Annotated in this window: 54 protein-coding genes, 7 tRNA genes and 1 riboswitch (2 of these 62 running past the window's edge); of the genes, 25 read left to right on the top strand and 36 right to left on the bottom strand. The window is 60.4% G+C overall.

Features of this window, described 5'->3' with window-relative positions; all coding sequences use genetic code 11:
- Nucleotides 1-1285: the 3' portion of a TonB-dependent receptor gene (locus NJC38_RS20275; protein WP_253116856.1), read on the top strand. The gene continues 1085 nt to the left of window position 1, outside the view; only the last 1285 of its 2370 coding nucleotides appear in the window; its start codon lies off the left edge, out of view; it ends in the stop codon at nt 1283-1285.
- A gap of 117 nt (nt 1286-1402) precedes the next feature.
- Here the strand turns inward: NJC38_RS20275 and NJC38_RS20270 are convergent, their stop codons facing one another.
- Both NJC38_RS20270 and NJC38_RS20265 read right to left on the bottom strand, forming a co-directional pair.
- Nucleotides 1403-2578 (bottom strand): patatin-like phospholipase family protein, encoded by a 1176-nt coding sequence (locus NJC38_RS20270; protein ID WP_253116841.1) that lies wholly within the window; start codon nt 2576-2578, stop codon nt 1403-1405.
- A 26-nt stretch (nt 2579-2604) separates the two neighbouring features.
- Entirely contained in the window at nt 2605-3534 is a 930-nt protein-coding gene (locus NJC38_RS20265) for a lipid A biosynthesis lauroyl acyltransferase (RefSeq protein WP_253116839.1), read from the bottom strand.
- A gap of 121 nt (nt 3535-3655) precedes the next feature.
- Here NJC38_RS20265 and minC point away from each other — a divergent pair, with 121 nt between their 5' ends.
- The 5 genes from minC to NJC38_RS20240 all read left to right on the top strand — a co-directional run bounded on the left by minC (nt 3656) and on the right by NJC38_RS20240 (nt 7851).
- Complete coding sequence (minC, locus tag NJC38_RS20260; RefSeq protein WP_253116837.1) at nt 3656-4399, top strand: septum site-determining protein MinC; 744 nt, start codon at nt 3656-3658, stop codon at nt 4397-4399.
- 221 nt (nt 4400-4620) lie between these two features.
- Nucleotides 4621-5430, top strand: a complete 810-nt coding sequence (minD, locus tag NJC38_RS20255; RefSeq protein ID WP_045481444.1) for a septum site-determining protein MinD — start codon at nt 4621-4623, stop codon at nt 5428-5430.
- A gap of 3 nt (nt 5431-5433) precedes the next feature.
- The gene (gene minE, locus NJC38_RS20250; protein ID WP_045481448.1) at nt 5434-5694 is read left to right on the top strand and encodes a cell division topological specificity factor MinE; all 261 of its coding nucleotides are present in this window, start codon (nt 5434-5436) and stop codon (nt 5692-5694) included.
- A gap of 100 nt (nt 5695-5794) precedes the next feature.
- A complete protein-coding gene (locus NJC38_RS20245) occupies nt 5795-6430 on the top strand; it encodes a pseudouridine synthase (RefSeq protein WP_253116835.1) in 636 nt (211 codons plus the stop codon).
- A 131-nt stretch (nt 6431-6561) separates the two neighbouring features.
- On the top strand, nt 6562-7851 hold the full coding sequence (locus NJC38_RS20240) for a M18 family aminopeptidase (RefSeq protein ID WP_045481454.1): 1290 nt from the start codon (nt 6562-6564) through the stop codon (nt 7849-7851).
- 267 nt (nt 7852-8118) lie between these two features.
- Here NJC38_RS20240 and NJC38_RS20235 read toward each other — a convergent pair whose 3' ends face one another.
- Complete coding sequence (locus tag NJC38_RS20235; RefSeq protein WP_045481456.1) at nt 8119-8838, bottom strand: UTRA domain-containing protein; 720 nt, start codon at nt 8836-8838, stop codon at nt 8119-8121.
- Between the two features lie 332 nt (nt 8839-9170).
- Between NJC38_RS20235 and NJC38_RS20230 the strand changes: the two genes are divergently transcribed.
- From NJC38_RS20230 to NJC38_RS20210, 5 genes are all read left to right on the top strand, one after another.
- Nucleotides 9171-10235 carry an ABC transporter substrate-binding protein gene (locus tag NJC38_RS20230; protein WP_253116833.1) on the top strand — a complete coding sequence of 355 codons (1065 nt, stop codon included), beginning with the start codon at nt 9171-9173 and terminating at the stop codon, nt 10233-10235.
- A 143-nt stretch (nt 10236-10378) separates the two neighbouring features.
- On the top strand, nt 10379-11221 hold the full coding sequence (locus NJC38_RS20225) for an ABC transporter permease subunit (protein WP_045481460.1): 843 nt from the start codon (nt 10379-10381) through the stop codon (nt 11219-11221).
- Nucleotides 11208-12017, top strand: a complete 810-nt coding sequence (locus NJC38_RS20220) for an ABC transporter permease (protein ID WP_045481463.1) — start codon at nt 11208-11210, stop codon at nt 12015-12017. Before NJC38_RS20225 ends, NJC38_RS20220 begins: the two co-directional genes overlap by 14 nt.
- Nucleotide 12018: 1 nt before the next feature.
- Complete coding sequence (locus NJC38_RS20215) at nt 12019-13008, top strand: ABC transporter ATP-binding protein (protein WP_253116831.1); 990 nt, start codon at nt 12019-12021, stop codon at nt 13006-13008.
- A 127-nt stretch (nt 13009-13135) separates the two neighbouring features.
- Nucleotides 13136-13789 (top strand): HAD family hydrolase, encoded by a 654-nt coding sequence (locus tag NJC38_RS20210; RefSeq protein WP_253116829.1) that lies wholly within the window; start codon nt 13136-13138, stop codon nt 13787-13789.
- A 61-nt stretch (nt 13790-13850) separates the two neighbouring features.
- Here the strand turns inward: NJC38_RS20210 and NJC38_RS20205 are convergent, their stop codons facing one another.
- Nucleotides 13851-14582 (bottom strand): hypothetical protein, encoded by a 732-nt coding sequence (locus NJC38_RS20205; RefSeq protein ID WP_253116827.1) that lies wholly within the window; start codon nt 14580-14582, stop codon nt 13851-13853.
- Between the two features lie 519 nt (nt 14583-15101).
- Nucleotides 15102-16067 carry an NAD(P)H-quinone oxidoreductase gene (locus NJC38_RS20200; RefSeq protein ID WP_253116825.1) on the bottom strand — a complete coding sequence of 322 codons (966 nt, stop codon included), beginning with the start codon at nt 16065-16067 and terminating at the stop codon, nt 15102-15104.
- Nucleotides 16068-16203: 136 nt separating this feature from the next.
- Between NJC38_RS20200 and NJC38_RS20195 the strand changes: the two genes are divergently transcribed.
- Both NJC38_RS20195 and NJC38_RS20190 read left to right on the top strand, forming a co-directional pair.
- Nucleotides 16204-18300: a carboxy terminal-processing peptidase gene (locus tag NJC38_RS20195; RefSeq protein WP_253116824.1), complete on the top strand. Its 2097-nt coding sequence runs from the start codon at nt 16204-16206 to the stop codon at nt 18298-18300.
- Between the two features lie 128 nt (nt 18301-18428).
- Nucleotides 18429-20201, top strand: a complete 1773-nt coding sequence (locus NJC38_RS20190; RefSeq protein ID WP_253116822.1) for a bifunctional diguanylate cyclase/phosphodiesterase — start codon at nt 18429-18431, stop codon at nt 20199-20201.
- Nucleotides 20202-20333: 132 nt separating this feature from the next.
- Here NJC38_RS20190 and NJC38_RS20185 read toward each other — a convergent pair whose 3' ends face one another.
- Entirely contained in the window at nt 20334-21254 is a 921-nt protein-coding gene (locus NJC38_RS20185) for a LysR substrate-binding domain-containing protein (protein ID WP_045481482.1), read from the bottom strand.
- A gap of 122 nt (nt 21255-21376) precedes the next feature.
- Here NJC38_RS20185 and NJC38_RS20180 point away from each other — a divergent pair, with 122 nt between their 5' ends.
- Entirely contained in the window at nt 21377-22753 is a 1377-nt protein-coding gene (locus NJC38_RS20180; RefSeq protein ID WP_253116820.1) for an L-serine ammonia-lyase, read from the top strand.
- 144 nt (nt 22754-22897) lie between these two features.
- On the opposite strand, the gene NJC38_RS20175 is transcribed toward NJC38_RS20180, so the two are convergent.
- The 6 genes from NJC38_RS20175 to NJC38_RS20150 form a co-directional block, all read right to left on the bottom strand.
- Nucleotides 22898-23158, bottom strand: a complete 261-nt coding sequence (locus NJC38_RS20175; protein ID WP_045481488.1) for a DUF1652 domain-containing protein — start codon at nt 23156-23158, stop codon at nt 22898-22900.
- 119 nt (nt 23159-23277) lie between these two features.
- Entirely contained in the window at nt 23278-23973 is a 696-nt protein-coding gene (locus NJC38_RS20170; protein ID WP_366856233.1) for a tRNA (adenine(22)-N(1))-methyltransferase TrmK, read from the bottom strand.
- A 114-nt stretch (nt 23974-24087) separates the two neighbouring features.
- Nucleotides 24088-24348 (bottom strand): DUF1652 domain-containing protein, encoded by a 261-nt coding sequence (locus NJC38_RS20165; protein ID WP_045481494.1) that lies wholly within the window; start codon nt 24346-24348, stop codon nt 24088-24090.
- 117 nt (nt 24349-24465) lie between these two features.
- Nucleotides 24466-24906, bottom strand: coding sequence for a hypothetical protein (locus NJC38_RS20160; protein ID WP_045481497.1), 441 nt, complete (start codon nt 24904-24906; stop codon nt 24466-24468).
- Nucleotides 24907-25284: 378 nt separating this feature from the next.
- The gene (locus NJC38_RS20155; RefSeq protein ID WP_253116817.1) at nt 25285-25896 is read right to left on the bottom strand and encodes a hypothetical protein; all 612 of its coding nucleotides are present in this window, start codon (nt 25894-25896) and stop codon (nt 25285-25287) included.
- Nucleotides 25897-26119: 223 nt separating this feature from the next.
- Nucleotides 26120-26191 (bottom strand) — tRNA-Arg (locus tag NJC38_RS20150).
- A 359-nt stretch (nt 26192-26550) separates the two neighbouring features.
- On the opposite strand from NJC38_RS20150, the gene NJC38_RS20145 reads away from it, so the two are divergent.
- The 3 genes from NJC38_RS20145 (at nt 26551) to NJC38_RS20135 (ending at nt 27830) form a co-directional block, all read left to right on the top strand.
- Nucleotides 26551-26787 (top strand): hypothetical protein, encoded by a 237-nt coding sequence (locus NJC38_RS20145; protein ID WP_253116815.1) that lies wholly within the window; start codon nt 26551-26553, stop codon nt 26785-26787.
- Between the two features lie 52 nt (nt 26788-26839).
- Entirely contained in the window at nt 26840-27025 is a 186-nt protein-coding gene (locus tag NJC38_RS20140; protein ID WP_253116813.1) for a PA3371 family protein, read from the top strand.
- A 478-nt stretch (nt 27026-27503) separates the two neighbouring features.
- On the top strand, nt 27504-27830 hold the full coding sequence (locus NJC38_RS20135) for an Arc family DNA-binding protein (RefSeq protein WP_045481509.1): 327 nt from the start codon (nt 27504-27506) through the stop codon (nt 27828-27830).
- A gap of 134 nt (nt 27831-27964) precedes the next feature.
- Here NJC38_RS20135 and mgtE read toward each other — a convergent pair whose 3' ends face one another.
- On the bottom strand, nt 27965-29407 hold the full coding sequence (gene mgtE, locus NJC38_RS20130) for a magnesium transporter (RefSeq protein WP_045481513.1): 1443 nt from the start codon (nt 29405-29407) through the stop codon (nt 27965-27967).
- A gap of 324 nt (nt 29408-29731) precedes the next feature.
- On the opposite strand from mgtE, the gene NJC38_RS20125 reads away from it, so the two are divergent.
- Nucleotides 29732-30217 carry a DUF4124 domain-containing protein gene (locus NJC38_RS20125; RefSeq protein WP_253116810.1) on the top strand — a complete coding sequence of 162 codons (486 nt, stop codon included), beginning with the start codon at nt 29732-29734 and terminating at the stop codon, nt 30215-30217.
- 66 nt (nt 30218-30283) lie between these two features.
- Here NJC38_RS20125 and NJC38_RS20120 read toward each other — a convergent pair.
- The 9 genes from NJC38_RS20120 to alaS all read right to left on the bottom strand — a co-directional run bounded on the left by NJC38_RS20120 (nt 30284) and on the right by alaS (nt 35626).
- Nucleotides 30284-30360: transfer RNA gene (locus NJC38_RS20120), tRNA-Arg, on the bottom strand.
- A gap of 149 nt (nt 30361-30509) precedes the next feature.
- Nucleotides 30510-30586: transfer RNA gene (locus NJC38_RS20115), tRNA-Arg, on the bottom strand.
- Between the two features lie 6 nt (nt 30587-30592).
- Nucleotides 30593-30683 (bottom strand) — tRNA-Ser (locus NJC38_RS20110).
- Between the two features lie 142 nt (nt 30684-30825).
- Nucleotides 30826-30902, bottom strand: a tRNA-Arg gene (locus NJC38_RS20105).
- A gap of 94 nt (nt 30903-30996) precedes the next feature.
- A tRNA-Arg gene (locus NJC38_RS20100) sits at nt 30997-31073 on the bottom strand.
- Between the two features lie 88 nt (nt 31074-31161).
- Nucleotides 31162-31252 (bottom strand) — tRNA-Ser (locus NJC38_RS20095).
- A 61-nt stretch (nt 31253-31313) separates the two neighbouring features.
- Entirely contained in the window at nt 31314-31502 is a 189-nt protein-coding gene (csrA, locus tag NJC38_RS20090; protein ID WP_045481518.1) for a carbon storage regulator CsrA, read from the bottom strand.
- Nucleotides 31503-31678: 176 nt separating this feature from the next.
- Entirely contained in the window at nt 31679-32911 is a 1233-nt protein-coding gene (locus tag NJC38_RS20085; RefSeq protein ID WP_045481521.1) for an aspartate kinase, read from the bottom strand.
- Nucleotides 32912-33001: 90 nt separating this feature from the next.
- Entirely contained in the window at nt 33002-35626 is a 2625-nt protein-coding gene (gene alaS / locus NJC38_RS20080; protein WP_253116808.1) for an alanine--tRNA ligase, read from the bottom strand.
- Nucleotides 35627-36063: 437 nt separating this feature from the next.
- Nucleotides 36064-36212, top strand: a riboswitch (FMN riboswitch).
- A 122-nt stretch (nt 36213-36334) separates the two neighbouring features.
- Between alaS and NJC38_RS20075 the strand changes: the two genes are divergently transcribed.
- On the top strand, nt 36335-36841 hold the full coding sequence (locus tag NJC38_RS20075) for a 6,7-dimethyl-8-ribityllumazine synthase (protein ID WP_045481526.1): 507 nt from the start codon (nt 36335-36337) through the stop codon (nt 36839-36841).
- Between the two features lie 383 nt (nt 36842-37224).
- Here the strand turns inward: NJC38_RS20075 and astE are convergent, their stop codons facing one another.
- The 14 genes from astE to acs all read right to left on the bottom strand — a co-directional run bounded on the left by astE (nt 37225) and on the right by acs (nt 52943).
- Complete coding sequence (gene astE / locus NJC38_RS20070; RefSeq protein ID WP_045481529.1) at nt 37225-38235, bottom strand: succinylglutamate desuccinylase; 1011 nt, start codon at nt 38233-38235, stop codon at nt 37225-37227.
- A 15-nt stretch (nt 38236-38250) separates the two neighbouring features.
- Nucleotides 38251-38535 carry a topoisomerase II gene (locus NJC38_RS20065; RefSeq protein ID WP_253116806.1) on the bottom strand — a complete coding sequence of 95 codons (285 nt, stop codon included), beginning with the start codon at nt 38533-38535 and terminating at the stop codon, nt 38251-38253.
- A gap of 34 nt (nt 38536-38569) precedes the next feature.
- Nucleotides 38570-39916 carry an N-succinylarginine dihydrolase gene (astB, locus tag NJC38_RS20060; protein ID WP_253116804.1) on the bottom strand — a complete coding sequence of 449 codons (1347 nt, stop codon included), beginning with the start codon at nt 39914-39916 and terminating at the stop codon, nt 38570-38572.
- 46 nt (nt 39917-39962) lie between these two features.
- Nucleotides 39963-41432: a succinylglutamate-semialdehyde dehydrogenase gene (astD, locus tag NJC38_RS20055; protein WP_253116854.1), complete on the bottom strand. Its 1470-nt coding sequence runs from the start codon at nt 41430-41432 to the stop codon at nt 39963-39965.
- A complete protein-coding gene (astA, locus tag NJC38_RS20050; protein ID WP_253116801.1) occupies nt 41429-42445 on the bottom strand; it encodes an arginine N-succinyltransferase in 1017 nt (338 codons plus the stop codon). The genes astD and astA overlap by 4 nt, the downstream gene beginning before the upstream one ends.
- A gap of 52 nt (nt 42446-42497) precedes the next feature.
- Complete coding sequence (aruF, locus tag NJC38_RS20045; RefSeq protein WP_045481544.1) at nt 42498-43529, bottom strand: arginine/ornithine succinyltransferase subunit alpha; 1032 nt, start codon at nt 43527-43529, stop codon at nt 42498-42500.
- Between the two features lie 103 nt (nt 43530-43632).
- Nucleotides 43633-44850 (bottom strand): aspartate aminotransferase family protein, encoded by a 1218-nt coding sequence (locus NJC38_RS20040; RefSeq protein ID WP_253116799.1) that lies wholly within the window; start codon nt 44848-44850, stop codon nt 43633-43635.
- Between the two features lie 420 nt (nt 44851-45270).
- A complete protein-coding gene (locus NJC38_RS20035) occupies nt 45271-46278 on the bottom strand; it encodes a GlxA family transcriptional regulator (RefSeq protein ID WP_253116797.1) in 1008 nt (335 codons plus the stop codon).
- 140 nt (nt 46279-46418) lie between these two features.
- Nucleotides 46419-47183 carry an ATP-binding cassette domain-containing protein gene (locus NJC38_RS20030; RefSeq protein WP_253116795.1) on the bottom strand — a complete coding sequence of 255 codons (765 nt, stop codon included), beginning with the start codon at nt 47181-47183 and terminating at the stop codon, nt 46419-46421.
- A gap of 24 nt (nt 47184-47207) precedes the next feature.
- Nucleotides 47208-48320, bottom strand: a complete 1113-nt coding sequence (locus NJC38_RS20025) for a M14 family metallopeptidase (RefSeq protein ID WP_253116793.1) — start codon at nt 48318-48320, stop codon at nt 47208-47210.
- A 1-nt stretch (nt 48321) separates the two neighbouring features.
- On the bottom strand, nt 48322-49020 hold the full coding sequence (locus NJC38_RS20020; RefSeq protein ID WP_253116792.1) for an ABC transporter permease: 699 nt from the start codon (nt 49018-49020) through the stop codon (nt 48322-48324).
- Nucleotides 49017-49706 carry an ABC transporter permease gene (locus NJC38_RS20015; protein ID WP_253116790.1) on the bottom strand — a complete coding sequence of 230 codons (690 nt, stop codon included), beginning with the start codon at nt 49704-49706 and terminating at the stop codon, nt 49017-49019. The genes NJC38_RS20020 and NJC38_RS20015 overlap by 4 nt, the downstream gene beginning before the upstream one ends.
- Nucleotides 49707-49781: 75 nt before the next feature.
- Complete coding sequence (locus NJC38_RS20010) at nt 49782-50558, bottom strand: ABC transporter substrate-binding protein (RefSeq protein WP_045481569.1); 777 nt, start codon at nt 50556-50558, stop codon at nt 49782-49784.
- Nucleotides 50559-50987: 429 nt separating this feature from the next.
- Nucleotides 50988-52943, bottom strand: a complete 1956-nt coding sequence (gene acs / locus NJC38_RS20005; RefSeq protein WP_253116788.1) for an acetate--CoA ligase — start codon at nt 52941-52943, stop codon at nt 50988-50990.
- Between the two features lie 323 nt (nt 52944-53266).
- On the opposite strand from acs, the gene NJC38_RS20000 reads away from it, so the two are divergent.
- From NJC38_RS20000 to NJC38_RS19975, 6 genes are all read left to right on the top strand, one after another.
- Nucleotides 53267-53545, top strand: coding sequence for a DUF2790 domain-containing protein (locus NJC38_RS20000; protein ID WP_253116786.1), 279 nt, complete (start codon nt 53267-53269; stop codon nt 53543-53545).
- A 156-nt stretch (nt 53546-53701) separates the two neighbouring features.
- On the top strand, nt 53702-54058 hold the full coding sequence (locus NJC38_RS19995) for a 4a-hydroxytetrahydrobiopterin dehydratase (RefSeq protein ID WP_253116784.1): 357 nt from the start codon (nt 53702-53704) through the stop codon (nt 54056-54058).
- Between the two features lie 134 nt (nt 54059-54192).
- Nucleotides 54193-55254 (top strand): transposase, encoded by a 1062-nt coding sequence (locus NJC38_RS19990; RefSeq protein ID WP_253116782.1) that lies wholly within the window; start codon nt 54193-54195, stop codon nt 55252-55254.
- 147 nt (nt 55255-55401) lie between these two features.
- A complete protein-coding gene (locus NJC38_RS19985; protein WP_158497578.1) occupies nt 55402-55539 on the top strand; it encodes a hypothetical protein in 138 nt (45 codons plus the stop codon).
- Nucleotides 55540-55627: 88 nt separating this feature from the next.
- Entirely contained in the window at nt 55628-55807 is a 180-nt protein-coding gene (locus NJC38_RS19980) for a hypothetical protein (RefSeq protein ID WP_045481581.1), read from the top strand.
- Between the two features lie 161 nt (nt 55808-55968).
- Nucleotides 55969-56239, top strand: partial view of an MFS transporter gene (locus NJC38_RS19975; protein ID WP_253116780.1) — the start only. Its footprint extends 923 nt past the window's final position; the window shows 271 of its 1194 coding nt (coding positions 1-271); the start codon lies at nt 55969-55971; the stop codon falls past the right edge of the window.

The raw sequence follows: 56239 nt of genomic DNA, 5'->3' as shown, positions 1-56239 counted from the left end.
CTACGCCCAGGCCTGGAGCTGGGCCAGTACCAACGACACCTTCGGCGATCTGAACGCCGAATACGACATCAGCGACTCGTTCATGGTCTACGGCGCGGTCGGCGCCCGCGAGAGCAACCACGAGTTCATGCGTCATGCAGTGTCGGTCAGCAACAACGCCGGCGACTTCACTGTCTCGCCACGCTTCTTCACCCGTGACGAGAGCGTACGCACCGCCACCGTGGGGGCGCGCAAATGGCTGCAGACCGGCCCGGTCAGCCACGAGCTGAACATCTCGGCCACGCACTTTTACATGGACTTCACCAACGGCGGCGCGCGTTATGCCACCGCAGCGGGCAATATCTACAACCCGGTGCAACGCGCTCTGCCGAACACCCCGACCCGCCTGGACTCAAAGGACTACACCGAGAACCGCTTCGACAGTATCGGCCTGGCCGACACCCTGGGGTTCTTTGATGACCGTCTGCTGGTCACCCTGGGCGGACGCTTCCAGCGGGTGCAGGTCGAAGACTGGAGCGATGGTGTGCGTGGCGAGACGGCCTACGACGAGAAGAAGTTCTCGCCCTCCGGCGGCGTGGTGTACAAGGTCACCGATCAGTGGTCGCTGTACGCCAACTACATGGAAGGCCTGAGTCTGGGCAAAATCGCCCCGTCGACCTCGATCAACGAAAACCAGATCTTCGCGCCGTTCATCAGCCGTCAGGTCGAGATCGGCAGCAAATACGACCTGGGGTCGATGGCCTTCACCGCCAGCGTGTTCCGGGTCAAGCAGCCGGCCTACGAGACCAACGCCACCACACGGGTATTCGGCCCCAGCGGCAAGCGTGAAAACACCGGCCTGGAGTTGAACGTGTTCGGTGAACCGCTGCAAGGCGTGCGCCTGCTGGGCGGGGTGATGTACATCCACAGCGAACTGACCGACACGGTCAATGGTGTCTATGACGGCAACCGCGCACCGGCCACGCCCAAGTACAACGTCAATCTCGGCGCCGAATGGGATGTGCCAGGCGTACAGGGCGTGACCCTGACCGCCCGCGGCATCCACTCCAGCTCGCAATATCTGGACCAGGCCAACAGCAAGTCCATCGATAGCTGGCAACGGGTGGACCTCGGCGCGCGCTACGCCTTCAAGGTCAACAGCACCGACGTCACCCTGCGCGCCAATGTCGAGAACGTTCTGGACAAAGCCTACTGGGCCTCGGCCGGTGCCTCCGACGACAGCGAACCAGGCCTGACCCTGTCGACCCCGCGTACCTACCTGCTGTCGGCCACTGTCGGGTTCTGATATCGGCGCTATGAGTAGGAGCGGCTTCAGCCGCGAAGGCTCCGCCGCTAGCCTTCGCCGCTGAAGCGGCTCCTACGGGGTCATGTGTTTGCTGCGCGATAGGCCCCACAGGTTCAATCAGGCAATACGCAGAAACCGCTTGAGCTCTTCGCCCTGCACCTTGGCGTCGTGCCGGCCCAGTTCGATCAGTTCGCTGCAATAGCCTGCTTCGAACAACAGGTAGCTCAAAACACTGGCGCCGCTGGTCTTGGTCGCGCCCGGGCCGCGCAGAAAGGTGCGCAAGGCTGGCGGCAGCTCGTGGCGATGGCGTGCGGCGATTTCGTCCAGCGGGCGACTCGGCGAGATCACCAGCACCTCGACTGGCGCCATGCCCGGCTGACGGCGCGCCTGTTCGTCGGGCAGCAGTGCACTGAGCGTATTGAGCCGCTCCAGCAACTCGATGTCGCCTTCCAGACTGTCAATAAACGTACTGTTGAGCAGGTGACCGCTGATCTGCGCCATGCTCGGCTGATTACCCGTGGTAACCCGGTGCACCTGAGGCTGGGCTTGCACCCCGCGCGGGTTGCCGCTGACCCCGATGACCAACACCCGGTTGGCCCCCAAATGCAGCGCCGGGCTGATCGGCGCCGACTGACGCACCGCGCCGTCACCGAAATATTCCTGCTCGACCTTGACCGGCGCAAACAACAACGGGATCGCCGAGCTGGCCAGCAGGTGATCCACGGTCAAGCGCGAAGGCAGGCCCACACGTCGATGACGCAACCAGGGTTCGATACTGCCTTTGCCCTGGTAAAAGGTCACCGCCTGACCAGACTCATAACCAAACGCCGTCACCGCCACCGCGCGCAAGTGTTGCGCCTCGATGGCCTGCTCGATGCCTGACAGGTCCATGCGTTCGGTGAGCAGATCACGTAGTGGCGAGCTGTTGAGCAGCGCCACGGGGGCTTGGGAACCAAGGCCCAGCAGGCTCTTGCCGACGAAGCGGCTGGCCTGGTGAATCACCCCCGGCCAGTCGCTGCGCAGCACTTGATGGCTGCGAAAGTTTTGCCAGAACAGGGTCAGTTGATGGACCGCCACGCGAAAGCGCATGGCGTCGCTGGCCAGTTTCACCGCATTGATCGCGCCGGCCGAGGTACCGACGATCACCGGAAACGGATTTATTGCGCCATACGGCAGCAGGTCGGCGATACCGGCCAGAACCCCGACCTGATAGGCGGCACGCGCACCGCCACCGGAAAGAATCAGGCCTGTCACGGCCTGATCTGAAGATCCAACTACTGCGGGTTCAACCATCAAAACGAACCTCAGTCATCCATTTTTTATTTTTTTGCGTACAGCCTCGGCTCACCTTCTGGCCGACTTTTGAAGCGCCGGTGCGCCCACAGGTATTGCGTAGGGCACTCGGTAATGGCCTTTTCTACCCATTGATTGATACGCAGGCAATCGGCTTCGTCGTTTTCACCGGGAAAGTGCTCCAGCGGCGGATGAATCACCAGCCGATAACCACGGCCATCGGCCAGACGCTGCTGGGTAAACGGCACCACGCGAGCCTTGCCCAGCTTGGCAAATTTGCTGGTTGCGGTCACGGTCGCGGCCTGGATGCCGAACAGCGGCACAAAGACACTCTGTTTGGCGCCATAGTCCTGATCCGGGGCATACCAGATAGCCCGGCCCTTGCGCAGCAGTTTAAGCATGCCACGCACGTCCTCGCGCTCGACCGCCAGCGAGTCGAGGTTGTGCCGCTCACGGCCCCGGCGCTGGATGAAGTCAAACAGCGGGTTCTTGTGCTCGCGGTACATGCCATCGATGGTGTGTTGCTGGCCGAGCAGCGCCGCGCCGACCTCCAGGGTGGTGAAATGCAGGGCCATGAGGATCACGCCCTCGCCAGCCTGCTGCGCCTCACGCAGGTGTTGCAAACCCTCGATGTGCGCCAGTCTCGCCAGCCGCTGTCGTGGCCACCACCAGCTCATGGCCATTTCGAAGAAGGCAATGCCGGTGGAGGCGAAGTTTTCCTTGAGCAGGCGTTTGCGCTCGGCCGCCGACAACTGAGGGAAACACAGCTCCAGGTTGCGTGCGGCAATGTATTTTCGATCAGCGGCAAACCCGTACATCACCAGCCCCAGCCAGCGGCCAAGCACCAGCAGCAGCCGGTACGGCAACTGCACGATCAGCCACAGCAGCCCCAGGCCCAGCCACAGGGCCCAGAAACGCGGGTGCAAAAAATACGGTCGAAAATGCGGGCGGTCCATTTAGGCTTCCGTCAGGACAATGGCCGCGCATTCTACATCGGTTCGCCATGGCTTGCGGCTGACGGATGTTCTCGTTATAAGTCTCGGCACTTTTAGCGACAAGCTGTTGTCTATGCCGACCATGAGTCAGACCGAATCGCAAAACCTCGACCCCGTGTTTCAGCTCAAGGGCAGCATGCTGGCCATCACCGTTATGGAACTGGCACGCACTGACCTTGAGGCTCTGGACAGACAACTGGCAGCCAAGGTCGCCCTGGCCCCGAATTTCTTCAGCAATACGCCGCTGATTCTGGCTCTGGACAAGATTGCGCCCCAGCAAGGCACGGTCGACCTGCCGGGTCTGGTGCGTATCTGCCGTCAGCATGGCCTGCGGACCCTGGCGATCCGCGCCAGCCGCATCGAAGACATCGCCGCAGCGATTGCCATCGACTTGCCGGTGCTGCCGCCCTCCGGTGCCCGCGAGCGGCCGCTGGAGCCGATAGAAGCCACGCCGCCAGCGCCGAAAGCCCCGGAAAAGCCACCCGAGCCGACCGTCCGGCCAACCCGCGTCATTACCTCGCCGGTGCGCGGTGGGCAACAGATCTATGCTCAGGGCGGCGACCTGGTCGTGGTAGCGCCAGTGAGCCCCGGTGCGGAACTTCTGGCCGATGGCAACATCCATGTGTATGGCCCGTTGCGCGGCAGGGCACTGGCCGGCATCAAAGGAGACACCAAGGCCCGTATTTTTTGCCAGCAGATGGGCGCCGAACTGGTCTCGATCGCCGGTCAGTACAAGGTTTCGGAAGACCTGCGCAGGGACCCGTTATGGGGCACCGGCGTGCAGGTCAGCCTGTCCGGGGACGTGTTGAACATCATTCGGCTTTAACGGATACTGCCGCTATTTACCTAAGCATCTCTGACTCGTCGCGAAAACGTAGCAAAGGTTGTAGGAAATTCAGAAACACGTGTGTTTTATCCAGCGCCACCCGACGGGACGCTATAAAAGGCCGATGATTTGATGATTTCCGGCATTGCTCTACTGACGCCGCTTCAAGGGACGCTCTTCAGGGACTTTCAATAGTCCGTATCCTCTAGGGGTGAAACACCTTGGCCAAGATTCTCGTAGTTACATCCGGCAAGGGTGGTGTGGGCAAGACCACCACCAGCGCCGCCATCGGTACCGGCCTCGCACTGCGCGGCCACAAGACCGTGATCGTCGACTTCGACGTCGGTCTGCGTAACCTCGACCTGATCATGGGCTGCGAACGCCGCGTGGTTTACGACTTCGTCAACGTCGTCAACAACGAAGCCAACCTGCAGCAGGCGCTGATCAAGGACAAGAAGATCGAAAACCTGTACGTGCTGGCAGCCAGCCAGACCCGCGACAAGGAAGCCCTGACCAAAGACGGCGTCGAACGCGTGCTCAACGAGTTGCGCCAGTCCTTCGAATACATCGTCTGCGACTCGCCGGCCGGCATCGAAACCGGTGCCCACCTGGCCATGTACTTCGCCGACGAAGCCATTGTGGTCACCAACCCTGAAGTGTCTTCGGTCCGTGACTCCGACCGCATGCTGGGCCTGCTGGCCAGCAAATCGCGCCGCGCCGAAAACGGCGAAGACCCGATCAAGGAACACCTGCTGCTGACCCGCTACAATCCGGAGCGCGTCAGCAAGGGCGAAATGCTCGGCGTGGATGACGTCAAGGAAATTCTGGCAGTGACCCTGCTGGGCGTGATTCCTGAATCCCAGGCCGTGCTCAAAGCGTCCAACCAGGGTGTTCCCGTGATCCTCGATGAACAGAGCGACGCCGGCCAGGCTTACAGTGATGCCGTCGACCGCCTGCTTGGCAAGGACCGGGAACATCGCTTCCTGGATGAGAAAAAGAAAGGATTCTTTGAACGTCTGTTCGGGGGTTAACGCATGAATATTTTTGACTTCTTTCGTGACCGCAAGAAAGCCAGCAGCGCTTCGGTTGCGAAGGAGCGTCTGCAGATCATCGTGGCGCACGAGCGCGGCCAACGCGGTAACAGCACCCCCGACTACCTGCCTGCGTTGCAGAAGGAACTCGTGGAAGTGATCCGCAAATACGTCAACATCGAGTCCGATCAAGTGCAGGTCGCTCTGGAAAACCAGGGTAGCTGCTCGATTCTGGAACTCAACGTCACCCTGCCCGATCGCTGATCCGGCAGTCGCCAGCGGCGCAACCGGCAACCCTCATCCGTCGAGGGTCGCTGCTTGCGCCGCTGGCGTTTTTCATAGCGTACCGAGGCCGTCTACCCGCATGCCGTTGTCGAATATCCGCATCCTCCATCAGGACAGTGCCGTCCTGGTAATCGATAAGCCCACGCTTCTGTTGTCGGTTCCTGGCCGCGCCGAAGACAACAAGGACTGCCTGATTACCCGCCTGCAGGAAAACGGTTACCCCGAGGCCCGCATCGTGCATCGCCTGGACTGGGAAACCTCCGGCATCATCCTGCTGGCCCGTGATGCCGACAGCCACCGCGAACTGTCGCGGCAGTTTCACGACCGCGAAACCGAGAAAGCCTACACCGCGTTGTGCTGGGGCCAGCCGGCGCTGGACAGCGGCAGCATTGACCTGCCGCTGCGCTACGACCCGCCGACCAAACCGCGCCATGTGGTGGACCACGAGCATGGCAAACACGCCCTGACGTTCTGGAAGGTCCTCGAGCGGGCCGTTGACCATTGCCGCGTCGAACTGACTCCGATCACCGGCCGCTCGCACCAGTTGCGTGTGCACATGCTGTCGATCGGTCATCCACTGCTCGGTGACGGCCTGTATGCCCACCCGCAAGCACTGGCGGCGTATCCACGCCTGTGCCTGCATGCCAGCATGCTGAGCTTCACCCACCCGGTCAGCGGCGAGCGGTTACGCTTCGAGTGCCCGGCACCGTTCTGAGATTTTGTCACGTACCCGTAGGAGCCGCTTTAGCGGCGAAGGCTACCGCCTTCGCGAGCACACTCGTTCCTACAAGCGCCATATTGCCAGCCAATGCGTTAAACTCGCGCCATTGCTGTCTGGAGTGACTTATGCGTGAAGAGTTGAACAAGGGCCTGATCGACTTCCTCAAGGCCTCGCCTACCCCGTTCCATGCCACCGCGACCCTGGTGCAACATCTGGAGGCCGGTGGCTTCCAGCGCCTGGACGAGCGTGACACCTGGGCCGTCGAGGCTGGCGGCCGCTATTACGTGACCCGCAATGACTCATCCGTCGTCGCCTGGCGCATGGGCCGCCACTCACCGCTGATCAGCGGCATCCGCATGGTCGGCGCGCACACCGACAGCCCGTGCCTGCGGGTCAAGCCACAGCCGGAGCTACAACGCCAGGGCTTCTGGCAACTGGGTGTGGAAGTCTACGGCGGCGCGTTGCTTGCCCCCTGGTTCGACCGCGACCTGTCGCTGGCCGGGCGTGTGACCTTCCGCCGTGACGGCAAGGTCGAGAGTCAGCTGGTCAATTTCAAACAGCCGATTGCGGTGATCCCCAACCTGGCGATTCACCTCAACCGTACCGCCAACGAAGGCTGGCAGATCAACCCGCAGATCGAGCTGCCACCGATTCTCGCCCAGGTGGCCGGTGATGAACGCCCGGACTTCCGCGCCTTGCTCACCGATCAACTGGCCCGTGAGCACGATCTCAATGCCGACGTGGTGCTCGACTACGAGCTGAGCTTCTACGACACCCAGAGCGCCGCGGTGATTGGCCTCAATGGTGACTTCATCGCCGGTGCGCGGCTGGACAACCTGCTGTCGTGCTACGCCGGCCTGCAGGCGCTGCTGGGCAGCGACAGCGAGGAAACCTGCCTGTTGGTCTGTACCGATCACGAGGAAATCGGTTCGGCTTCAGCCTGTGGCGCCGACGGGCCGATGCTGGAGCAGATCGTTCAGCGGCTGGTCAGTGATCATGAAGATTACGTGCGCACGATCCAGCGCTCGCTGTTGATCTCTGCCGACAATGCCCATGGCGTGCACCCTAACTATGCCGACAAGCATGATGGCAATCATGGTCCCAAGCTCAATGCCGGCCCGGTAATCAAGGTCAACAATAACCAGCGCTACGCGACCAATAGTGAAACAGCCGGTTTTTTCCGTCATCTGTGCATGGCGGTGGAAGTGCCGGTGCAGAGTTTCGTGGTACGCAGTGATATGGGCTGTGGTTCGACCATCGGGCCGATCACTGCCAGTCATCTGGGTATTCGCACGGTAGATATTGGCTTGCCGACCTTTGCGATGCATTCGATTCGCGAGCTGGCGGGCAGTCATGATCTGGCGCACCTGGTCAAAGTCCTGGGCGCGTTCTACACCAGTAACGAGTTGCCTTGACCATTGACGGCCTTCGCCCGCAGGAGCGGCTAGCCGCGAAAAGGCGTGATCTGCGCAGCGATAGAAAATCCTTTTTCGCGGTTTCTGGACTGCAGGTTTCGCCCTGCTGGGCGAGTTACTTTGGGGGTCAGTTCAGCGCTTGCCACGGCTAGTCCCGCTTCAAGCGGGATTCCCTCACTCCGGCGCCGACTTGGCGGTCGGCGTCGTCTATGCCATCCCGGCTCGAAGAGCAAAAGCAGAAGCTTAACGCCAGTGGCAGCAGCTCCTTCAGTCCCCACCCATCACCGCACTGACCCGTATCGCATCATGCCGCCAGTATTCCAGGTCGCAGTCGATCAGTCGTCCGTTACGGTCATGATTGACTCTGGCGATGCACAGCCCAGGCGTGCCGATCGAGACTTTCAGTGCAGCGGCGGCTTCGGCATGCAGGGCGGTGGGTGACAGTTCGAAGTTGACCCGCCCGTATTGCAACCCATAGCGCTCGGTATAAAGCTCGGTCAGTGATTGGCTCAGGTCACAGTCGAGGATGCCGGGGAAGCACTCGGGGCGCAGGTAGTGCTCCACATACAGCACCAGACGTTGATCGATGCGCCGGGCGCGGCAGATCTGAATCACACTGGACAACGCCGGCAGTTGCAGCCGCTGGCAGATGACAGCCGAAGCCGGTTGCAGGCGGGCCGAGAGCAGTTGGGTATGCGCCTGCCGTCCCTGGGCGCTGACCATGGCATGAAAGTGGCTGCGGCTGTTGAGGTCATAGGCCAGGCGTGGCGGCGAGATGAACCAGCCGCGGCGTTCTTCCCGGTAGATCAATCCTTGAGCTTCCAGTTGCAACAAGGCCTCGCGCAGGGTAATGCGCGTGGTGGCGAATACTTCGCTGAGTCGTCGCTCTGCCGGCAGCTTGCTGCCCGGCGGCAGCAGGCCGCTCTCAATCTGCTCCTGCAAGGCTTTGCCGATAGTGACAACGGCTCGTGGTTCATCGTCGCGCATTGAGCGTCCTGAATGGTCTAGTCCAGCGCCATAAGTGAGCACCAGAGCCTTCTGGCATCTGGCTCGATAGCCTAGTTCGCACAGATGACTGTCCTGTGACAATTGCTCGTCGAGGTCAGCCAAGACTAGATCACAATCTGTTGCAACACCTTGCCGATCAAGGGTTCAAGCTTGGTCTACGCTGTACACCCAGAGCGACCTGAGCAACGGATTTTTCCATTGCACACCCCATGCCGACACGAAAATGTCATGCAAGGCGCCTAATTTGGCTCAGGTATTGCTGATCTAGACCAAGACCACCCTCTTGCCGCATGTGCATCAAGGAGCTTCGAATGAAACACCTTTTGTTGGCATCACTGCTGGGTTCGGCCATTGCCCTGAGCAACACGGCCTTCGCGAACACTGATCTGAAATCCCTGGAAGACGCCGCCCGTGCCGAAGGCGCGGTCAACAGCGTCGGCATGCCTGATGACTGGGCCAACTGGAAAGGCACCTGGGCTGACCTGACCGCCAAGTACGGCCTCAAGCACAGCGATACCGACATGAGTTCGGCCCAGGAAGTGGCCAAGTTCGATGCCGAGAAAGACAACGCCAGCGCCGACATCGGTGACGTGGGCGCCGCCTTCGGCCCGATCGCCACGGCCAAGGGCGTGACCCAGCCTTACAAGCCGAGCACCTGGGAGCAGGTACCGGACTGGGCCAAGGACAAGGACGGCCACTGGGCGCTGGCCTACACCGGCACCATCGCGTTTATCGTCAACAAGAACCTGCTGCACGGATCGGAAATTCCAAAAAGCTGGGCCGATCTGAAAACCGGCAAGTACAAGGTCTCCATCGGTGACGTCAGCACCGCCGCGCAAGCCACCAATGGTGTGCTGGCCGCCTCGTTTGCCTTCAAGGGCGACGAAACCAACATCGAGCCGGGCCTGCAACTGTTCACCGAACTGGCGAAGCAGAAGCGCCTGTCGCTGGCCAACCCGACCATCCAGACCATCGAGAAAGGTGAAATCGAAGTCGGGGTGGTCTGGGACTTCAACGGCCTGAGCTACAAAGCCAAGATGGCCAAACCCGATGACTACGTGGTGCTGATTCCGTCCGATGGCTCGGTGATTTCCGGTTACACCACGATCATCAACAAATACGCCAAGCACCCCAATGCAGCCAAGCTGACCCGTGAGTACATCTTCAGTGATGCCGGGCAGATCAACCTGGCCAAGGGCAACGCCCGGCCAATCCGCGCCGAGCACATCACCCTGCCGGACGAGGTCAAGGCCAAGCTGCTGCCCAACGAGCAGTACAAGCACGTGACACCGATCAAGAACCCCGATGCCTGGGAAAAAACCTCCAAGGCCTTGCCGCAAAAGTGGAACGAGCAAGTCATCATCGAGATGAATTGACCGACCCACGGTAGGAGCGGCCGGGCGGCGATCCGCTTTAGCCGCGAATGGGCCGAGACAGACGCTGCATCTTAAGCGCCTGGAATATTGCCTTCGCGAGCAAGCTCGCTCCTACCTTATTTCACCCTCTGGGAGCGTCTGACTTGAAGTCTCTTTCCCGCGGGCAATGGCTGGCGCTGTTATGCCTGCTACCCTTCGCCCTGTTTTTCATCGTGTTCCAGATCGCGCCGCTGGCCTGGGTTGCGATCCATAGCCTGCAGTCGGACAACGGCTGGGGGCTGGATAATTTCGCCAAGGTGTTCAACTCACGGTTTTATCGTCAGGCGATCCAGTTCAGCCTGGAGATCAGCTTCTGGTCGAGCCTGTTCGGCATCGTCATTGCGCTGATTGGCGCCTGGTCGCTGCGTCAGGTCGACTCAAGGCTGCGCGACTTCGTCAGTGCCTTTGCCAACATGACCAGCAACTTCACCGGCGTGCCGCTGGCCTTCGCGTTCATCATCCTGCTGGGCTTCAACGGTGCCGTGACCCTGATGCTCAAACAGGCCGGGATCATCGATGACTTCAGCCTGTACTCCAAGACCGGGCTGATCATTGTCTACACCTATTTCCAGATTCCTCTGGGCGTGCTGCTGCTCTACCCGGCCTTCGATGCGCTGCGCGAAGACTGGGCCGAGTCGGCGGCGCTGCTCGGTGCCAGCCCCTGGCAGTTCTGGCGGCATATCGGCCTGCCGGTGCTGACCCCGGCGCTGCTGGGCACCTTCGTGATTCTGCTGGCCAACGCGCTGGGCGCCTACGCCACGGTGTATGCCCTGACCACGGGCAACTTCAACGTGCTGCCGATCCGCATCGCCGCGCTGGTGGCCGGTGACATCACCCTCGACCCCAATACCGCCAGCGCCCTGGCGATGATCCTGGTCGGGCTCATGACCCTGGTGACCGTGGTGCATCAATGGCTGCTGAGAAGGAGCTACCATGTCGCGCGCTGAGAAAGGCTCTTCACAACAACAGGCCAGCCTGTATCACCGTGCGGTGGTGTGGTTGCTGTTTTTGATCCTGCTGCTGCCGCTGGCCGGCACGTTCCTGTACTCCATCTCAACCAGCTGGTCGGCCACCGTGCTGCCCAGCGGCCTGACCTTCAAGTGGTACCTGGCGTTGTGGAGCGACGCGCGGTTTCTGACCGCCTTCGCCCAGTCGCTGCTGGTCTGCGTCGGCGCCCTGCTGCTGTCGGTGCTGTTGATTCTGCCGCTGCTGTTCGTGGTGCATTACCACTTCCCGCGGCTGGACGGGCTGATGAACATCCTGATCCTGCTGCCCTTTGCCGTGCCACCGGTGGTGTCGTCGGTGGGGCTGCTACAGCTGTATGGCTCCGGGCCAATGGCCATGGTCGGTACGCCGTGGATCCTGATCGGTTGTTACTTCACCATCGCCCTGCCCTTCATGTACCGGGCCATCACCAACAACCTGCAGGCGATCAACCTCATCGACCTGATGGACGCCGCCCGGCTGTTGGGCGCCAATACCTGGCAGGCGGCGTTTCTGGTGGTGTTGCCCAACCTGCGCAAGGGCCTGATGGTCGCCCTGCTGCTGTCGTTCTCTTTTCTGTTCGGCGAATTCGTGTTTGCCAACCTGCTGGTCGGCACCCGCTATGAAACCTTGCAGGTGTACCTGAACAACATGCGCAACAGCAGCGGCCACTTCAACAGTGCCTTGGTGGTTTCCTATTTTGTCTTCGTGCTGGCACTGACCTGGGTCGCCAACCGACTGAACAAGGACAAGAGCTGACATGAGTTTTATCAGTATCGAAAAGCTGCAAAAGAGCTACACCGGCACGCCTGTGTTCAGCGACATCAACCTGCACATAGACAAAGGGGAGTTCATTACCCTGCTCGGCCCGTCCGGGTGTGGCAAGTCGACGCTGCTGCGCTGCATTGCCGGGCTGACACCGGTGGACAGCGGGCGCATCCTGCTCGACGGCCAGGACCTGGTGCCGCAAACCCCGCAAAAGCGCAACATCGGCATGGTGTTCCAGAGCTACGCGCTGTTCCCCAACATGAGCGTGGAGCAGAACGTCGCCTTCGGCCTGCGCATGCAGAAGGTCAGCGCTGACGACAGCCAACGCCGGGTCAGTGAAATTTTGCAGTTGGTCGAACTGCAGGATTTTGCCAAACGCTACCCACACCAGTTGTCCGGCGGCCAATGCCAGCGGGTGGCCCTGGCCCGTTCGCTGGTGACCCGCCCGCGCCTGCTGCTGCTCGATGAGCCGCTGTCGGCACTGGATGCACGGATTCGCAAACACCTGCGTGAACAGATCCGCGCCATCCAGCGTGAGCTGGGCCTGACCACGATCTTCGTCACCCATGACCAGGAAGAAGCCCTGACCATGTCGGACCGCATCGTGCTGATGAACCAGGGCCAGATCGTCCAGAGCGGCGACGCCGAAACCCTCTACACCGCGCCGGTGGATGCCTTCGCTGCGGGCTTTATCGGCAACTACAACCTGCTCGACGCCCAGACCGCCAGCCGCCTGCTGCAACGCCCGGTCGACAGCCGCATTGCCATTCGCCCGGAGGCCATCGAACTGAGCAGCAGCGGCGAGCTGGCCGGCGAAATCGTCAGCCACAGCCTGCTGGGCAACGTGATCCGTTACCGCGTGCAGGTCAACGGCGTGGCGCTGGTGGTCGACGTGCTCAACCGCTCGGCGGCGGACCTGCAACCCGACGGGCAGGCAGTGGGGCTGAACATCGAACCCGCCGCGATTCGCCATCTGCAGTAGGAGCGAGCTTGCTGGCGAAAAAATCAGCCCTGACGCAACATCTCTGGCGTCTGGACGACAGCTTTCGCGACCAAGGTCGCTCCCACAAGGTACAGTGTCGCCATCACGCTCATAAAGGACCCTATCAATGCCCGTAGCGATTTTCGATCTGGACGAAACCCTCATCGATGGTGACTGCTCCACCTTATGGTGCGAGCAGATGGGCCGCCTGGGCTGGGTCGACCCGGCCTCGTTCATGCGCCGCAACGACGAGATGATGGAGGCCTACAAAGCAGGTGAACTGGCCATGGAGGACTACATGGCGTTCAGCCTGGAGCCAATGGCTGGCCGTACTCCTGAAGAGATCGAACATTTGGTCGGCCCCTGGGTCGAGGACTTCATTGAGCCGATCATCTTTTCCGATGCCTGCAAGGCCATCGCCGAACACCGCGCAAAAGGCGACCGGATTCTGGTGATCTCTGCCTCCGGCGTGCATCTGGTGGCACCGATCGCCGAGCGCCTGGGTATCGATGAAGTGCTGGCCATTGATCTGGACATACAGCATGGTCATTACAGCGGCGCCACAACCGGCGTGCTGACCTACCAGCAAGGCAAGGTCACCCGCCTGCTGGAATGGCTCGACGCCGAAGGCGAGAACCTTGAAGGCGCCAGTTTCTATTCCGATTCACGCAACGACCTGCCGCTGTTGTTGACGGTCGATCACCCGCAGGTGGTCAACCCTGACCCGGTGCTGCTGGCCCACGCGCAACAGGCCGGCTGGCCGGTACATCGCTGGAAGTGACATCTGCCCCGTCCTGAAGGACGGGGACTGTTGTGCATATGGGTGAAGACGGCTGCGCAGGCTATTGCCTTTCAAGCAACCAACGGCGTGCACCTGAAACAAATACGGGCTTTTCATCGCTCCGTGCGGTGTTCACCGTATGGAATATTTCCAGCGTTCGGCCATTGCGCACGAAAAACCACAGTTCGCTCTTACCGCTTTTTTCCAGCCACAGGCTGTCGTTGGCGCCGCTCATGCTTGCACAATCGCCGCCCAGGCACAGCTGATAGCGCTCGTTGTCAGCCAACCCCTGGACCCGACCATCAGGCAAGAAACGGACGAACCTACCTTGGCCCTCACCACTGACAATACTCCATGAGCCATCCAGGTAAGCGCTGTTCAGTGCCTGTATGAAACGGCTACCGGGCTGGGCATCTGCCAACCCGGTGGATTTACTGAAGCGCTGTGGCGGACCATATAGGCTCTGTGTCTGAAACAGCTGCCCCTGATCGACACGCAGCTCTACGACGTTGACACCATCGAGGCGCACATCGAGTTGGTTGTCGACCGCACGGGTGATAATGCCTTCGCCTCGTTCGATAGCGCTGACAAAAACCGCTCGACCGCTGTGAGTGTTGATATGCCACTCCATGATCGAATCGTTGGCCCACAACGCCCGTCGCAGTGTGTGACTGCCGACGGCGGCATTGATGGCCGCCTGGTTGATCCAGACGCCATCAGAATTGCGCTCTGGGTGCACAGCACAACTACTCAATAATGCGAGCAGTAATGAGAGGCCAAGTAATCGATGCATGACAGAACTCCTGACTAACGGTGACGCAGGCCCGGACTGCCATTGCATGGCTGCTCAAGCGGAGTGAAAGAAGGCTGCCATTCGACAGAGTCCGCCTAAAAAAGTCGGCCAGACGACACGTCAAACAATGTAGGTCTTTTCCTTGTTTATGCAGGTACGGGGGATATCCAGGCTCACCAGCTGTAGCGCAGCCCCAGATTCATGCCCCAAGGCGGCGCGATATGCTCGCCATGGCTGCAATCGGCATCGGCATATACCTGTAGCGCGTCATTTCATTGCACCGCGGCTGCGAGGCCCGGTTGGCCGCGGCGGCGGGCAGACACTACTAAACGTGCGCCCCTCATCGCAGGCATCATCACCTTCCTGCAAAATTCACTGCCATACAGGTTGCGCAATATCAGGACGGGCAGCAAGAAAGTGGTCGGCGCACTGTGCTTGTTAAACACCTGAAACCATCCTCACAGGTGCTCGCCACCGTCTTGGGAAGAACGGGGGCGAGCGCTGTCGTACATGACCGGGTCAGCTCAGGCTGCCATCAATGATCAGCACCAGTTTGCCCGACACCTGGTTGCCGGCAAGCTCTTCGAAAGCCGCCTGGGCCTGTTCGATCGGGTAAGTCCGCGCCAGTTGCGGGCTGAGCCGGCCTTCGGCGAACAGCGGCCAGACCTGCTGGCCGAGGTCGCTGAGCAAGTCGGCCTTGAACTGATCATCGCGGCTGCGCAGGGTCGAGCCCAGCAACTGAATACGCTTGCCCAGCACGTGGGCCAGGTCGAGCTGGGCATGGCGCCCGCCCATCATGCCGATCAGCACCCAGCGACCGTCCTGGGCCAGCAGTTTGAGGTTGGCATTGGAATAATCTTCGCCACCGACCGGATCGAGGATCGCGTCAAACGGGCCAAGCGCTTTCAGCCCATCCAGACCTTCGCTGCGTAGCACACCGCCCTGGGCACCGAGCTGAACACAATAGTCCAGCCGCTCAGCGGAGCCGACACTGACCCAGACCGGGCTGCCAAAAGCCTTGCAGAGCTGAATCGCGGCTGAACCAACGCCACTTGCACCGGCGTGCAGCAAGACCTTTTCGCCAGGCTTGATGGCTGCCAGCTGGAACAGGTTCAGCCAGGCCGTGGCGTACACCTCCGGCAACGCTGCCGCTTCGGCCAGGCCCAGGTTTTCCGGGACCGGCAGAACATGGCGGGCATCGACCACCACCTCTTCAGCCATGCCGCCCCCGGCCAGCAGGGCGCAGACCCGGTCACCGACCTGCCAACTGCTGCCCGGCCCCACCTCGGCGATCACCCCGGCGCACTCCAGACCAAGTATTTCGCTGGCTCCAGGCGGTGGCGGGTACTTGCCTTCGCACTGCAGCAGGTCGGCGCGGTTGAGACCGGCAGCCGCCACCTTGATTCGTACTTGTCCTACATCGAGGGCTGGACTTGTGCTGTCAGCCCATTCCACATGTCCGTTAACGCCTTGCAATGCCTTCACAGTGCCTCCATAGTGAGTCAGGACTGAGCCCGCGGCCTATGCCGGGGGCTTTTGCATTATGCGACCGGGTCCATGGAACCGGCGATCTCTAAGACGGCCTAATATGCGTTATCAATTGTCTCCGCGTCGAATCAGCATGAAGCATTTTATTCCCAGTACGTTTCTATCAAGAAGCGCCCTCGCCCTGCTCATCGGCCTGGCCACCCTGCCGATGTCAGCCAGCACCTTTGCCGCCAACAGCTGGGACAAGCTTCAGCCTGATCGCGACGAAGTGATTGCCAGCCTGAATGTCGTGGAGCTGCTCAAGCGCCACCACTACAGCAAGCCGCCACTGGACGACAAGCGTTCGGTCATCATCTACAACAGCTACCTCAAGCTGCTCGACCCCTCGCGCAGCTACTTTCTGGCCAGCGACGTCGCCGAGTTCGACAAGTGGCAGACCCAGTTCGACGATTTTCTCAAAAGCGGCGACCTGAACGCCGGCTTCACCATCTACAAGCGCTACCTCGACCGCAGCAAGTCGCGCATGGACTTTGCCCTGGCTGAACTGAACAAGGGCGTCGACAAGCTCGACTTCAACGCCAAGGAAACCCTGCTGGTCGACCGCAAGGACGCGCCATGGCCGAAAACCGACGCCGAGATGGACGACTTGTGGCGCAAGCGCCTCAAGGATGAAGTCCTGCGCCTGAAGATCGCGGGCAAAGAACCGGCCAAGATTCAGGAGACCCTGACCAAGCGCTACAAGAACCAGCTGTCGCGCCTGAACCAGACCCGCGCCGAAGACATCTTCCAGGCGTACCTGAACTCCTTCGCGATGTCTTACGACCCGCACACCAACTACCTGTCACCTGACAGCGCAGAGAACTTCGACATCAACATGAGCCTGTCGCTCGAAGGCATCGGTGCGGTGCTGCAGAGCGACAGCGACAACGTCAAGATCGTGCGCCTGGTGCCGGCCGGTCCTGCGGCCAAGACCAAGCAGGTCTCGACCGCCGACAAGATCATCGGCGTCGCCCAGGGCGACAAGGAAATGGTCGACGTGATCGGCTGGCGTCTCGATGAGGTGGTCAAGCTGATTCGCGGCCCGAAAGGCTCGGTGGTGCGCCTGGAAATCATCCCGGCCAGCAATGCGCCGAACGACCAGACCAGCAAGGTGGTGTCGATCACCCGCGAAGCGGTCAAGCTTGAAGAGCAGGCGGCCAAGAAGTCGATCCTCAACCTCAAGCAGGACGGTCGCGACTACAAGCTCGGCGTCATCGAAATCCCGGCCTTCTACCTGGACTTCAAGGCCTACCGAGCTGGCGATCCGGAGTACAAGAGCACCACCCGTGACGTGAAGAAACTGCTCACCGAGCTGCAGGCCGAGAAGGTCGACGGTCTGGTACTGGACCTGCGCAACAACGGCGGTGGCTCGCTGCAGGAAGCCACTGAGCTGACCAGCCTGTTTATCGAGAAAGGCCCGACCGTGCTGGTGCGTAACGCCGACGGCAAGGTCGATGTGCTCGAAGACGAAGCCAAAGGCGCCTTCTATAAAGGCCCGATGGCGGTACTGGTCAACCGGCTCTCGGCTTCGGCTTCGGAGATCTTCGCCGGCGCCATGCAGGACTATCATCGCGCACTGATCATCGGTGGCCAGACCTTCGGCAAAGGCACCGTGCAGACCATCCAGCCGCTCAACCACGGCGAACTGAAGCTGACCCTGGCCAAGTTCTACCGGGTGTCCGGGCAAAGCACCCAGCACCAGGGTGTGGTGCCGGACATCACCTACCCGTCCTTGATCGACACCAAGGAAATCGGTGAAAGCGCTCTGCCTGAAGCCATGCCATGGGACAGCATCCCGCCGCGCATCCGCCCGGCAAGCGACCCATTCAAGCCGTTCCTGGCGCAGTTGCAGGCGCGCCATGACCAGCGCAAGGTCAAGGACGCCGAGTTCGTGTTCATCGAAGACCGTCTGGCCCTGGCCCGCAAGCTGATGAGCGAGAAGAGCGTCAGCCTTAACGAGATCGATCGTCGCGCCGAACACACCGCCATCGAGAATCAGCAACTGGCGCTGGAAAACACCCGACGCAAGGCCAAAGGCGAAGAACCGCTCAAGGAGCTGAAAAAGGAAGACGAAGAGGCGCTGCCAGTGGAAGACGAGAAGACCAAACCCGAGGATGACGCCTACCTGGCCGAAACCGGGCGCATCCTTATCGACTACCTGGGCCTGAGTGCCACGGTGGCGAAAAAGTGATAGAGGTCAGATGGCGATAGCATAGTGCCAATCTGTCATCATACAGTCATGAAACTGTCGTGAAATAAGGGTCTGCTGACAGCGTCAAGCAGACCCTTATTTTTTGCAGTCTTGCAGTAGAGATCGCCATGACCGTGACTGAACAACTGAGCGCCCTGGGTTCCATCCTGGCACAGGGTGATTTGCACAGCTTGTTCCAGCCCATCGTCATGCTTTCAGAGCGTCGCGTGCTGGGCTATGAAGCCCTGACCCGCGGCCCGTCCAACAGCCCCTTGCACTCGCCCATCAGCCTGTTCGCCGTGGCTCGCCAGGCCGGCCGCCTGAGCGAACTGGAACTGGCCTGCCGCGAGAGCGCATGCCGACGCTTCAGCCAGCAACAACTGCCGGGCAAACTGTTTCTCAACGTCTCCCCCGAGTCGCTGCTCGAAGCCTCGCATCCGCCGGGACGCACCCTGAAGATGCTGCAGCGCTACAACATCGAGCCGCAGAACGTGGTCATCGAGCTGACCGAGCAGACCCCCACTGACGACTTCGACCTGCTCTACAAGGCTTTGCACCACTACCGCGACATGGGCTTTTCGATTGCCCTGGACGATTTGGGCGCCGGCTATTCCAGCCTGCGGCTGTGGTCGGAGTTGCGCCCGGACTACGTGAAGATCGACCGGCACTTTATCGACGGCATTCATCAGGATGCCGTGAAGCGCGAATTCGTCGGCTCCATGCTGCAGATGGCCAAGGCCTCGCGGGCGACGGTGATCGCCGAAGGCATCGAACTGGCGGATGAACTGGCGGTACTCACCGAAATGGGCATCGATCTGGTTCAAGGTTATCTGCTGGCCCGTCCTCAGGAATGCCCGCCGCGTGATGCCGGGCGCATGCTGCCCAAGGCCGAAGCCGCGCTGGTGCCGCTCAACGAAGACAACGCCGACCTCAGCGTGCTGCTGATCGCCCAGGCGGCGGTCAGCAGTGACACGCCCACGGCAAAAGTGCTCGATGCCTTCCGCCAGCAAGCCAACCTCAACTCGGTGGCGGTGCTGGACGCCAATTCCCGGCCTTGCGGCATCGTGCATCGACACTCGCTTTCAGAAGCCCTGCTCAAGCCCTTTGCCACCGAACTGTTCGCCCGCAAGCCGATCAGCCGGTTGATGAGCGATGATTTTCTTGCCGTCGAGCTGAGCCAATCACTGCAACAGGTCAGCCGCCTGCTGACCAGCCGCGCCCGCCAGCGCATCGAAGAAGACTTTATCATCACCAGCAACGGCGCCTATCTGGGGCTGGGCCGGCTGATCGACGTGCTCAAACTGATCACCGAACAGAAGATCCAGCAAGCCCGTTACGCCAACCCGCTGACCTTGCTGCCCGGCAACGTACCGATCCAGCAATGCCTGACGCGGGTGCTGCAACAACAGCGCGAGGCGGTGATCTGCTACGTCGATATCGACAGTTTCAAGCCGTTCAACGATATCTACGGCTACGCGCGCGGTGACGAAGTGTTGCTCTGCCTGGCGCACTGTCTGAACGAACGTATCGACCCCAGCCGCGACTTCGTCGGGCATATCGGCGGTGACGATTTTCTGATGGTGCTGGGGGTGGAAGACTGGGAGAAACGCCTGCAGGTGCTGCTGGAGGACTTCCAGAATCAGTGCCGGCGCTTTTACCGCGCCGAGCACCTGCAAGCCGGCTGCTTCAACGCCTTGAACCGCCAGGGCGTGCGCCAGGAGTTTGCCCTGCTGTCGCTGTCGATCGGGGTGGTGTACCTGCGCGTGGAGGCCTGCGCGCAGATCGATGCCAGCCAGTTGGCGGACCTGGCGTCACAGGCCAAGCACTACGCCAAGGATGTGATCGGCGCCAGTATCCATTGCATCGATACCACGCGGGTTGAGGAGTTGAGTGGCATCTGAGCCGGATAATCGCTTAACTGATCGGCATTACCCAGTAGGAGTGGCTTTAGCCGCGAAGGCTTCGCCGCTGAAGCGGCTCCTACAGGGCCCTACGCGATGGCAAGACGGCGGCCTGGCCAAACAACCTCAAGCCTACGGCAGATGCTGGCCGGCCTCATGCACCAGCCAGTCATGCACCGCGCGCCGTGATGGCGTGCTCAATGCGCCTTCGCGGTACACCAGCACGTACTTTTTACGCGCCTTGATCGGCTGGCCAAACGGCACGATCAGCGAGCCTTCCACCAGTTCGTTGGTGATCAGGGTCTTGCGCGCGATGGCCACGCCCATGCCCATGCGCGCCGCCTCGATGGTCAGGTGGTTGCGGTTGAACGTGTGGCCACGGCGCACATCCACCCCCTCGGCGCCAATCGCCGTCAGGTAAAACTCCCACTCGGCGTATTCGTAGCTGCCGCGCCAGGCGGTGATGTCGTGCAGCAGCGGGTAATGCACCAACTGGCTGGGGCCGTCCAGCGGCGGCCGGCCTTCCAGCAGTTTCGGCGAGCACACCGGGTACAACTCTTCTTCCAGCAACGGCGTGGTCTGCAACCCTGGGTAGCTGCCGTCGTTAAGGTCAATGGCCAGGTCGAAATCATCGTCGCGCAGCGAGCCGCTGCTGTCCTCGGCGATCACCCGCAACTGGATGTCGGGAAACGCCTGTTGCAGACGCGGCAGGCGCGGCATCAGCCACTTGTGCAAGAAGGACGGGATCGAGCGCAGCTTGAACACCCCGCCGATCTGCCCGGAATACAACAGGCGCAACTCATCGCTGATACGCCCCTGCACCTCGTTGGCGACCAGCGCCAGGCGCTGGCCTTCGGCGGTCAGTTCCAGACCACGGCCGACCCGGTGAAACAGGGCAAAGCCCAGGCGCTCTTCAAGCTGGCGCATTTGCTGGCTGATCGCGCCAGGGGTGACGTGCAGCTCATCGGCGCAGCGGGTAAAGGACAGATGTCGTGCGGCACAGGCAAACACCTGTAGCCAGGCATGCATCTGGGCATTGACGATTCGGCTCATTGAACAGTTCCGCTAAAGCGTTGCATAGGAACAATCGTTTGTCGTTTCAGGACCGCCAGCCAAAGATAAAGCCATCAGATGGGGCCTGTTGCCTCAGGCTATTTATCCGAGGGTTACACGACATGGCTATCAGCGTCTTCGACATGTTCAAAATCGGCATCGGGCCGTCCAGCTCGCATACAGTCGGGCCGATGCGTGCCGGTGCAACCTTCGTGACCGACCTGCGCAAGCACAATCTGCTGCCGAGCGTGGAACGAATTGAAGTGCGATTGTACGGGTCTCTGTCGGCCACGGGTATCGGCCATGCCAGCGACCGCGCCACCGTGATGGGGCTGATGGGCGAATGGCCCGACCGCGTCGACATCGTCGATGTCAACCAGCGCGTCGAAAACCTGCTCAAGGACCAGCGCCTGAACGTCGCAGGCGAACAGGACATCGAGTTTATCTGGGCACGCGACATGCTGCTGCTCGACGAAAGCCTGCCCTTCCACCCCAACGGCATGACGATTTGCGCCTATGGCGCGACCGGCGAGTTGTACGAGCAAACCTACTACTCGATCGGCGGCGGCTTCATCATCAATGCCGAGCAGGCCGCCAGCGGTCAGCTGGACGGTGACAGTACCGAACTGCCTTATGACTTCTCCAGCGCCAAGGAGCTGCTGCGCCTGTGCAAGACGCACAACCTGAGCATTTCGGCGTTGATGATGGAGAACGAAAAGTGCTGGCGCAGTGAAGCAGAAATCCGCGCCAAGATCCTCGATATCTGGGCTGCCATGCAGGCTTGCGTCAACAAAGGCCTGAGCGAACAAGGCATTCTGCCCGGCGGCCTGAATGTGCGTCGTCGCGCCTGGCGCTTGCACCAGAGCCTGCTGGAGGTGGGCAAGGCCAACGTGATCGGCTCGACCCTCAGCGCCATGGAGTGGGTCAACCTGTTCGCCCTGGCGGTCAACGAAGAAAACGCCGCCGGCGGGCGCATGGTCACCGCGCCCACCAACGGTGCGGCGGGTATTGTCCCGGCGGTGCTGCATTACTTCATGAAATTCAACCCGGCGGCCAATGACGACGATGTGGTGCGCTTTTTCCTCAGTGCCTCGGCAGTGGGCATCCTGTGCAAGAAAAACGCTTCGATCTCCGGCGCCGAAGTGGGCTGTCAGGGTGAAGTCGGCTCGGCCTGCGCCATGGCGGCGGCCGGCATCGCAGAGATTCTCGGCGCCACCCCACAGCAGGTGGAAAACGCCGCAGAAATCGGCCTGGAACACAATCTGGGCCTGACCTGCGACCCGGTCGGCGGGCTGGTGCAAGTGCCGTGCATCGAGCGCAACGCGATTGCCGCAGTGAAAGCCATCAACGCAGCACAAATGGCCTTGCGCGGCGACGGTGAGCACTTCATCTCCCTCGACCAGGCGATCCGCACCATGCGCGACACCGGCGCGGACATGCACGATAAATACAAGGAAACCTCGCGCGGTGGCCTGGCGGTCAGCCTGGTAGAGTGCTGAGGCCGGGCGTCTCGTGGTTGTTGTAGGAGCAGCTTTAGCTGCGAAGGCGTTTCGTAGATTGCCTTTCCCGGCTAATCTTCCCTGCTAAAGCAGGTCCTACAAACTAAAGCAGGTCCTACAAACTAACGCCGAGCAAGCGATCGATTACCCCTGACGTTTGACCGGATCGGCTGCGGCGGCATGCCGACGACTGGCGCGCTCTTTGACATCACGCACCAGCGCGGCAAGATCCCGGCCGCCGGTCAGGCTGGCGACCGGAATCCCAGGCACGAGCAGTTCGCGGGCGTGGCTCTCGGGGTTGAGCAACTCCAGAGTGATGGTGCCTTCTTGGGAAATCGTGCAGCGGCAAGGCGTGGGGGCAAACGCTTTTTCCAGAATATGGCGCAACTCGTTGTGCGAGAACATCAGAACATCCCTTCATCCGTATCGTTGGTTAGCGAGTGAGTCAGGTTCAAAACCTTAGTCTAGACCGCTCGGCGCAACGTTCAGTGATTTCGCCCGGAATACGACCAAAGTCTCAAAGCTCAGCCCAGCATGTCGCTGATCCAGCGCACCTGCTGACTGATGTCCTGGACCTTGTCCTGCGCCACCGCCTGACGGGCCTTGGCGAAGCCTTTGAGGGTCTGCTGCTTCTGCCGCAGGACCCGTTGCCACTTGTTCAAAAATGCCGGGCTGCGAACCTGCAATTGCACCGGGCCGAAGTACAGCTGCTCGGCGCTGTAGCTCACCGGCCCGCTACGTTCGGCGACAATGATTTCATAATCAAAGCGGTTCTCCCGCAACGCCTCCTCAGCCAGGATGCAATAGCCGTTATCCATCAGCCACTGGCGCAGTTCCCGCTCGCCGCCATTGGGCTGCATGATCAGCCGTTCGGCGCCGCTTAATCGCGCCCTGCCCGCCTGAAGAATGTCACGGATGGTTTCGCCGCCCATACCACACAGGCTGATCGCGGTGATTGCATCATCGGCTTCGATTGCCGCCAGACCGTCAGCCAGACGCACGCTGATCTGCGCCTGCAGGCCATATTCACGTACCGTGCGGGTTGCTGCATGAAAGGGCGTCAACGCCACCTCGCCGGCCACCGCCGAAGCAATCACCCCGCGCTGCACCAAGGCGACCGGCAGGTAGCCGTGGTCCGAGCCGATATCGATAAACCGGGCACCTGCGGGCACGTGAGCGGCAACGCGCTCCAGGCGCATGGACAAAGTCTGTTGGTTCACCGGCAGCCCCTTCAAGCACGCGCATCTGGCCCGGATGGCCAGAACGGGGCGCGACTTTATCGGGCAATGCCGGGGTTTTCAAATCGGCGTTCAGGATAAACAACCTGCCGGTCATCACGCCCGGCGCTGCTCCTGCTCCCGGGTGATTTGCTCCTGGCGGGAAAACGCCTGGCGCACCTGCTGGACCAGACCGGAAATCGCTCGGGCCGAGTTCAGTTCCCTGGCATTGAGATTATTGGCGACAAACGCCGGATGGCCGTATTCGGGACGATAGAGGCTGATGGTCATCAAGTGATCGGGGCTGATCGTGCACAGGCATTTGGTTGGCAGAAAGCCGGATTCGATAATCTGACGTAATTCGAGGGACGACATCATGCTTGATCTCCACGGCCAGACAGTGGCCTATGGCTAATGGATGAAGCACGGGAGAAATCGTTCCGGGAATTAGCTGAGCGGTTGCTTGTGCCTGGCATACAACCGCCCAGCGGTCAGCTAGATGCCGATGCGGGCCAATTGCTCGCGGATCTGCTCAAGCGTCTTGCCTCGGGTGTCCACGTTCGCACCGGTGGCACGAATCTGGCCGATTTCCTCATCGCTCAAGCCCAGGCAGCGAAGCTTGTCTGTCCATTGTTGCAAGCGCGCCGGGGCGGTATCACTGGCATTAGGCCCCTGCGCATTGCGCTGGCACACCTGGCACTGGTCATCAGGAAACCGCTTGGTCCCCCAGGTCCCCGGTCGGCGGTACTCGTACAGGCCACAGTCGCAGCGGCACAGCCATAGCGTGCCCTTGCCCGAACGGCTGGCGCGATACCAGGCAATGGCGGTCATCGTGCCGCGGCGTTTGCCGGTATGGTCGGCGGCGTTCAGCGGTCGGGGTGAGAGGTTGGGTAAAGCGTCGGTACAAAAGGTGCGGTGGCGTATGGGGCTATGCATAGGTCTGGCTCCTTGGGTAATGGAGCTGCCACGAATCGCCGCGACGCAATTGGGGTGGCAGCCGTGCGCGGGTTCGCGGACCGGTACCCAAGGAAACCGGCAGGCACGAGTGCCTCCCACACACGACCGCCATAACAAAACGTGCAGGCCAAAAACCTGCAGTCGTTACGAGGGTACTTGTGCACCTTAGGTATTGCGGGCCGCGACGCCCGTTGTCAGCAATGTGACGGGGCGCAAGATACGCGCCGAGGCGCGAGGGTGCAAGCCTCGCACAGCACCACAGCCTTGACGCGAACCTGGCCCATCCAGGTACAAACCCAGGGGCGGCAATGACTGGCAAAGACGGCGGCACATTCGCGCATGCAAGCACTCGCGTGCTTATTCCACAATCGTGGGTGTATCCCCGTCCCCCAAACAGATCGTCAACTGCTGGCCTTGCTTGTTGAAGGCGCAATGGGGCATTGCTTGCTGCTTCAAGGCGGCCAGTGGTACGGCTACAAAAAATCCACTCAGCGCTGTCGCTACCACTATTTTTCCGAATATTTTTAACTCGGAAAGTGAGGCTCTTTGGTTCGCCGTTTTTGCCCTTCGATAGGCATAAAAACCACTGACGAGAATCGCTGCACCGATCAGCATGGCAACCGTGATGTCTGACCGTCCGGGGCTGTACAGCAGATTACCGTTGGCATCGTCCGGGTAATTCAGTTGCCACCAGCCGCCGATGCACAGTGGCAAAAGCCCGGCAGCGATCCAGGCCAGGATCGCCCCCGGTAGCCGCAGCAGGATGACCACTGTCAAGCCGAGTGTGGCAACGCCCAGGCCACCAAGGTACAGCTGGGTGCCCATGGCGCCGCCGAACAGAGTGCCGCTGACGTCCTTGGGTGTGAGAAGGGCCCAACTGAAGAACGTGATGTGCACAAGCACAGCACATACGGTAATCCAGCTCACTGGGAAGTAAAGCCATAGCCATCGGCTGTTGGAGTGAAGCATGTTCATGCTCGCGCAGTGACAGGAAAGCACGTCAAAGAAATAGGCGTGAAACGGGCGGGTGTCAGCTGAACATGCCGAGCGCCTGATTCGGCTGCCAGTGTGCAATGTGCTTTTTTGGATTGCATGTTTTTTTCGGCGAGGTGCTTGCCACTCAATTTCAGTGAGGCTCGCCTCGAGCGACGGGGCAGGAAGCGCTACCAAGAGTGTGCGATACAGCGGGATGTGTCCCCTGCAGGAATCGAACCTGCATCTAGCCCTTAGGAGGGGCTCGTTCTATCCGTTGAACTAAGAGGACCCGATAGATGAGCTGACGGGCGTTGCCTGAGCGCCCTGTATCAGTGCTGGGCATTTTACGCAAAAACAAGGATTTAGCAAAAAATTCAGCCCGCTTCAGCGCGTAGGGTCATTCACCGGCCGATGCAGACCATCAGGACGCGCTGACTCGTGCGTCCGGATTTGGTTCCCGTGGCCGTCGTGCATTTTGCAACCCTGCAAATAGCCATCATTGCAAAACGCAACGCAAAAGCCGTTACATACAAATATAAATACTTGATTTAAAAGGATTTTTTATTGAATTGAGCTTGGCATGCAGACTGCAATATTACCCGTGGCAGGCAGAACCTCTCTTCCATCTCCGGGCACAGGTACACGACTATGAACATGATCCTCACCGCGTTGAACGCAGCCGCTCTGGTAGCGCTGGTGACCTTTCATCTTCAAGGCACTGCCACCCCTGTCGAGCAGGTGAATATCGAGATTCAGAGTGGCCTGCAAAAACCTGCGCAACTGGCAGTGATGACTGACAAACGTGCCAACCCGGCTATGCTGACCAATGACACACAACAGATGCCCCGCGCCACCGGCAGTGCGACACAGCGCTGGGTGTTCTGAAACATCGCTTAGAACCGTGCCTCACACGCTTAAAGAGAAAGAGAGAGCCGCCATGTCCAAGTCCGCACTGTCGTTTCTGATCCTTACGTTGATGAGTGTTGCTGTAGACCTGTTGCTGCCCGAGCAAGCGCTGACCTTGAATCTGGCTGCCAGGATCGCTGGCGGTGTGTTTGTCAGCCTGTTCCTCGGCGCGCTGGTCGTCGGCCGCCGCTTCAAGTTTGATCCCGTTCTGCGCTGAGCCCTTCGCACCTCTGCTACTGCTGATGGTTGTACTGGTCACCTGGCCTGCTGGCTGCGACCGGATCATCAGCTCGGGTCACGTACCCGCCCCGCCTGCAACGTCTTTTTACGCCTTATTCACCTCCCGTTCAGCACGTTGGTCGGAGCGCATTCGTATTCGCGGCCAGAAACAACTACGCTCTGAGTACAGATAGCCATGATGGCAAAAAGCAGTCAGGCGATCAGGGAGATCGTTGGAAGGGTGAACGGGGACACGCTATGCAAATTCGTTCGCAATTCTGATAATCGGTGCTGGCCATACGCCTTTATCTGAGTCAATATTTGTCACAGAATTGACGCCAAGGTTCCGACGTAATGGGGCATGATGCTGACCCCTTGATAGCGCGGTTGAACATTTAGCCAAAAGTGCTGTCACACAAGGACAAACTTGCGGCCACTTGCTAGAACCGCTTCCCCTGAACTAACCGGTTAAATATATGAGCCCTATGAAACAGGCTACTTATTCCAGCCGTACGGCTGACAAGTTCGTCGTCCGCTTACCCGATGGCATGCGTAATCGTGTGCAAGAGGTAGCTAAAAACCACCACCGCAGCATGAACTCGGAAATCATCGCACGGCTCGAGCAGAGCCTCATTCAGGAAGGCGCTTTTGGCGACGAGCCAGCTGTGCGCCTTGATAGCCCTGAGCTGACGCTTAGCGAGCGTGAACTGCTGCAACGTTTCCGCCAGCTCTCTCATCGGCAACAGAACGCCCTGGTGTCTCTGATTGCCCATGACACTGAACTGGCGGCTGAAGAGTCGTAAGTATCAAGTAAAACCTCAAGCCAGCTCACCAAGCTGGCTTTTTTTCACTGTAGTACCGCTCCCGTTTAGTTGTAGGAAGCTTCTTCAAAGTACAAAAAAACCGCCACTAAGGGCGGTTTTTTTGTGAGCCTGGTTCAGAGCAGGAATATCGTCGCCAGCCCCAGGAAGATGAAGAAACCACCGCTGTCGGTCATGGCCGTAATCATCACACTGGCGCCCATGGCCGGATCCTTGCCGACCTTGACCAGGGTCATGGGAATGATCACCCCCATGAACGCCGCCAGCAGCAGGTTGAGGGTCATGGCCGCGGTCATCACCACGCCCAGCGACCAACTGTCGTATAGCACATAGGCCACCACGCCGATCACCCCACCCCAGACCAGGCCATTGATCAGCGACACGGCCAGCTCTTTACGCAGTAAACGGGCAGTGTTGCCGGTGCTGACCTGGTCGAGCGCCATGGCCCGTACGATCATGGTGATGGTCTGGTTGCCCGAGTTACCGCCAATGCCCGCCACGATCGGCATCAGCGCAGCCAGCGCCACAAGCTTCTCGATCGAGCCTTCGAACAGGCCGATCACTCGCGACGCCAGGAACGCGGTGATCAGGTTGATCGCCAGCCACGACCAGCGGTTGCGCAGCGAGCGCCAGACCGAAGCGAAGATGTCTTCGTCTTCACGCAGACCCGCCATGCTACGGACTTCACTTTCACTCTCTTCACGAATCAGATCGACCATTTCGTCGATAGTCAGACGACCGATCAGCTTGCCGCCCTTGTCCACCACCGGTGACGAAATCAGGTCATAACGCTCAAATGCCTGAGCCGCCTCATAGGCATCGCCGTCCGGGTGGAAGGTCACCGGGTCGTCAGCCATGACCTCGGCGACCTGTTTGTCCGGGTCATTGACCAGCAGGCGCTTGATCGGCAGCACCCCTTTGAGCACCCCGTCGTAATCGACCACGAACAGTTTGTCAGTGTGGCTGGGCAATTCCTTGAGACGACGCAGGTAGCGCAGCACCACCTCCAGGCTGACATCCTCGCGGATGGTCACCATCTGGAAGTCCATCAACGCCCCGACCTGCTCTTCTTCGTAGGACAGCGCCGAACGCACACGCTCACGCTGCTGGACGTCCAGCGCTTCCATCAACTCATGGACAACATCACGCGGCAGTTCCGGCGCCAGGTCGGCCAGTTCGTCGGCGTCCATTTCCTTGGCGGCGGCAAGCAACTCGTGATCGTCCATGTCGGCGATCAGGGTTTCCCGAACGGCGTCGGACACCTCAAGAAGGATGTCACCGTCACGCTCGGCCTTGACCAGCTGCCATACGGTCAGACGGTCTTCCAGCGGCAGGGCTTCAAGGATGTAGGCGACGTCGGCAGAGTGCAGGTCGTCGAGCTTGCGCTGCAATTCGACGAGATTCTGCCGGTGGACGAGGTTCTCGACCCGGTCCTGATGCTGACCTTCCTGGCGGTGGGTCAGGTCTTCAACAATACGCTGGCGCTGCAACAGATCGATAACCTGAGCCAGGCGATCCTGCAGACTTTCCTGCGTTTTCTTTACTTCTCTTTCAGTCATAGGCGTACTCCACTCCCAGCAGGGAGCACGCCGGGAGATCAATCAGGTAGAGCTTGATTGTCAAAATCTGAGGTCAAATAACTACTGGGTAAGTCCATGGAGGTATTCCACAAGCCCCGGCGGGGCTGACGGGCGCAATCATACACCGCTTTGACCGTTTGGCACGCGTGAAAATTCGGGCAAGAACAAATGCTTGCGTCACAAACTTAACAATCTTGAGAGTCAGTATTACTACGACGTCACATTCAGCCAACAAAACACGCTCGTCAGCACATTCAGCCATCGCTAGGCTGAGCGGCATTGTCTGTCATGGAGGACTCGACGATGCGCAACATCGCGCTTTGCGTCGCCTTAGGCGCCCTGCTCCACCCCGTGCTCAATGTCCAGGCCAGAAGCATTCAGCGCTGCGAAGACGCCCAGGGCCAAGTCACCTTCACCCACCAAGGCTGTACAACCGAGCAGCACGGCCAACAGGTTGAAGCCTATAACCGGCCGCCCGGCAGCGTCCTGCCGGCGATACTGCCAAGCCTGCGCAATGATCGTCCCAAACCGCCGACCAAAGAGATCGTGGTGGTCGGGCAACGCGATGATGGTTGCGGCAACAGCCTGAGCCCAGAGCAACGGCGCAGTGCGATCATCAACCAGCGCACACCGCCGGGCATGACCCTCAGGGACGTAGAGAGCCTGCTGGGCCGACCAGACCGGGTTTCACAGCGCAATGGCGAGCTGCGTTACCATTACACGAGCAAAGAGGGCCGCACCCATCAGGTGAGTTTCGATCAGCATGGCTGCGTGAAGGGTAAACGCTGAAGCCGGCAAGTTTTTTCAGGTGCAAAACAAAAAGCCCGTATCTTTCGATACGGGCTTTTTGATGTATGGTGCACTCGACAGGATTCGAACCTGTGACCGCTCGGTTCGTAGCCGAGTACTCTATCCAGCTGAGCTACGAGTGCATTTGATGGTGCGCATTATAGGGCCTGCAATAATTCTGTAAAGCCTTTTCTGAAATAAATTCAAAGACTTACACAAAACCTGCGGGCAATGGTTTGCAGCCCCTGGAAAAACACAAAGCCCGTACCTTTCGATACGGGCTTTGCTTGTATGGTGCACTCGACAGGATTCGAACCTGTGACCGCTCGGTTCGTAGCCGAGTACTCTATCCAGCTGAGCTACGAGTGCATGTTATGGCGGAGAACGGGGGATTCGAACCCCCGACACCCTTTTGAGGTGTACTCCCTTAGCAGGGGAGCGCCTTCGGCCACTCGGCCAGCTCTCCGCAACAAGGGGCGTATGATAATCATCTCGCCGCCTCTTGCAAAGGTCTTTTTTGAATAAATTCAACAGCCTGCCATGGCAAGAAGCTGCTTTTTCAAACACAAAGAAAAAAGCCCGTATCTTTCGATACGGGCTTTTCAATATGGTGCACTCGACAGGATTCGAACCTGTGACCGCTCGGTTCGTAGCCGAGTACTCTATCCAGCTGAGCTACGAGTGCATGTGGTGGTTTTATACCAGACCGCCGCTGGTTGAAGCAGATTATCTGTCTAATCGAGCGGCTTCACCACCCCAACTGACAAACAACCTTTAAATGGTGCACTCGACAGGATTCGAACCTGTGACCGCTCGGTTCGTAGCCGAGTACTCTATCCAGCTGAGCTACGAGTGCATATTTGGGTGCTGCGCATTTTAGGTTGCTGAACTCTTTTGTAAAGCGCTTTCTTGCTTCGAAAGCCAGGTTCAACACACTGAAATAATGGCGGAGAACGGGGGATTCGAACCCCCGACACCCTTTTGAGGTGTACTCCCTTAGCAGGGGAGCGCCTTCGGCCACTCGGCCAGCTCTCCGCAACACGGGGCGTATATTAACTACGCATTTCCCCGTTTGCAAACAAAAAATTCAAATAAATTAATGGGTTGGTTCCTGATCCTTCTCTTTCTTGATCCGCAGGTAGATTTCTTCACGATGGACCGCAACTTCCTTGGGGGCATTGACGCCGATGCGCACTTGATTACCCTTGACGCCAAGCACAGTCACGGTGATTTCTCCATCACCAATGATCAGGCTCTCTGCGCACCGACGAGTCAGAATCAGCATACCTTTCTCCTCACGCAATACATTCAGGAACAACAGTCTGAAAAACCACGAGGCAAGTCTGTGACCAAAAAGCCACTAGCCAAGCCTGAGTATTGACTAACGCAACGAAAAGAACAGTCTTTGTGCGCAGATCAGAAACCCCAAGGCGCGCCTCAAGCGCGCCCTGGGTTCAATGGTCACTCGCCCTGGCGGGGAGCGTCCAGCTCGAAGGCGGTGTGCAGGGCACGCACGGCCAGTTCGAGGTACTTCTCTTCGATCACCACGGAAACCTTGATTTCCGAGGTCGAGATCATCTGGATATTGATGCTCTCTTTGGCCAGCGCTTCGAACATGCGACTGGCAACCCCGGCGTGCGAGCGCATACCAACACCCACGATGGAAACCTTGGCAATCTTGGTGTCACCACCGGCTTCACGAGCGCCGATCTCACGCGCTGTGCTTTCCAGGATCTGCAGCGCAGCCTGGTAGTCATTGCGGTGCACGGTGAAGGTGAAATCCGTGGTGTTATCGTGCGAAACATTTTGCACGATCATGTCGACTTCGATGTTCGCGGCACTGATCGGGCCGAGAATCTTGAACGCCACGCCCGGGGTGTCTGGCACACCACGGATGGTCAGCTTGGCTTCGTCGCGGTTGAAGGCGATGCCGGAAATGATCGGCTGTTCCATGGATTCCTCTTCATCAATGGTAATGAGGGTACCCGGACCCTCCTTGAAGCTGTGCAGGACGCGCAGCGGGACGTTGTATTTGCCGGCGAATTCGACCGAACGGATCTGCAACACCTTGGAGCCGAGGCTGGCCATTTCCAGCATCTCTTCGAAGGTGATCTTCTCCAGGCGCTGTGCCTGGGCCACCACCCGCGGGTCGGTGGTGTAAACACCGTCGACGTCGGTATAGATCTGGCACTCGTCAGCCTTCAAGGCTGCGGCCAGGGCCACACCGGTGGTGTCCGAACCGCCACGCCCCAGGGTCGTGATATTGCCGCTTTCGTCGACCCCCTGGAAACCTGCGACCACTACCACGCGGCCGGCCTTGAGGTCGGTGCGGATCTTCTGGTCGTCGATATCCAGGATGCGCGCCTTGGTGTGCGCGCTGTCGGTCAGAATACGAACCTGGTTGCCGGTGTAGGACACTGCTGGCACACCGCGCTTGATCAGCGCCATGGTCAGCAGGCCGATGGTCACCTGCTCGCCGGTGGAAACGATCACGTCCAGCTCACGCGGCGTCGGCTGATCGGTGATCTGTTTGGCCAGATCGATCAGACGGTTGGTTTCACCGCTCATGGCCGACAGGACGACCACCAGGTCATCACCGGACTCGCGGAATTTTTTTACCTTTTCGGCCACCTGCTCGATACGCTCGATGGAACCGACGGAGGTGCCGCCAAATTTCTGTACGATCAAAGCCATGTCAAAGCCGCCTCAGAACCCTTTAAAGGGCACCCGTTAAACATTCAGACCGGTTCTGGCCTGCCGGACTTCCGGCAGGCCAGAGCCCGATCAGACACCCTGCTCCACGAACGGAACGGTCAGCGCCAGCGCCGCATCCAGGGCGCTTGCATCGACACCGCCACCCTGGGCCATGTCGGGACGACCACCACCTTTACCACCCACAGCGGCAGCCGCCTGTTTCATCAGATCACCGGCTTTGAGTTGGCCAGTCAGGTCCTTGGTCACGCCGGCAACCAGCACGACCTTGTCATCCTGCACCCCGCCGAGCAGGATCACTGCGCGGCCGAGCTTGTTCTTCAACTGATCGACCAGCGCCAGCAGCGCTTTGCCGTCCTGACCATCCAGACGGGCGGTCAGAACCTTCACACCCTTGACGTCCTGCGCCTGGGCCGACAGATCGTCGCCCGCTGCGCTGGCCGCCTTGGCCTGCAATTGTTCCAGTTGTTTTTCCAGTTGACGGTTGCGCTCAAGCACCGCCGTCAGCTTGTCCAGCAGGTTGTCGCGATTACCCTTGATCAGGCTCGCGGCTTCCTTGAGTTGATCTTCGGCCGAGTTGACCCAGTTCAGCGCCGCCGCACCGGTCACCGCTTCGATACGGCGCACGCCAGCAGCCACGCCGCCTTCACTGATGATCTTGAACAGCGCGATGTCGCCGGTGCGCTTGGCGTGGATACCGCCGCACAGCTCGACGGAGAAATCGCCGCCCATGCTCAGCACGCGCACGGTGTCGCCGTATTTTTCGCCGAACAGCGCCATGGCGCCTTTGGCCTTGGCGGTCTCGATGTCGGTGATCTCGGTCAGCACCTCGGTGTTCTTGCGCACTTCGGCGTTGACGATGTCTTCAAGCTCACGCAATTGCTCAGGCTTGATCGACTCGAAATGGCTGAAGTCAAAACGCAGGCGCTGACTGTCGACCAGCGAGCCTTTCTGCTGCACGTGCTCACCCAGCACGCGGCGCAGGGCTTCATGCAGCAAGTGCGTGGCCGAGTGGTTGAGCGAGGTGGCCTGGCGCACTTCACCCGCAACCTGAGCCTGTACGTCGGCGCCGACGGTCAAACTGCCGCTGGCAATCACACCGTGGTGCAGGAACGCGCCGCCGGTCTTGGTGGTGTCACGCACGTCAAAACGCACGTCGCCGGCCTGCAGGTAACCGCTGTCACCGATCTGGCCACCGGATTCGGCGTAAAACGGCGTGGTGTCGAGGACCACAACGCCCTCTTCGCCTTCGTTGAGCTGACCGATCGACTGACCATCCTTGTAGATGGCCACAACCTTGGCAGCGCCTGCGGTTTCGGCATAGCCGGTGAACTCGGTCGCGGTGTCGACCTTGACCAGGCTGTTGTAGTCCAGGCCGAAGGCGCTGGCCGAACGGGCGCGCTCGCGCTGGGCGTCCATCTCACGCTCGAAACCGGCCTCGTCGAGGGTCAGCTCGCGCTCACGGGCGATGTCACCGGTCAGGTCCATCGGGAAGCCGTAGGTGTCGTACAGCTTGAAGATGACTTCGCCAGGCACCACAGAGCCCTTGAGCTCGGCCAGGTCCTGTTCAAGAATCTTCAGACCCTGCTCCAGGGTCTTGGCGAACTGCTCTTCTTCAGCCTTGAGCACGCGCTCGATGTGCGCCTGCTGGGCGACCAGCTCTGGGTAAGCTGCGCCCATCTCGGCCACCAGGGCCGCGACGATCTTGTGGAAGAAGCTGCCCTTGGCGCCGAGCTTGTTGCCATGACGGCAGGCGCGGCGAATGATGCGTCGCAGCACGTAGCCACGGCCTTCGTTGGACGGCAGTACGCCGTCGGCAATCAGGAAGCCGCACGAACGGATGTGGTCAGCCACGACTTTCAGCGAGGCCTGTGCATCATTGCTGCAACCGATGGCCTGTGCGCAAGCGGCCAGCAGGCTCTGGAACAGGTCGATCTCGTAGTTCGAATGCACGTGCTGCAACACCGCACTGACCCGCTCCAGGCCCATGCCGGTGTCTACCGACGGCGCTGGCAGCGGGTGCAGCACGCCATCGGCGGTGCGGTTGAACTGCATGAACACGTTGTTCCAGATCTCGATGTAGCGGTCACCGTCTTCTTCCGGCGAGCCGGGCGGGCCGCCCCAGATGTCTGCGCCGTGGTCAAAGAAGATCTCGGTGCACGGACCGCACGGGCCGGTATCGCCCATGGTCCAGAAGTTGTCCGAAGCGTAAGGCGCGCCCTTGTTGTCGCCAATGCGCACCATGCGCTCGGCCGGCACGCCGACTTCCTTGGTCCAGATGTCGTAGGCTTCGTCGTCGGTGGCGTAGACGGTGACCCAGAGTTTTTCCTTGGGCAGGTTCAGCCACTTCTCGGAAGTCAGGAAGGTCCAGGCAAAGGTGATCGCGTCGCGCTTGAAATAGTCACCGAAGCTGAAGTTACCCAGCATTTCGAAGAACGTGTGGTGACGGGCGGTATAGCCGACGTTTTCCAGGTCATTGTGCTTGCCGCCGGCACGCACGCATTTCTGGCTGGTCACGGCACGCGTGTAGGCGCGCTTTTCCTGCCCCAGAAAGCAGTCCTTGAACTGGTTCATGCCTGCGTTGGTGAACAGCAGGGTCGGGTCGTTGCCCGGAATCAGGGAGCTGGAGGCTACACGAGTGTGACCCTGTTCTTCGAAGAAGCTCAGGAAGGCTTCACGGATTTCTGCGCTTTTCATTAGGTTCTTCCACGGAGACTGCTGCCAGGCCCGTACACAACGCCACACTGGACGTAACGACGGCAAAGGGCCGCATTATATAGGCGTTGCGGCCACGGTACAGTGTGTTTGTATGATAGAGACGCTCAATTGGATTATCGGTCGCCTTCAGAGGCTACCGTAACACGACTGGTTGCAACGCCACGGGCGGCGACCCATGCCAGCAAACCGAGGTTCTCTCATCCAGTTTATTGTGCGATCGCGCTGACAGGTCTGGACCTTTCTCTTAATGGACGAACGAGCCGGATCAATATTCTCACCTGAACGTAAACCGGCATCGGCACAGATGCACGCGGGCCAGTGCTTATAAGCAAATGGCAGGGTCACTCGACTAAAGTGTCCAAGCATATTGATGGCAACTGTGTTACAAATCTTTCGCCGTCACCTTAAGGGTGTCGGCACGTTCTCAGGGCGGGGTGCAAGTCCCCACCGGCGGTAATGGCGTACAACGCCTAGCCCGCGAGCGCTTCAGGCCCTTCCTGAAGGTCAGCAGACCCGGTGTGATTCCGGGGCCGACGGTCATAGTCCGGATGAAGAGAGAACGGGATGAGTGTCGATCGTATACGGAAAACCTCGTCGAGACCGTGCCGGTGTCGATGTTTTCATACGCTGCCAGTATCCCCTTCGATCCAAACGCCCTGTTTTTTTCATAAACAGGAGTCAGAACACGTGCAACCTACCGCAATTAACAGCAAAGCCCACGCTAACGAGCGTATTGCGTTCATTCAGGCCTGCTGGCACAAGGATATTGTCGATCAGAGCCGCAAGGGTTTTGTCGAAACGCTGATTGAGCTGGGTTACAGCGAGAGTGATATCGACTTTTACGAGGTGGGTGGGGCTTTCGAGATTCCGCTGCATGCCAAGCTATTGGCTGAAAGTGGCCGTTATGCCGGGATTGTGGCGGCCGGGCTGGTGGTCGATGGCGGTATCTATCGCCATGAGTTCGTGGCGCAGTCGGTGATCAGTGGCTTGATGCAGGTGCAACTGGAGACCCGTGTGCCGGTGTTCTCGGTGGTGCTGACACCGCATCATTTCCATGCCGGTGAAGAGCATCAGAAGTTTTTCTTCGAGCACTTCGTGCATAAAGGTCAGGAAGCGGCGCGCACCTGTGCTGATACGCTGGCCAAGGTTCGGCAGTTGCAGCATCCGGCGGCGCCGCAGAAGGTCGCTAGCTAAACCGATGGCGCTGTAGGAGCGGTTTTAACCGGGAACGGCTCAACACGGTGCAAAAATCATTGCCGTGGTTGTCTGGGCTGCGGGTTTCGCCCCGACGGGCGACACCATTTTGAAAGCCGCAAAATGGGGGAAAACGGCTTGCTCCCGGTTTGGGTCCGCCCTCTGGGCGGACTTCCCTCCTTCCGGCGCCGATTCGGGGGCCGGCGCGATGGGCGTCCTGCCCAGCGCACCTGCTCCTAATATGAAGAGCAGCGGCTTCCCTGCCGGTTACTCCCCCGAATCGACACCTACACTCGGCCGGCACCCAAGTCGCGTTCAGCGGCGTCTGTACCATCTCGACTCGAAAAGCAGAAGCAAAGACAAGATCAAGATCCGCGACTGCCTTACCCCTGCAGCGCCTCCTCGCCCACCGGTACGATCAATATCCCTGCCCTGAGTCCATTGGCCACTTTGGGGTTGGGGAAGATGATTCGGGTGCCTGGCTGCTCTATGACCCAGCGAGTATTGCCGTCCTGAGCCAGCAGGTAGCCTTTGTCGAGTTCGGTGAAGTTTTCGACTTCGCAGGCCAGGTGCAGGATGAAGGCGTCGCTGTGTTTGATGATTTCCTGCGCCACGCTGAACAGTTGCAGGCCGTCAAGATGGTCTTCTTCGGTTTGCGGCTCGTTACCTTCGATGATCTGAATCAGTCGCTGGCGCAAGGCCGCCAGGTCGACGTGCTGGTTGTGGCCGAACGGGCGCGCCTTGCCCAGCTCCAGGGTGAAGGCCTGTGCATCGAGTTTGTCGCGGGTGTAGGCACTGAACACGTTGGAGGGTTTGTGCTGCAGCAGCGCCGCGCGAATGCCGGCGGCGCGCAGGCAGGCCAGTTCGTGGCGCGAAACAGGGCGATCTTGTTTCCATGGGCACAGGGCAAACTGTTCGATTGCCGAGCCACGGATCGCGGTGTGCAGGTCGTAGTGCAGACGGTAGCGATCGGCCAGGCTGAAGAAACTGCTGGCCAGTCGTTCAAGCTCACAGGCGCGCAGCGCTTCGAGGCCGCCGCTATGTTCGTGCTGGCCGTTGAACAGCCGGTTGAGGTCATGCTCGATATAACGCACCCCACGGCGCATGGCCTCAGGGTTGCCGAGCAGAAACAGAATACGTGCCCGTGGCACAAGCTGGCCTCGGGCAATACCGCGAATCAGCTCGTCGAGCAGCTCGATCGGCGCGGTTTCGTTGCCATGGATACCCGCCGACAGCAGCAGGTCCAGACCATTGTCGCGGCTCTGGGCGGGCCGCACTTCAAGCGCGCCCTCGCCCAGCCAGCGCATGCGCACGCCGCCGACGGTCAGTTGAGTCTTCTCCGCCGGTTCACGGCCGGCCAGGGTCAGGTCAAGCAGTTTACCGAGGGCGAGCATAGACGACTCCCTGTCTTAGTGGTTGCAGTCCGGACCGTGGACGTGACCGTCTTGCTCATCCAGATCGGCCGGCTCCATTTCCAGTTGCAGGCTGACCAGGTTGGTCGCCAATGGACGCAGCAACAGGTTGGCGTATTCAGTATCGCCCTCTTCCACATCGACACCGATCAGCAACTGGCCACGGCCGTCATGCTGGATCCATATTTCCTTGCCTTGCCAGACCACCGCCAGGCGGGTGCTGGACACGCTGCTGGCATTGCCATCGGCATCTTCAAGGATCAACTGCAGGGCGTCGCTCATGTTCGGGTGCTCCAGGCTTGAGTTAAAAAGCGCGTCAGATTTGTTGAAACGGATAAACGGCGCCCAGTTTAAGGATTTGCGTCAGCTCATCCAATGCCGTGCGACATTCAATCAGCAATTGCGGGTCGGCCAGATCGCGTTCGTGCATTCGGTCGCGGTAGTGCTTTGCGACCCAGTCGGTCAGCACGCCATACAAGCTGTCACTGAGGATAACCGCTGGATTGATCGCCGCCAGTTCCTGCGCGGTCAAAACCACCCGCAGGCGCAGACAGGCCGGCCCGCCGCCATTGCGCATGCTCTGCTTGAGGTCGAAGGCGCGCACCTGGCGGATCGGGCCACCCTGGCTCAACAGCGCCTGCAAGTAATTCCACACCCGTGGGTTGGCCTGGCACTCCTGGGGGACGATCAGCAACATGCTGCCGTCGTCACACGTGAGCAACTGGCTGTTGAACAGGTAAGAACGTACCGCATCCTCGACACCGACTTCAGCACGCGGCACGCAGATCGCCTGCAGGTGACCGCCGACCCGAGCGAGCTTGTCCTGCAACTCGCGCAGCACGGTCTTGCTGTGCAAAAAGGCATCTTCATGGTGGAACAGGACTTCGCCATTGCCCACCGCAATCACGTCGTTATGAAACACGCCCTGATCGATCACCGCCGGGTTCTGTTGGCCAAAAACCACCTGGCTGGCGTTCAGGCCATGCAGGCGCGCCACGGCGCTGGAGGCTTCAAGGGTCTGGCGGGCCGGGTACTTTTGCGGTGCCGGGTAGCGGGTGTCGAAGGCGCTGCGGCCATACACGAAAAACTCAACGCCAGGCTGGCCATGGTCACGGCACAGGCGAGTATGGTTGGCCGCACCTTCATCGCCGAACTGCGCCACCGCTGGCAATGCCGCATGGTGGGCGAAATACCGGGGGTCAGCGAACATCGCTTGCAGCACCCGGCTGGTGGTCGGGTGTTCAATGCTGCGATGGTATTTGCAGTTGAGGTTGGCAACGGTGAAATGCACCCGGCCATCATGGGTGTCGGCACTGGGGCTGACGGTGGCGGCGTTGGCCACCCACATGCTCGACGCCGAACAACTGGCCGCCAGCAGCGGCATGTCCTGGCGCGCCGCCTTCTCGATCACCTGCGCATCGCTGCCGCTAAACCCCAGCCGTCGCAGGCTGTCGACGTCCGGGCGCTCCTGGGGCGCAATCAGGCCCTGGGTGAAGCCCAGATCCATCAGCGCTTTCATTTTGGCCAGGCCCTGCAAGGCCGCTTCACGGGGGTTGGAGTTGAGCTGGCTGTTGCTCTGGGAGGCCACGTTGCCGTAGGACAGCCCCCCGTAATTGTGGGTCGGGCCCACCAGACCGTCGAAATTGACTTCACGGGTTTTCATCAGGACGGCTCCATGGATCTATTTTTTATGCTGCAACGCGCAAGGCTCAGTCGAAGCGAATACCCGGCGTGAGGCTGGCCGGCAGACTCAAGGCCTGGGCCTCAAGCGACGCTACCGGGTATGCACAGTAATCTGCCGCGTAATAAGCACTGGCGCGATGATTGCCCGAGGCACCGACCCCACCGAACGGCGCGGTGCTGGCGGCACCGGTCAATGGTTTGTTCCAGTTAACGATACCGGCGCGGCTTTGCAGCCAGAAGTCACGGTAACGCGCTTCGCTGTCGGACAATAGCCCGGCGGCCAGACCATAACGGGTGGCATTGGCCTCATCGATGGCCGCCGCAAAGTCGCTGTAGCGGATCACTTGCAGCAACGGCCCGAACAGTTCCTCGTCAGGGCGCTGCGCCACATCGGTTACATCGACAATGCCGGGGCTGAGCAGCGCGCTGCCCGCTTGCAGACGGGTCATTTCCAGCAACGCCTGAGCGCCATTGGCCAGCAACTGGCTCTGTGCCTGCAACAGTGCATCGGCGGCCCGCAGTGAAATCACCGCGCCCATGAACGGCGCCGGCTGGCTGTCGAACGCACCGACCTGCAAGGTGCGGCTCACCGCTACCAGGCGCTGCAAGAAGGCATCGCCCCAGCCGCCTTGCGGCACCAGCAGGCGCCGTGCGCAGGTGCAGCGCTGGCCGGCAGAGATGAATGCCGACTGAATCACGGTGTACACCGCGGCATCGACATCCTGCACCTGATCGACCAGCAACGGGTTATTGCCGCCCATTTCCAGGGCGAGAATCTTGTGCGGCTGCCCGGCGAACTGGCGATGCAGCGCTTGCCCGGTCTGGCTGGAGCCGGTGAAGAACAAACCGTCGATATCGGCATGCGCGGCCAGCGCGACACCGGTGTCACGGCCACCTTGCAACAGGTTGAGCACCCCGGCCGGCAAGCCCGCTTCGATCCAGCACTGCAGGGTCAGCTCAGCCACCCCCGGAGTCAGTTCGCTGGGCTTGAACACCACGCAATTGCCGGCCAGCAGCGCCGGTACGATATGCCCGTTAGGCAAGTGGCCGGGAAAATTGTAAGGTCCGAACACCGCCACCACGCCATGCGGTTTGTGACGCAATACGGCATTGGCATCGCCCAGCGGGCCGCCCTTCTCGCCGGTACGCTCACGGTAACTCTGGATCGAGATGGCAACCTTGTTGGCCATGCTGGTGACTTCCGTGGCGGCCTCCCAGAGCGGCTTGCCGGTCTCTTGACCGATGCGCCTGGCCAGCTCATCAGCACGGGCCTTCAAGCACGCCGCAAAGGCTTCGAGCAGGTCGATGCGCTCCTGCAAGGGTCGCAATGCCCAGCCGCTGAACGCCTGGCGCGCCGCCCGCACGGCCTGATCGACCTGGGCGGCGCTGGCCGCCTGGCCAGACCAGACCAGCTGCTGGCTGACCGGGTTGCGCGCCGTGAAGGCCTCGCCCTGCCCCGCCTGCCACTGGCCCGCGATGAACAGGCTGCTCATCAGCCACCCGCCGACAGCGGCACAGCGCGGACATTATCACCAGGGCCCATGCGCAGGCGCCGCGCCGTGGCCGGATCGACCACCAGGGTGCCGGCCACCGAACGCGCACGGCCGACGGTGATACGGCAGTCTTCACGCTTGCGGTTGTGGATCAGGAACAATGGCGCCTCATCACCGGCGGTGCCGATCGACAACACCAGGGTCTGGCTGTCGCGCACTGCACGGATCTTGCCGGTCTCGCACTCGATGGCCGGGCCGGCATCGAAGATATCGACGTAGCCCTGATAGGTGAAGCCTTCACTCTTGAGCATGGTCAGTGCCGGCTCGGTTTCGGCATGCACCCGGCCGATCACGCTGCGGGCGTCATCAGACAGAAAGCAGGTGTACAGCGGAAACTTGGGCATCAGTTCGGCGATAAACGCCTTGTTACCGACCCCGGTCAGGTAGTCAGCCTGGCTGAACTCCATTTTGAAGAAGTGCCGGCCCAGGCTTTCCCAGAACGGCGCCCGGCCCTGACCATCCGAGATGCCGCGCATCTCGGCGATGATCTTGGGGCCGAACAGTTCGGGAAACTCGGCAATGAACAGCATGCGCGCCTTGGACAGCAAGCGGCCATTGAGCCCGTTGCGCGAGTTGGCGTGCAGGAACAGCGAGCACAGCTCCGAGTTGCCGGTCAGGTCATTGGCCAGGAACAGGGTCGGAATCTCGCGGTAGATATTCAATTCTTGCGAGGCGTTGACTGTCAGGCCGACCCGGTAGTTGTACCAGGGCTCGCGCAACCCCACCGCACCGGCAATGGCCGAGATACCGATGACCTGGCCGTTCTCGTCTTCAAGCACGAACAGGTAGTCGGAGTCGGCGCGCTCGGCTTCACCGCGAAAGCTTTTTTCCGCCCAGCCCACGCGGTGGGTCAGGCGCTGCTCGTTGGCAGGCAGGGTGGTCAGACCGGCACCGGTGCTGCGCGCCAGGTCGATCAGCGCGGGCAGATCACTGCTGCGGACGGAACGAACGATCATGTCTTCTCCTCAAGGCCCCGTGCGGGGCCGCGAACCGGTCAGGCTTGCGCCGTCAGACCGAAACAATACGCACACTGGCGCCTTCACCGACGCCCAGTGCCTCGGCGGCCTGGCGATTCAGGGTCACCGGGCGGCCTGGCGCCCAGTCCAGCTCCAGCAACACGGCGCGGTAGTCCTGCAGCAGATCGTTGGCCACCAGATACGGACGCCCCCCACGGACGACATCGGCATCGGCATCGCCCTGAACCCTGACCGGCACCAGGCGGCTCTGGGCAATCGAACGAATACTGGACACCCGCGCATGCAAGGTCGGGCCGCCATCGAAAATGTCGATGTAGTGGTCGGTCTCGAAGCCTTCGCGCATCAGGATATCGAAGGTGATCTGCGCCCGTGGATGCACCTGGCCCATGGCCTCCTGGGCATCATCGGACAACAGCGGCACGTAGATCGGGTAATGCGGCATCAGCTCGGCCAGAAAGGTCCGGCTCTTGAGTCCGCAAAGACGCTCGGCATCGGCGTAGTTGAGGTTGAAGAAATGCCGGCCGATCGAGTCCCAGAACGGTGAGTCGCCGTTCTCATCACTGTAACCGACGATCTCGGTCACCACTGATTCGGCAAAGCGCTCAGGATGGCTGGCAATGAACAGCAGCCGGGCACGGGAGTTGAGTTCCGACCAGGCGCTGCCGACCAGCTCCGGGATCACATAAAAGCTGGTCAGCAAGCTGTTGCCTGTAAGGTCGTGACACAGCGACAACACGTGAGTCTTGTTGTGAATCTTCAACTCGCGGGAGGCGTGGACGAAGGTCTCGTTACGAAAGCTGTAGAACGGCTCGGAATAACCCGCCGATGCGACGATCCCGGAGCAGCCGACCAGACGCCCGGTCTGACTGTCTTCGAGCACAAAGAAATAGGTCTCTTCACCGTTGAAACTGACCTCGGCGGCGAACGAAGACTCGGACGCAGCGATCTTGTCACCCAACCGGCCGGCATCGTCGGGCAGGGAGGTGACACCGATCGGGCTATCGGCAGCGAGGCGCTGGACCTCGGCCAGGTCGGCCATTTGCGCGGGGCGCATCACCAGCATGGCGTCACTCCTTAGCGTGTGTGATCAATCACTGAGGCGCGCAGGCGTTACCTGCGCGCCACGAATTCTGGCCGCTGCCGCACCCGGCGACAGCAGCGCGACATCAGGCCGTAAGCTTGGCCACGGCACGTTCGAAGCGGTTCAGGCCCTCTTCGATATCAGCATCGAGGATCACCAGGCTGGGCGCAAAACGAACCACGTCAGGGCCGGCCTGCAGGATCATCAGGTCTTCGGTCTCGGCAGCGGCGAAGAAGTCCTTGGCCTTACCCTTCCAGGCATCGCTGAGCACCGCACCGATCAGCAGGCCCTGACCACGCACCTCGCTGAACACGCCGTATTTCTGGCCGATGTCCAGCAGACGGGTCTTGAACAGTTCATGCTTGGCTTGCACACCTTCAAGCACCTGCGGGGTGTTGACGATGTCGATCACCGCTTCGCCCACGGCACAGGCCAACGGGTTGCCGCCGTAAGTGGTGCCGTGAACGCCAACCGAGAAGTGGCTGGCCAGTTTCTCGGTGGTCAGCATCGCCGCCAGCGGGAAGCCGCCACCAATGCTCTTGGCGCTGGACAGGATGTCTGGGGTCACGCCGTAGTGCTGATAGGCGAACAGCTTGCCGGTCCGGCCCATGCCGCTCTGCACTTCGTCGAAGATCAGCAGCGCGTTGTGCTGGTCGCACAGCTCACGGGCGCCTTGCAGGTAAGCCAGATCAGCCGGCAGCACACCGCCCTCGCCCTGGATCGGCTCCAGGACCACGGCGCAAGTCTTGTCGCTGATCGCGGCCTTGAGCGCGTCCAGGTCGTTGTACGGCACATGGCTGATGCCAGTGATCTTCGGCCCGAAACCATCGGAATACTTAGGCTGACCGCCGACGCTGACGGTAAACAGGGTGCGGCCGTGGAAGCTGTTCAGCGCCGCGATGATCTCGTGTTTTTCCGGGCCGTGCAGGTCATGAGCGACACGCCGGGCCAGCTTGAAAGCCGCTTCGTTGGCTTCAGCGCCGGAGTTGCAGAAGAACACCCGCTCGGCAAAGGTGGCGTCCACCAGTTTGTGCGCCAGACGCAGGGTCGGCTCGTTGGTGAATACGTTGGACACGTGCCACAGGCTGTTGGCCTGGGCCGTCAGTGCGCCCACCAGCGCCGGGTGGCAATGACCCAGCACGTTGACCGCGATGCCGCCGGAGAAATCCACCAGCTCACGGCCCGCCTGGTCCCAGACTCGGGAGCCCGCGCCACGCACGGGAATGAACCCGGCCGGTGCGTAGTTGGGGACCATCACCTGGTCGAAATCGGCGCGTTGCACCGCAGCATGCTCAACGGACATCAGAATCTCCTGGAGAGAAACGCCTGCCTGGAACTGGCGAGCGATAGATAAAGGATTGTAAGGACTGCATTTTGTCTGGCCTTGCTAGCAGGCGACAAGTTATTACAGCCCAAGAGCGGACATGGACGTCAAGTTTCAACCAAGCGACACATTAAGTCACCCATGCACCTTGCGAATGATCGCAACCGTCGTAGGAACCGCTTCAGCGGTGAATGGCTTTCGACCGTCGAAACCGCCTTCCCGGCTAAAGCCGGTCCTACAGCGGTGAATGGCTTTCGACCGTCGAAACCGCCTTCCCGGCTAAAGCCGGTCCTACAGCGGTGAATGGCTTTCGACCGTCGAAACCGTCTTCCCGGCTAAAGCCGGTCCTACAATGGTGAATGGCCTTCCCGGCTAAAACGGATCGCCGTCCGGCCGGTCCTACCCCCGCTCTGCCGGCACCGAGGACAGTTCGAACGGGCTGTTGCTGCGGCGCTGGTTGCGATCTTCGCGCGGGGTGGCGCCGAAAAAGTTGCGGTAGGCGCTGGAGAAATGCGGCCCTGACGAGAAGCCGCACGACAGACCGATCTGAATGATCGACTTGCTGGTCTGCATCAGCATCTGACGGGCCTTGTTCAGGCGCAGCTCCAGGTAGTACTGGCTGGGTACGCGGTTGAGGTATTGCTTGAAGATCCGCTCCAGTTGCCGGCGTGAAACACAGACATGCTGGGCGATTTCGTCGGTGGTCAGCGGCTCTTCGATATTGGCTTCCATCAGCAAGACCGCCTGGGTCAGCTTGGGGTGGCTGGAGCCAAGACGGTTCTGCAATGGAATGCGCTGGCGCTCGCCGCCTTCACGAATGCGCTCGACCACCAGTTCTTCGGACACCGCACCGGCCAGTTCAGCGCCATGATCGCGGGCCAGCACCGCCAGCAGCAGGTCGAGCACCGACAGGCCGCCACAAGCCGTCATCCGGTCACGGTCCCAGTCGAACAGATGGCTGGTGGCGATGGCCTTGGGAAACCGCTCGCTGAAGTCGTCCTGCCAGCGCCAGTGCACCGCTGCGCGGTAGCCATCGAGCAGGCCCAATTGGGCCAGCGGGTAAACCCCGGCCGACAGGCCGCCGATCATGCAGCCGCTACGCACCAGTTGCTTGAGCGCACTGCCCAAGCCTGCCGAGATCGGCCCCGGCGGCTCGTCTGCCAGCAGAAACAGCTTGTGCAGGCCCTCAAGCCCGGCAGCCGACCACGGCTGGCCTGGCAAACGCCAGTCACCCGCGTTGGCCGGCGTATCCGCTGCGGCGTCGGCCGTTTCGGCGTGCAACACCACCCGCTCGTAGCTCACCTCGGGGTGAACCTGCCGGGCAACGCTCAAGGCTTCCTCAGCCAGTGCCAGGGTCAAGGCCTTGGTACCGGGCCAGACTAGAAAACCTATTCGATGAGCAGTCATTAGACATCCACTACATGTCGCCGTTAGGCGGAACCACACCGCTGGCCGTCAGGCTGCCAGTGCTTGCACAGCCTCTATCGGACGCATGCGCCGACGCAGGATGCCTTGTTCCACATCAGAAAGCACCAATCTGGTGCAAGTCACTTCAAGCTTCCCGCCAGGAACTGCTGCAAACGCTCCGATTGCGGATTGCTCAACACCTCGCGAGGATCGCCCCGCTCCTGAACCAGCCCCTGATGAAGAAACACCAACTGGTTGGACACTTCCCGGGCAAAGCCCATCTCGTGGGTCACCACTACCATGGTCCGGCCTTCCTGAGCCAGGCTTTGCATGACCTTGAGCACATCGCCGACCAGTTCCGGGTCCAGCGCCGAGGTTGGCTCGTCGAACAGCATCACTTCCGGCTCCATGGCCAGCGCCCGGGCAATCGCCACGCGCTGCTGCTCGCCACCGGACATGTGGCCGGGATAAGCGTCCTTGCGGTGCGCCACCCCGACCCGCGCCAGATAATGCTCAGCCTTTTCCAGCGCCTCCTGGCGTGGCACGCCAAGCACCTGCACCGGCGCTTCGATGACATTTTCCAGCGCGGTCATGTGCGCCCAGAGGTTGAAATGCTGGAACACCATCGACAGCCGCGAGCGCAGGCGCTGCAACTGCCTGGAGTCAGCGGCGCGCAGGCTGCCGTCCTTGCCCGGCACCAGGCGCAGCTCTTCGCCATTGAGGATGATCTTGCCGGCGTGGGGCTGTTCAAGCAGGTTAATGCAACGCAGGAAGGTACTCTTGCCCGAGCCGCTGGAGCCGATGATGCTGATGACATCGCCGGCCTGGGCGGTCAGTGACACACCCTTGAGCACCTCGTGGGTGCCGTAGCGCTTGTGCAGATCCTGGACTTGCAGTTTGTTCATCGTAGAAGGTTCTCGAAAAATCGGTCAGTCACTGAGCAGCCGTCCGTGACGTCGCGCCGTGCGCCCCGCCACTTTGGCCAGCCAGAAACCAGGTTGAGCGTAACGCAGCCGCTCGACGGCAAACAGCACGCCGGCGCTGGATGAACACAAGGTGCTGACCTGATCGGACAGCGGATCGATGACTTCGAACAACGGCTCGCCGGCCTCGACCCAGGCACCAGGCTCACGCAGGAACGTCACCACACCGGGGTGTGGCGCATACAGCAGTTCAGTGCCTTCGAAAGGCATGCCTTCGCAGGGCTCAAATGCGGCCTGCGGCCATTCACCCTCGATAAAGCCCTGCTCGGCGAGAAACGCGAGGATACCGGCTGCATGCGCCTGTGCTGCGGCGGCGCCGGTGTCGGCCTGGCCGCCCAGCTCCAGCGTGGTGGCCAGGCAGGCCAGCGGGATCTGCGCGTCGGGGAAGATCCGCGACAGGCGCAACCAGGGCAACGAGCAGGCTTCGTCGAATGAGCTGCCGCCGGAGTCTTCGGCCAGCAGCGCGACCTTCATGCCCATGTGCGCGGCCAGCGAACGCCATTGCGGCCAGTGCTGCGGCAAGGCGTACATATGCAGCGCAGCTTCGGCATCGCAGTGCAGGTCAAGCACCACATCGGCATCACAGGCATGGCTGAGCAGCAGGCGCTGCAAGCCGTCCAGCTCGCTGCTCGCCGGTGGCAGACCGGCCAGCGCATCGCGCATGGCCTGACGCACCAGTTGCACGTTGGCACGCGGATCATCGCCCAGGCGCCCCTCAAGGCTGGCCGCCACCGGCTCGCTCAGCTCGAAGAAATCCCGATTGAAATTGCGCCCGCTGCCGAACTCGAAGCGGCCCTGATGCGCGCCCTGGAACAATTGCCCCAGGCCCAGCGGATTGGCCACCGGCACCAGTTCGACAGTGCCTTTGAGCGCGCCTTGGGCCTCAAGCTCGGCCAGGCGCTTTTTCAGCTCCCAGGCGGTGCGCATGCCGGGTAGCTCATCGGCATGCAAACTGGCCTGGATATAGGCCTTGCGCTCGCCGGCACCGAAGCGAAAGACACTGAGTTGGCGACTGCTGCCGAGGCTGCTCCACGGCAATGGGTGATCGATTCGTTGCATGTCAGACCTTCCTTGGGGCCAGGTAACCCAGCCAGCGACGCTCGGCGATCCGGAACAGCCGCACGAGAACGAAAGTCAGGCACAGATAGAAAACGCCTGCGGTGATGTATGCCTCGAAAGGCAGGTAATACTGGGCATTGACGGTACGCGCCGCACCGGTCAGATCAATCAGGGTGACAATCGACGCCAGACTGGTGGTCTGCAGCATCATGATCACTTCGTTGCTGTACTGCGGCAACGCACGGCGCATTGCCGAGGGTAGCAGGATACGCCGGTACAGGGTCACCTCGGACATGCCCATCGCCCGCGCCGCTTCGATTTCGCCGGCCGGGGTGGCCTTGAGGCTGCCGGCGATGATCTCGGCGGTGTAGGCGCTGGTGTTGATGGCAAACGCAAGGCAGGCGCAGAAGGTCGCGCTCGACAGCCACGGCCACAGCAAGCTTTCACGCACCGCCTCGAACTGCGCCAGCCCGTAGTAGATCAGAAACAGCTGCACCAGCATCGGCGTGCCGCGGATCACATAGGTGTACAGCCACGCCGGGAAGTTGACCCAGCGCTTTTTCGACACCCGCATGATGCCCAGTGGCAACGCCGCCAAAAGGCCGAAAAACAGCGAGATGAGCAGCAACTTGAGGGTGGTCAGCATCCCGTCCAGATACAGCGGCAGGCTGTCCCAGACCACGTTGTAGTCGAACATCATAGGTCCACCGCCTTCACGCCTACGGTGTAGCGTTTTTCCAGATAGCGCAGCGCCAGCAGCGAAACGCTGGTAATCAGCAGATACAACGCCGCCACGGCCAGAAAGAACGTGAACGGCTCGCGGGTGGCATCGGCTGCCTGCTTGGCCTTGAACATCATGTCCTGCAGGCCGACCACGGAAATCAGCGCAGTGGCCTTGACCAGCACCAGCCAGTTATTGGTGAAACCGGGGATCGCCAGGCGGATCATCTGCGGCACCTGAATGCGCCAGAACACCTTGAACGCACTCATGCCGTAAGCCATGCCGGCCTCGGTCTGGCCCTTGGGGATGCCCAGAAAGGCACCGCGAAAGGTTTCCGACAGGTAGGCGCCGAAGATGACACCCAGCGTGAAGATGCCCGACACGAAAGGATCGAGGTCGATGTAGTCATCGAAACCGAGCAGCGGCGCGACACGGTTGAGCAGGTCCTGACCGCCGTAGAAGATCAGCAGGATCAGCACCAGATCGGGAATGCCGCGCATCACCGTGCTGTACAGGTCGCCCAGCCGCGCCAGCCAGCGCACCGGCGACAGACGAATCGCCACGCCGAGCAACCCCAGGACGATTGCCAGGGCCATCGAGGACAGGGCCAACTGCAAGGTCAGCCAAGTGCCTTCGAGGATAACGGCCCCGTAGCCATTCAACATGTTATGTGGTCCTCAAGCCTGAAAATAAAAATGGCGCAACACGCGTGCGCCATTTTGACAGCGGTTGCCCCGCCTTTACTTGCCGTAGATATCAAAATCGAAATACTTATCCTGAATGGCCTTGTATTTGCCATTGGCGCGGATCGCCGCGATGGCAGCGTTCAGACGCTCCAGGTTCTGCTTGTCGCCCTTGCGCACCGCAATGCCGATGCCTTCACCGAAGTATTTCGGGTCAGTGAAAGACGGACCGGTGAACGCATAGCCTTTGCCTGCGTCGGTTTTCAGGAAACCGTCCTGCAGCAGGGTTGCGTCAGCCACGGTGCCGTCCAGCCGACCGGCGCCGATGTCCAGATAGATTTCGTTCTGCGAGCTGTACGGGGTCACGGCCACGCCTTTGGGCGCCAGCACTTCACGGGCGAACCGCTCGTGGATCGAGCCGCGCTGCACGCCAATGCGCTTGCCTTTGAGCTCTTCGAGGCTGTCGCTGACAGCAGTGCCGTCTTTCATGACCAGACGCGCAGGCGAGTTGTAGTACTTGCCGGTGAAGTCCACCGACTTCTTGCGGTCGTCAGTGATCGACATCGACGACAGGATGGCGTCGATCTTGCGCACTTTCAGCGCCGGGATCAGGCCGTCGAACTCTTGCTCGACCCAGGTGCACTTGACCTTCATCTCTTCGCACAGGGCGTTGCCGATGTCGTAGTCGAAGCCAACGATGTTGCCGTCGGCAGCCTTGGAAGCGAACGGAGGGTAAGCCGCTTCAATACCGATTTTCAGTGGTTTCTCATCGGCCAGAACCGGCTGGGCAAGCATGGACAACGCCAATGCGCCGAAAAGCACAAGCTTTTTCATTCCTGAAACTCCATCGGTAAAACAATTAGGTGGCAGATTGAGCATAGAACCCAATGCACTGAGAAGCAGCAAATCTGCGACGCGCAGGCTTGAGGCCGAACAGCCGGCCTGGGCGAATGGCCGGGCATTTTAACGGCAGGTGAAAAGTCGATATTTCTCTGAGGCGACAACTAATTACAGAATCTTCAAAGGCGCAGAATGAGTGCATTGACAAAGCGCAGGATGATTGATCCAGATAATTTTCTGTGACTCACAGAAGTCTCGACCTAGCCGTAGGAGGGGCTTGAGCCCCGAAGCTCTCTATCCCCGAAGATTTAGCACAAGGCCTTCGCGGCTGAAGCCGCTCCTACGGGGTAATGCCGATCAGTGACCCGCAAAAAAACGCCCCGCCCGGTAATTCCGGGCGGGGCGTTGTTTATATCGCGCGAATCAGGCGGCGCTCATGGTCTTGTGGGTGTCGACCAGATGCTGCACCACGCCCGGATCGGCCAGGGTGGAGATATCGCCCAGCGAGTCATATTCGCCGGTCGCAATCTTGCGCAGGATACGGCGCATGATCTTGCCCGAGCGGGTTTTCGGCAGGCCCGGCGCCCACTGGATCACATCCGGCGAAGCAATCGGACCGATTTCCTTGCGCACCCAGTTGCGCAACTCCAGACGCAGCGCCTCATCCGGCACTTCGCCCGAGTTGAGGGTCACGTAGACATAAATGCCCTGGCCCTTGAGGTCATGCGGCACACCAACCACTGCCGCTTCGGCGACTTTCGGGTGGGCCACCATGGCGCTCTCGATCTCGGCGGTGCCCATGCGGTGGCCGGAAACGTTGAGCACGTCATCGACCCGGCCAGTGATCCAGTAGTAGCCATCTTCGTCGCGACGCGCACCGTCGCCGGTGAAGTACATGCCGCGGAAGGTCTTGAAGTAGGTGTCGACGAAGCGGTCGTGGTCGCCGTACAGCGAACGCGACTGGCCCGGCCAGGAATCGAGGATCACCAGGTTGCCCTCGGCCGCACCTTCGATCAGGTTACCGAGGTTATCCACCAGCGCCGGGATCACACCAAAGAACGGACGGGTTGCCGAACCTGGCTTGAGCGCCGTGGCCCCTGGCAACGGGCTGATCAGGATGCCGCCGGTCTCGGTCTGCCACCAGGTATCAACGATCGGGCAGTTCTGCTTGCCCACCGTGTTGTAGTACCAACCCCAGGCTTCAGGGTTGATCGGTTCGCCCACAGACCCCAGCAGGCGCAGGCTGGAACCGTCGGCACCTGCTACCGACTTGGTGCCTTCGGCCATCATGGCGCGGATCGCGGTCGGGGCGGTGTAGAGGATATTGACCTTATGCTTGTCGACGATTTTCGACACCCGGGTGATGTCCGGATAGTTCGGCACGCCTTCGAACAACAGGGTGGTTGCGCCATTGGCCAGCGGGCCGTAGACAATGTAGCTGTGGCCGGTGACCCAGCCCACGTCGGCGGTGCACCAGTAGACCTCGCCCGGACGGTAGTCGAACACCCGCTCGTGGGTCAGCGAGGCGTACAGCAGGTAACCGGCGGTGGTGTGCAGCACGCCTTTAGGCTTGCCGGTGGAGCCGGAGGTGTAGAGGATGAACAGCGACTCTTCGGCGCCCATTTCTTTCGGCGCGCAGGTGCTCGATGCCACTTCCAGCAACGCGTGATACCAGATGTCACGATGGCGGTTCCACTCGATGTCGCCACCGGTGCGCTTGCAGACGATAACCTTCTGCACGCTGCTGGTTTCCGGGTTGGTCAGGGCGCGGTCGACGTTGGCCTTGAGCGGAGTTTTCTTGCCGCCACGCAGGCCTTCGTCGGCGGTGATCACCACCTTGGAACTGCAGTCGATGATGCGCCCGGCCAGGGCTTCGGGAGAGAAGCCGCCGAATACCACCGAGTGGATGGCGCCGATCCGCGCACAAGCCAGCATGGCGACCACCGCCTCCGGGATCATCGGCATGTAGATGGTGACCACATCACCGCGGTGCACGTCCTGGCCGCGCAGGGCGTTGGCGAACTTGCAGACTTCAGCGTGCAGTTCACGATAGGTGATTTCACGGTGCTCGGACGGGTCGTCGCCTTCCCAGATGATCGCGATGCTGTCGCCGCGCTCTTCAAGGTGACGATCCAGGCAGTTGTAAGCCACGTTGAGGGTGCCGTCAGCGAACCACTTGATGTCGACCCGATGGTCGTCGAAGGACGTCTGCTTGACGTGGGTAAAGGGTTTGATCCAGTCGAGGCGCTTGGCCTGTTCACGCCAGAAGCCGTCGGGGTTGACCACCGACTGCTGGTACATGGCCTTGTAGGTCGCCTCATCGGTCAACGTATTGGCCGCAACTTCTGGGCGCACGGGGTACAGGGAAGCTGCACTCATCTTGGTTACCTCGGTGGATAGTTGTTGTTGTATGGAACTGTTTTATCCCGCCACCGATTGTAGGGCCATTCGACGATGGTCTTACCGAAGCGGCCACCCCCGCCCAGACGCCCGGCCCTGAGGGCGACCCGCTGATTGTTGCAGTTTTGCCAAAAATGCTTAGCCGCCTGGCGCGTTTATTCCGGCGCACAGCACTTCTAGAATGGGCCCCGCCAACCGGCAAACAGCAGACAAATCCACACGCAGACGGCTTGCCCATCGACCTGAAAACGGTCGATGCGCCCTCTCTCGCACTGGATTTCATTCTTACAGAAGGTTCACCAATGAAACGCTCAATCTGGATTCTGGCACTTTGCGGTCTCAGCACACTCGCCCTGGCTGATGATTCCGGAGCCCGAACAGCCAGCCAGACCGATTCGGCCACACCGGTGGTTGAAACCTACACCTACGACATGCATCCGGATATCGCCCGGGTGATCTCGATCAGCCCGACGCCCGACGTTTGCAAGGTCGTGCCGGTGCGCATGACTTACCAAGACTCCCATGGCCAGCAGCACATCATGCGCTACCAAGTGCTGGCCTCCGGTTGCGGCAACAGCTGACCTGGTTGTTGCGGACAACAACAACAACAACAACAACAACAACAACAACAAGACGCGCCTTGCGCAACTGCCCGGCAAGGCGCGCTCGGCCGCGCTGCAGGCAAGACCCGCCAAGGGCTATGCTATGGTTCCGGTTTGCACAACAGGAGCACCTCTATGACCGCCCTGCACGAACGCTCATGCCAGCCCTGTCACGGCAATGCCAGCCCGGTCAGTGATGACGACCTGAAAATCCTGCTGCCGCAGCTGCCCGGCTGGCGCCTGGAAACCCGCGATGGGGTCCGCCAGCTGGAAAAAACCTACGAGTTCAAGAATTTCGCCAGTGCCCTGGCCTTTACCAACGCCATCGGTGCGCTGGCCGAAGCCGAGGATCATCACCCGGCATTGCTGACTGAATGGGGTAAGGTCACCGTCAGCTGGTGGACCCATGCAATTGCCGGCCTGCACGCCAATGATTTCATTCTGGCGGCCCGCACCGAAGGCGCGGCGCAGCAGGCTGAAGGGCGCAAATAGCGGCTGTTTGCCAGTTTTTTACCAAGCTGGCGCGAAAAGCCCCTTCCTTCAGGTGGGGGATGAAAGCGCCACCGCGAAGCGGTCATAGGGGTTAAGATCCATAAAACCGCCCTATCCTGTGTTTCATGACTGAAATGAAAGCGACCAAAACCCTCAGGATTCGAGTGCGAGATAAGCATGCAGCGCAGCTGCGTGAAGCTTCTCGTGCTGTGAATTTTGTGTGGAACTACGTAAACGAGTTGAGCAGTCGCACGATTCGTGAGCGTGGTCGTTTTCTGTCGGCGTTCGACATTCACAAGTACACCAACGGGGCCGGCAAAGACCTGGGACTGCACAGCCAATCGGTGCAGGCTGTTGCCGACGAATATGTCACACGGCGCAAGCAGTTCAAAAAGCGCCAGCTTTGCTGGCGCTGCTCCGGCGGCGCCCGGCGCAGCCTGGGCTGGGTGCCCCTCAAGGCCAGCGCTGCTGTCTGGAAAAACGGCCAGGTCGTCTTCAACAAACAGCACTTCAAGGTCTGGGACAGCTACGGCCTGGCGGGCTTTAAATTCAGATCCGGCAGCTTCAACGAAGACACCCGTGGACGCTGGTATTTCAACGTCGTGGTCGAGGTCGACCGGCAGTTATCGCCAGGCCAGGACGCGGTGGGTATCGACCTCGGACTGAAAACCACGGCCACCTGCAGTGACGGTCATCGCCTTGAAAGCGGCAGGTTCTACCGGGATCTGGAGAGCGCCCTGGGCACGGCCCAGCGCGCTGGCAAGAAGGCTCGTGTGCGGGCGATTCACGCTAAAATTGCGAACCGCCGCAAGGATGCCCTGCATAAGTTCAGCAACGCGCTGGTAGCGCGTTGTGGCGTCATTGTGGTGGGCGATGTGAACTCACTGAAACTCGCGAAAACCAGGATGGCCAAGTCGGTGCTGGACGCCGGCTGGGGCCAATTGAAAACCATGCTGGAATACAAATGCGATCACGCAGGCACGGTTTTCAAGGTTGTCAGCGAGAGAAACACCACCCAAACCTGTTCGAGCTGCGAGCAATTGCCAGACTCGAGGCCGAGAGGTATCGCAGGGCTTGGAATAAGGGAATGGACTTGTTGTGGGTGCGGTGCCACCCACGACCGCGACGTCAACGCCGCAAAGAACATTCTCGCGCTCGGGCATGAGCGTCCAATTGTGGGAATCCCCGCCCTTTAGGGCGGGGAGGATGTCAACGACAGTGAAATCGGCTATTTGTTTCCAGGAGTGAACAAAAAAGTCTGTTTGTCATCTTCACTGCGCTATCCTGTCAGCGCTTTGTTAAGCACGGTTCTATCTGCAAACCCCTTGCGAGGAGCAATGACTATGCATGAAATCCCGAACTTCCCCTTCACAAGCACTCAGGAATCGGCTCAGTCGATCCTGGCCCAGCAGGAACTTGGCGTCATCGTCGAGCTGCCAACCACCCAGTCTGAAGACAGCCAACAGCCTGTCGAAGACTGAAAGGTGACCACAGGCGTATCGAAAACAGCGTTTGTTGTTTTCCATACGCCTGTCATGATTTCCCTCCCGCTGCTCAAAAGAAGTTCCCATGACTGAATTCTCGCCAGCCCAGGCCGACGCACTGATCGGCACCGCCGAAAAAATGATCGAAATCTGGACGCGCCTGAGTCCGGAAAAGCAAAGCGCGTTGCTCAGCCGCTTCGGCACCAAAGAAAATGCCCTGGCCGCACTGGTCACCACTCGTTTGCTGTCGCCTGCCAATAGCTGACCTCTCTTTTCATCAGAACGGTGTCATCACTGCGCGCCCGTCGTTATGATGGAGGCCGATTGTAAGCTTGCTAAGGTTTTGCCCGGTTTTCTCAATCGGGCGCCATAACAACACCGGCTGGCGACAATCTTCATATTTCGTCCCCAGCCTTGCGACCTCTGATGACCACGCTCAAGCAAACACCCCCACCAACACAACTACAGGTCACCCGGCAGGTTGTGTCAATCGTGATGTTCACCTTCATCGGCTACCTGTACATCGGCATTCCGCTGGCCGTGCTACCCGGCTTTGTACATAACGACCTGGGCTTTGGCACGGTGACTGCCGGGCTGGTGATCAGTGTGCAGTATCTGGCCACCCTGCTCAGCCGCCCCTGGGCCGGGCGGGTCATTGATAACCTGGGCTGCAAAAAGGCCGTGCAGTATGGCCTGC

Source organism: Pseudomonas sp. 21LCFQ010 (genome assembly GCF_024129905.1).
Lineage (GTDB): Bacteria > Pseudomonadota > Gammaproteobacteria > Pseudomonadales > Pseudomonadaceae > Aquipseudomonas.
Note: the sequence above shows the minus strand (reverse complement) of the source record. Positions and strands in the feature narration are given on the sequence as shown.

What these genes read in the sequence shown, in the direction of transcription:
- NJC38_RS20270 (WP_253116841.1), bottom strand. Translation starts at nt 2,578, where the DNA reads ATGGTTGAACCCGCAGTAGTTGGATCTTCAGATCAGGCCGTGACAGGC.
- NJC38_RS20265 (WP_253116839.1), bottom strand. Translation starts at nt 3,534, where the DNA reads ATGGACCGCCCGCATTTTCGACCGTATTTTTTGCACCCGCGTTTCTGG.
- minC (WP_253116837.1), top strand. Translation starts at nt 3,656, where the DNA reads ATGAGTCAGACCGAATCGCAAAACCTCGACCCCGTGTTTCAGCTCAAG.
- minE (WP_045481448.1), top strand. Translation starts at nt 5,434, where the DNA reads ATGAATATTTTTGACTTCTTTCGTGACCGCAAGAAAGCCAGCAGCGCT.
- NJC38_RS20245 (WP_253116835.1), top strand. Translation starts at nt 5,795, where the DNA reads ATGCCGTTGTCGAATATCCGCATCCTCCATCAGGACAGTGCCGTCCTG.
- NJC38_RS20240 (WP_045481454.1), top strand. Translation starts at nt 6,562, where the DNA reads ATGCGTGAAGAGTTGAACAAGGGCCTGATCGACTTCCTCAAGGCCTCG.
- NJC38_RS20235 (WP_045481456.1), bottom strand. Translation starts at nt 8,838, where the DNA reads ATGCGCGACGATGAACCACGAGCCGTTGTCACTATCGGCAAAGCCTTG.
- NJC38_RS20230 (WP_253116833.1), top strand. Translation starts at nt 9,171, where the DNA reads ATGAAACACCTTTTGTTGGCATCACTGCTGGGTTCGGCCATTGCCCTG.
- NJC38_RS20220 (WP_045481463.1), top strand. Translation starts at nt 11,208, where the DNA reads ATGTCGCGCGCTGAGAAAGGCTCTTCACAACAACAGGCCAGCCTGTAT.
- NJC38_RS20215 (WP_253116831.1), top strand. Translation starts at nt 12,019, where the DNA reads ATGAGTTTTATCAGTATCGAAAAGCTGCAAAAGAGCTACACCGGCACG.
- NJC38_RS20210 (WP_253116829.1), top strand. Translation starts at nt 13,136, where the DNA reads ATGCCCGTAGCGATTTTCGATCTGGACGAAACCCTCATCGATGGTGAC.
- NJC38_RS20205 (WP_253116827.1), bottom strand. Translation starts at nt 14,582, where the DNA reads ATGCATCGATTACTTGGCCTCTCATTACTGCTCGCATTATTGAGTAGT.
- NJC38_RS20195 (WP_253116824.1), top strand. Translation starts at nt 16,204, where the DNA reads ATGAAGCATTTTATTCCCAGTACGTTTCTATCAAGAAGCGCCCTCGCC.
- NJC38_RS20190 (WP_253116822.1), top strand. Translation starts at nt 18,429, where the DNA reads ATGACCGTGACTGAACAACTGAGCGCCCTGGGTTCCATCCTGGCACAG.
- NJC38_RS20185 (WP_045481482.1), bottom strand. Translation starts at nt 21,254, where the DNA reads ATGAGCCGAATCGTCAATGCCCAGATGCATGCCTGGCTACAGGTGTTT.
- NJC38_RS20180 (WP_253116820.1), top strand. Translation starts at nt 21,377, where the DNA reads ATGGCTATCAGCGTCTTCGACATGTTCAAAATCGGCATCGGGCCGTCC.
- NJC38_RS20175 (WP_045481488.1), bottom strand. Translation starts at nt 23,158, where the DNA reads ATGTTCTCGCACAACGAGTTGCGCCATATTCTGGAAAAAGCGTTTGCC.
- NJC38_RS20165 (WP_045481494.1), bottom strand. Translation starts at nt 24,348, where the DNA reads ATGATGTCGTCCCTCGAATTACGTCAGATTATCGAATCCGGCTTTCTG.
- NJC38_RS20160 (WP_045481497.1), bottom strand. Translation starts at nt 24,906, where the DNA reads ATGCATAGCCCCATACGCCACCGCACCTTTTGTACCGACGCTTTACCC.
- NJC38_RS20155 (WP_253116817.1), bottom strand. Translation starts at nt 25,896, where the DNA reads ATGCTTCACTCCAACAGCCGATGGCTATGGCTTTACTTCCCAGTGAGC.
- NJC38_RS20145 (WP_253116815.1), top strand. Translation starts at nt 26,551, where the DNA reads ATGAACATGATCCTCACCGCGTTGAACGCAGCCGCTCTGGTAGCGCTG.
- NJC38_RS20140 (WP_253116813.1), top strand. Translation starts at nt 26,840, where the DNA reads ATGTCCAAGTCCGCACTGTCGTTTCTGATCCTTACGTTGATGAGTGTT.
- NJC38_RS20135 (WP_045481509.1), top strand. Translation starts at nt 27,504, where the DNA reads ATGAGCCCTATGAAACAGGCTACTTATTCCAGCCGTACGGCTGACAAG.
- mgtE (WP_045481513.1), bottom strand. Translation starts at nt 29,407, where the DNA reads ATGACTGAAAGAGAAGTAAAGAAAACGCAGGAAAGTCTGCAGGATCGC.
- NJC38_RS20125 (WP_253116810.1), top strand. Translation starts at nt 29,732, where the DNA reads ATGCGCAACATCGCGCTTTGCGTCGCCTTAGGCGCCCTGCTCCACCCC.
- csrA (WP_045481518.1), bottom strand. Translation starts at nt 31,502, where the DNA reads ATGCTGATTCTGACTCGTCGGTGCGCAGAGAGCCTGATCATTGGTGAT.
- NJC38_RS20085 (WP_045481521.1), bottom strand. Translation starts at nt 32,911, where the DNA reads ATGGCTTTGATCGTACAGAAATTTGGCGGCACCTCCGTCGGTTCCATC.
- alaS (WP_253116808.1), bottom strand. Translation starts at nt 35,626, where the DNA reads ATGAAAAGCGCAGAAATCCGTGAAGCCTTCCTGAGCTTCTTCGAAGAA.
- astE (WP_045481529.1), bottom strand. Translation starts at nt 38,235, where the DNA reads ATGCTCGCCCTCGGTAAACTGCTTGACCTGACCCTGGCCGGCCGTGAA.
- NJC38_RS20065 (WP_253116806.1), bottom strand. Translation starts at nt 38,535, where the DNA reads ATGAGCGACGCCCTGCAGTTGATCCTTGAAGATGCCGATGGCAATGCC.
- astB (WP_253116804.1), bottom strand. Translation starts at nt 39,916, where the DNA reads ATGAAAACCCGTGAAGTCAATTTCGACGGTCTGGTGGGCCCGACCCAC.
- astA (WP_253116801.1), bottom strand. Translation starts at nt 42,445, where the DNA reads ATGATCGTTCGTTCCGTCCGCAGCAGTGATCTGCCCGCGCTGATCGAC.
- aruF (WP_045481544.1), bottom strand. Translation starts at nt 43,529, where the DNA reads ATGCTGGTGATGCGCCCCGCGCAAATGGCCGACCTGGCCGAGGTCCAG.
- NJC38_RS20040 (WP_253116799.1), bottom strand. Translation starts at nt 44,850, where the DNA reads ATGTCCGTTGAGCATGCTGCGGTGCAACGCGCCGATTTCGACCAGGTG.
- NJC38_RS20035 (WP_253116797.1), bottom strand. Translation starts at nt 46,278, where the DNA reads ATGACTGCTCATCGAATAGGTTTTCTAGTCTGGCCCGGTACCAAGGCC.
- NJC38_RS20030 (WP_253116795.1), bottom strand. Translation starts at nt 47,183, where the DNA reads ATGAACAAACTGCAAGTCCAGGATCTGCACAAGCGCTACGGCACCCAC.
- NJC38_RS20025 (WP_253116793.1), bottom strand. Translation starts at nt 48,320, where the DNA reads ATGCAACGAATCGATCACCCATTGCCGTGGAGCAGCCTCGGCAGCAGT.
- NJC38_RS20020 (WP_253116792.1), bottom strand. Translation starts at nt 49,020, where the DNA reads ATGATGTTCGACTACAACGTGGTCTGGGACAGCCTGCCGCTGTATCTG.
- NJC38_RS20015 (WP_253116790.1), bottom strand. Translation starts at nt 49,706, where the DNA reads ATGTTGAATGGCTACGGGGCCGTTATCCTCGAAGGCACTTGGCTGACC.
- NJC38_RS20010 (WP_045481569.1), bottom strand. Translation starts at nt 50,558, where the DNA reads ATGAAAAAGCTTGTGCTTTTCGGCGCATTGGCGTTGTCCATGCTTGCC.
- acs (WP_253116788.1), bottom strand. Translation starts at nt 52,943, where the DNA reads ATGAGTGCAGCTTCCCTGTACCCCGTGCGCCCAGAAGTTGCGGCCAAT.
- NJC38_RS20000 (WP_253116786.1), top strand. Translation starts at nt 53,267, where the DNA reads ATGAAACGCTCAATCTGGATTCTGGCACTTTGCGGTCTCAGCACACTC.
- NJC38_RS19995 (WP_253116784.1), top strand. Translation starts at nt 53,702, where the DNA reads ATGACCGCCCTGCACGAACGCTCATGCCAGCCCTGTCACGGCAATGCC.
- NJC38_RS19990 (WP_253116782.1), top strand. Translation starts at nt 54,193, where the DNA reads ATGAAAGCGACCAAAACCCTCAGGATTCGAGTGCGAGATAAGCATGCA.
- NJC38_RS19985 (WP_158497578.1), top strand. Translation starts at nt 55,402, where the DNA reads ATGCATGAAATCCCGAACTTCCCCTTCACAAGCACTCAGGAATCGGCT.
- NJC38_RS19980 (WP_045481581.1), top strand. Translation starts at nt 55,628, where the DNA reads ATGACTGAATTCTCGCCAGCCCAGGCCGACGCACTGATCGGCACCGCC.